The sequence below is a fragment of the Mesorhizobium sp. WSM4820 genome (assembly GCF_055811075.1).
Window position 1 is genome coordinate 55,260 of the sequence record NZ_JBVVQN010000021.1, and the last position, 55,912, is coordinate 111,171.

The window sequence follows — 55,912 nt, forward strand, 5'->3', positions numbered from 1 at the left end:
AGTTTCGCTTCATTGGCGGTGTGTTCTACCAGGATATCAGTGGCTTCAAGGAGCGGCTGGTCCAGGATTTTACCGGCTTTCCTGTACCCTTCACCGGCGTAGGTCGGATCGACCTCGAAGGCAACGGGGTTGGCTGGCGCATCGGCGCCGCTTATGAGATTCCGGAAATCGCGCTCCGTGCCAGCTTGGTCTACAACAGCGAAGTTGATTTGGGAGACGTGACCGGGGACGTCGATCTTACACAGATCCCTGGCCGGGGTGTAATTCCTGTGATCGGTACGGCGAGCATGCCGCAGTCGGTCGAGTTCAAGGTCCAGTCGGGTATTGCTCCGGGCTGGCTTGCGTTCGGGTCGGTGAAGTGGGTCGACTGGAGTGTGCTGCAGATTGTCAATTTCTGCGCTGTCGGCGCTCCGGTTGCCTGCACCTTCGGAGGCCCGAGCTTCGTCACGTCTCTGGATCTGCTCTATCGCGACGGATGGACCGTATCCGGCGGTATCGGCCACAAGTTCAACGATCAGTGGAGCGCTGCAGCGACGCTTACCTGGGATCGCGGAACGACCACGGGCTTGAGCACCCAAACCGATACCTGGACGGTTGGTGCCGGCGCGTCTTTCTCGCCCACCAAAAACGTCGAACTCCGCTTTGGCGGTGCCATCGGCATCCTGACCAGTGGTTCGGTCGGAGTGGTCCGTGACGAGGCCGGCATTCCTCACGGCACCGACGTTTCATACGATTTCGGCGACGATCTCGTGACCGCCCTTTCAGCTTCCTTCAAGGTCAAGTGGTAAGTTACTAAAATTAAACGTCAAAAAAGGCCGGGCACTGCCCGGCCTTTTTTGCCGAATCGGCTTTTTGGCCGGCGGTCCCAAGCCGATGGCATCAGTCCGTCGCTGCAACGACGCCGCTTCCCCTGCCTCTCGCGATCGTGATGTTTTGGCAACAGTTTCTGAACAACCCTCGCGCCACAACGGCGCCCGCCGACATTGCCTACTTCCCGCCATAAACCCGGCGCACCTCGAATGCGTCCCAGGGCATGCCAAAAGGCTCGGCTATGGGGCAGGTCGCGCCGCAGGTCGCATCGCCCGGGGCAAGGGAAGAGAATGAACGCCAGAGTCATCTCCAAGGCCAAGCTGCCCAGCCGCTATGTGACCGTCGGTCCGGCGCGTGCGCCGCACCGCTCCTATCTCTATGCGATGGGCTTGTCGGCGGCCGAGATCGCGCAGCCGCTGGTCGGCGTCGCCAGCTGCTGGAACGAGGCGGCACCCTGCAACATCTCGCTGATGCGCCAGGCGCAGGTGGTAAAGAAGGGCGTTGCCGCGGCCAACGGCACGCCACGTGAATTCTGCACCATCACCGTCACGGACGGCATCGCCATGGGCCACCAGGGCATGAAATCGTCACTGGTGTCGCGCGAGGTCATCGCCGATTCGGTCGAACTCACCATGCGCGGCCATTGCTACGATGCGCTGGTCGGCCTTGCCGGTTGCGACAAGTCGCTGCCCGGCATGATGATGGCCATGGTGCGGCTCAACGTGCCGTCGATCTTCATCTATGGCGGCTCGATCCTGCCCGGTTCCTACAAGGGCCGGCAGATCACCGTGCAGGATGTGTTCGAGGCCGTCGGCCAGCACTCGGTCGGCACGATCGGCGACGCCGAACTCCTCGAAATCGAGCAAGCCGCTTGTCCGTCGGCCGGCTCCTGCGGCGCCCAGTTCACCGCCAACACCATGGCCACCGTCGCCGAGGCCATCGGGTTGGCGCTGCCCTATTCCTGCGGGGCGCCGGCGCCCTATGAGATGCGCGACCGCTTCAATTTCGCCTCCGGCGAAAAGATCATGGAACTGATCGCAAAAAATATCCGCCCGCGCGACATCGTCACTCTGAAAGCGCTGGAGAATGCGGCGACCGTCGTCTCGGCCACCGGCGGCTCGACCAACGCGGCGCTGCATTTGCCGGCGATCGCCCATGAGGCGGGGATAAAGTTCGACCTGTTCGACGTCGCCAGGATCTTCGAGAAGACGCCTTATATCGCCGACCTGAAGCCGGGCGGCAAATATGTCGCCAAGGACATGTTCGAGGCCGGCGGCATTCCGCTCTTGATGAAGACGTTGCTCGACCACGGCTATCTGCATGGCGACTGCCTGACCGTGACCGGCCGCACTTTAGCCGAAAATATGGAGCACGTTGCCTGGAATGGTAGCCAGGATGTGGTCCGTCCCGCCAACCGACCAATCACCCGAACGGGTGGCGTCGTGGGCTTGAAGGGAAACCTTGCCCCCGAAGGCGCGATCGTGAAGGTCGCGGGCATGTCGGAGCTTAAGTTCTCTGGTCCGGCGCGTTGCTTCGATTCGGAAGAGGAATGTTTCCAGGCGGTTACGGATCGCAGCTACAGCGAAGGCGAGGTCCTCGTGATCCGCTACGAGGGACCGCGCGGCGGTCCGGGCATGCGCGAAATGCTGTCGACGACGGCGGCTCTCTATGGCCAGGGCATGGGCGGCAAGGTGGCCCTCATCACCGACGGGCGTTTTTCGGGCGCGACACGCGGCTTCTGCATAGGCCATGTCGGGCCGGAAGCCGCCGTAGGTGGCCCGATCGGGCTGCTCAGGGATGGCGACTTGATCGCGATCGACGCGGTGAACGGCACCATCGAGGTGGCGCTGTCCGACACCGAACTGGCGACCAGGGCAAAGGCATGGAAGGCGCGCGCGACCGACTATCAGTCGGGCGCGATCTGGAAATATGCACAAACGGTAGGGCCTGCCCGCGACGGGGCGGTCACCCATCCCGGTGGTGCGAGAGAAACACATTGTTATGCGGATATCTGAGTTGCTGAGGCTGTCTGTCTTTTCGGCACTGGTCGCGATCGCCACTTTTGGCGCGACCTTGGGCGCCGCAGGCCAGGCCATGGCCTTCGACGACAAGGTATTCGACGACAAGACCGGCGTGAAGCCGCAGTCGAGCCCGTGGGCGGTGTTCCAGTTCGGCTTCTCCGCCTACAAGAACGGCCGCAAGGAGCAGGCTGCTGAGGCTTATAAATACGCGGCCGAAAACGGCCAGATCGGCGCCACCTGGAAGCTTGCGCGCATGTATGCCGAGGGTGACGGCGTCGAGCGCGACGACTACGCGGCGTTCAAGTTCTTCAGCGAGATCGTCGACCAGGACGTCGAGCCCGGTTCGCCGGAAGAGAGCTATGTCTCGGACGCGCTCGTGGCGCTCGGCGACTATCTGAGGAAGGGCATCCCCGGCAGCCCGATCAAAGAGAACGAGGTGGCGGCCCAGGAGTACTACATGCGCGCCGCCGCCAACTACCGCAACCCGAATGCCCAGTTCGAGATGGGCCAGATCTTCCTGAACGGCAAGGGCGGCGTCAAGGCGAGCATCAAGCAGGCCGGACGCTGGTTCCAACTCGCTGCGGAAAAGGGCCATGCCGGCGCGCAGGCGACGCTCGGCCACCTGCTCTTCCAGAGCGGCAAGATCGTTCGGGGGCTGGCGATGATGACCGCGGCGCTTGAACGCGCCGCGCCTTCCGACCAGCCATGGATACGCGGCATGCAGGAAGAGGCGTTTGCCGCCGCGGGCGAGGCCGACCGCCGCACCGCGATTTCGCTGGCCGACGACATCCTCACCAAGGGTGGCGGCGACCGGTAGTCGCGAAACCAGTCAGACTGGGTCAATAGTCAGGAAGAGTGGGGATCTCGAAAAGAAAAAAATCGAGATCAATTCTCAGTCGGTTGCGTTGGAACGGGACTGGACTCCGGCGTTGAAATCGGCGTGGCCGGCGGCGCCGACGTGGTTTTAGGACAATCGTCGCGGATCCTTGTCCATGACGTGTTGTTGAGCACCATGTCGCAGCGGGCGAGATGGCTCCGACCGGAAAGCGTCAGGCAGGCGACCTGGCCGATCTGGAATGATGTTCCGTTGGCCAGGCATGCAGGATCGGCAAGCGCCGGCGTCGCCGCGAGGGCGAGCGCGGCGGCACATGGGCAAATCGCAAACCTGATCGTCATCCTGAACCCCAGCCGAACCCGGATTGCAGCGGAAACCCCGATTGTGGCGATATGACGGTCTATCAACCGGCAATCCGGCGGTTCGCGCCCCGAAATGATCAGATTGGCGCAAAACCCAGTTCGATGGCCACCGGCACGTGGTCCGAGGGTTTTTCCCAGGCGCGCACGTGCTTTTCGATCGAGACCGAGGAAAAGCGATTGGCGGCCTCGGGCGAGAGCAGCAAGTGATCGATGCGGATGCCGTTGTTCTTCTGCCAGGCGCCGGCCTGATAGTCCCAGAACGTAAAAATGTCCGTCGAGTCGGTGACCGCGCGCACGGCTTCGGTGAAGCCGAGGTTCTTCAGCCGGCGGAACGCCTGCCTGGTCTGCGGCTGGAACAGCGCATCGCCGAGCCAGTTCTCCGGAAACTTCGCATCGATCGGTTCGGGGATGACATTGTAATCGCCGGCCAGCACCAGCGCCTCTTCGAGCACGAGCCTTTCCTCGGCCCAGCGCTCCAGCCGCGCCATCCAGGACAGCTTGTAGGAGAACTTCTTCTCGTCATCGATCGGGTTGCCGTTCGGCAAGTAGAGCGAGGCAACGCGCAACGCGCCCTTGTCGGTCGAGAACACGCCCTCGATGAAACGCGCCTGATCGTCGGCATCGTCGCCCGGCAGGCCCCTGATGACCTCGTCGAAGCGGAGCTTCGACAGGATGGCGACGCCGTTGAATCCCTTTTGGCCATAGATTTCGACGTTGTAGCCAAGCGCCTCGATCTCGGCCCGCGGAAACTGCTCGTCGACCGTCTTGATCTCCTGCAGGCAGGCAATGTCGGGCGCGCTTTCCGTCAGCCAGTGGGTCAAATTGCCGATACGGGCCCGAACGCCATTGATGTTCCAGGTGACGATTTTCATGACGGCCTCATTGCTGCTCGGGCGGATGGCGTTCGACGAGGCCGATCGTATTGCCTGCCGGATCCTTTAGAAAGGCCATCCATTCGCTTTCCCCCGCCGGCCCGAACAGGCCCTCGGTATCGCGGTGGACGAGCATCGGCGGCGCAGTGAAGGGGACGCCGGCGGCTTTTGCCGAGGCGTGGAAATCGTCAAGGCCCGAAATGTCGAGATAGACGGTGCCGGCCGGCAGGCCATCGGTGAACAGCAGCCGCACATCGCCGGCCATGATGAAGGCGATGCCAGGCGGATCGAAGCGCACGTGCACGGCCATGCCAAGCACGTCTTGCCAGAACGCCAGCGTTGCATCGAGATCGCGCCCGGCTGAAAGCGCGACCTGACGGACCGCGCCAATGGTAGGCATTCTCTAAATACTGAAGCTGGTGCCGCAGCCGCACGAGGCGACCGCATTCGGGTTCCTGATCTGGAACGACTGGCCCATCAGATCGTCGACGAAATCGATCACCGAGCCGCCCATATAGACCAGCGAGAGGTCATCGATCAGCACGGTGGCGCCGTCCTTCTCGATGGCGACGTCGTCATCGTTGCGGGTGTCGACCAGGTCGAACTTGTAGGAAAAGCCGGAACAGCCGCCGCCCTCGACCGAAACGCGCAGCGCCGTCTTGCCGGCTTCGCCAGACACAATCTTGGCAATCCGCCTGGCGGCGGCGTCGGTCATCTCGACTTTCATGGCGGTCTTGGCATCAGCGCCCATGGGCGTCACCTTGCTTTCGGTTTCACATGATAGGTATGAAGCGCGAGGGGGCAAGTCAACTGCGGCGTAGGCTATGGAAATTGGCGGGGCTATGGAAATTGGTTGGGGCTATGGAAATCGGTTGGGGCGATGACAAATGAGTTGGGCGACATCGGATTCGGCTATCGGCCACGCGCCGCCTATGCCTGCGATCCGGCAAAGTCGCGCGGGCGGCTGTTCGACGAGGTGGAGAGCCCGACCCGGACGCCGTTCCAGCGCGACCGCGACCGCATCATCCATTCGACGGCCTTCCGCCGGCTGAAGCACAAGACGCAGGTGTTCGTCGCGCATGAGGGCGACCATTACCGCACCCGGCTGACGCATTCGATCGAGGTGGCGCAGATCGCGCGCGCCCTGGCGAGGGCGCTGCGCGGCGACGAGGACCTGGCAGAGGCGGTGGCGCTGGTGCACGATTTCGGCCACACGCCCTTCGGCCATACCGGCGAGGATGCGCTGAACCAGAAGATGGCGGCCTGGGGCGGCTTCGACCACAATGCACAGTCGCTGCGCGTGGTGACGCGGCTGGAGAGCCGCTATGCCGAATTCGACGGGCTGAACCTCACCTGGGAGACGCTGGAGGGGCTGGTCAAGCACAACGGACCGCTGACCGACGCCAGCGGAAACGGGCTGAAGGGGCCGGTGCCGCAAGCGATCCGCGACTATTCGGAGCTGCACGACCTCGAGCTCGACCGCTTCGCCGGCATCGAGGCGCAGTGCGCGGCGATCGCCGACGACATCGCTTACAACAGCCATGACATCGATGACGGCCTGAGGTCGGGCCTTCTGAAGCTCGACATGCTGGAAAAGGTTTCGCTGCCCGGCTCGATCCTCGACGGCGTGCGTCAGCGCTATCCGGCGCTGGACGATGTGAGGACAGGGCACGAACTGATGCGCCGGCAGATCACGATGATGGTCGAGGATGTCATCGTCTCCACCACCGCCAATCTGGCCCGCATCAAGCCGGACAGCGCCGACGCGGTGAGGGCGGCAGGCGAGACGGTGGTGACCTTTTCAGCCGAAATGGCCGCTTTCGAAGAGGAATTGAAAGCCTTTCTCTACAAGCATCTCTATCGACACAGCGAAGTCGTGCGCGTGCGCAACCAGGCCGAGCAGATCGTCAACGACCTGTTCGAGGTCTATTTCGCCGATCCGCGCGCCATGCCCGATGGCTGGCGCGAAGGGCTCGACCGGGCTGATGATCGCATCAAGGCGCGCAGCGTCGCCGATTTCCTGGCGGGCATGACGGATACCTACGCTTTGAAGGAACACCGCCGTTTGTTTGACCATACGCCTGAATTAAGCTAGGCGGGGCTCGATTTTGCCGGCCAATAGACCGGATTCCCGCAAAGCCGCCAGAGCCAGGGCCACACCAATGAACATCTTCGCCGATTTCAACGCGCGAATTATAAAGGCCGTCGAAGCGCTTGATTTGAAAGACAAAGACGGCGGTTCGCTGGACTTGTCGCGCGTCGCCGTCGAGCCGCCGCGCGACGCCAGCCATGGCGACCTGGCGACCAATGCGGCAATGGTGCTGGCCAAGCCGACCGGCCAGCCGCCGCGCGTACTGGCTGAAAGGCTGGCGCAAGCGCTGCGCGCCGACCCGGACATCGCCGCTGCAGACGTTGCCGGTCCGGGCTTCGTCAATCTCAGGCTCAAGGACGCGTTCTGGCAGGTGCATCTGACTGCGCTGCTCGGCGAAGGCCGCAATTACGGCCGCTCGACCGTTGGCGGCGGCAAGAAGGCCAATGTCGAATATGTCTCGGCCAACCCTACCGGACCGATGCATGTCGGCCATTGCCGCGGCGCGGTGGTGGGTGATGCGCTCGCCAATCTGATGGCCTTCGCCGGTTATGACGTGATCAAGGAATATGTCATCAACGACGCTGGTTCGCAGATCGACGTGCTCGGCCGCTCCGCCATGCTGCGTTACCGCGAGGCGCTCGGCGACGACATCGGCGAGATTCCTGCCGGGCTCTATCCAGGCGACTATCTCGTGCCGGTCGGCCAGGCTCTGGTAAGCGAATTTGGCCGTTCTTTGCTGCAGATGCCGGATGAGGAAGCGCTTGCCATTGTCAAGGACAGGACGATCGACGCGATGATGGCAATGATCCGTGAGGATCTGGCGCTGCTCAATGTGCATCACGACGTCTTTTTCTCGGAGCGCACCCTGCACGCCGACAACGCCCGGAAAATCCGCTCGGCGATCAACGACCTGACCCTCAAGGGCCATATCTACAAGGGCAAGCTGCCGCCGCCCAAGGGCGAGAAGCCGGACGAATGGGAGGATCGCGAGCAGACGCTGTTCCGCTCGACAGCGGTCGGCGACGACATGGACCGGGCGCTGGTCAAGTCGGACGGCACTTTCACCTATTTTGCCGCTGATGTCGCCTATTTGAAGGACAAGGTCGATCGCGGTTTCGTCGAGCTGATCTATGTGCTTGGCGCCGATCATGGCGGTTATGTGAAGCGCCTGGAAGCGCTTGCCAGGGCGATTTCCGGCGACGAGGTGAAGCTTACCGTGCTGCTTTGCCAGTTGGTAAAACTTTTTCGCGAGGGCGAGCCGGTGCGCATGTCGAAGCGGTCGGGCGATTTCGTAACGCTGCGCGAAGTGGTGGAGGAGGTCGGCCGTGACCCGATCCGCTTCATGATGCTCTACCGCAAGAACGATGCGCCGCTCGATTTCGACTTCGCCAAGGTGACCGAGCAGTCGAAGGACAATCCGGTATTCTACGTCCAGTACGCCTCGGCGCGCTGCCATTCGGTGTTCCGGCAGGCGAGCGAACAGTTGGGCGAGGCCAATTTCGATCGCAATCGGCTGGCCGCCGCCACCGCTTCGCTGACCGACGAAGGCGAGATCGGCCTGATCAGGAAGCTTGCCGAATATCCGCGGCTGATCGAATCCGCGGCACTTGCGCTCGAGCCGCACCGGCTGGCATTCTACCTCTACGATCTCGCCTCCAGCTTCCACGGACATTGGAACCGCGGCACCGAAAATCCCGACTTACGTTTTGTTAAGGTTAACGACCGACAATTGACCCATGCCAGACTAGGGCTAGTGCAGGCTGTTTCGGACGTTTTGACGTCCGGCCTGACGCTGATCGGAGCCGATGCGCCCACCGAAATGCGTTAGGTTTGACTAAAAAACCTGTCACCTTTTGCCCACATTGCGCTGGTAAGGGCCAACCCTGCGCGACGTCAACGGCGTCCGAATGAGTGCGAGTTCGGGAACAATAATGGCAGACAGAACCCAGCTGAAAGCAGCCGCCCAAAACGATATCGCCAACGATGATCCGTTCGCGGAACTGACCAGGATCATGGGCTTCGACCCGCGCCAGCCGGTCAAGCCGCAGGCCCAGTCGACGGCGGCTGCAGCAAGTCAGCCAGCGGACGACGGCGATTTCGGCATCGACCTCGAGAAGGAGTTGATGGGCGAATTCGGCGGCGACGCCAATGACGGCGCAGCCGAGCTTCGCGAGCCGGTTTTCGACGCGGCTGCTACTGACCCAATCGACGACGAGCTTGTCGCGTCGCTCGAACAGGATCTCCTGCTCGACGATGAAGCGGCGGACGAAATCGCCGATGCCGTTGCTATCGACGATGTTCGCTCTGGCGTTGCCGGAACTCCCTCGGCTGCTGAAGCTGCTTTCGACGACGATTTCGACGAAGCGCTCGCCAGTTCGCTCGAAGACGTGTCGCTATTCGAAGACGATTTGCCGGTGGACGACAGGCTTGGGAACGACGAGCTTGGGAACGACGAGCTTGCCGCGTCGCTCGAACAGGATTTCCGGCTGGACGACGACACGGCGGACGAAACTGCCCATGTCGTTGCCGTCGCCGACCTGGGTTCCGGTGTTGCCGAAGTATCCGCGCCGGCTGTTGAAGCGGCGTTCGACGACGATTTTGACCATGCGATCGCCAGTTCGCTCGAAGACGTGTCGCCGTTCGAAGACGATTTGCCGGTAAACGACGAATTCTCTGCGTCGCTCGAACAGGATTTCCGGCTGGACGACGATGCGGCGGACGAACAAAATACCGGCGCCGACACCGCCGCGCCGGCCGCTGAGCCCGCCTTCGACGATGAATTCGACAACGCCGTCGCAAGCTCGCTCGAAGACGAACTGACGCTCGACGAGCACGTGCAGGTGGAGCAGGCCGCCGAAGCCGCAGACATCGCCGCGCCGGCCGCCGAACCCGCGTTCGGATACGAGCTGACGCTCGACGAGCACGTGCAGGTGGAGCAGGCTGCCGAAGCCGCCGACATCGCCGCGCCGGCCGCCGAACCCGCGTTCGACGATGAATTCGACAACGCCGTCGCAAGCTCGCTCGAAGACGATCTGACGCTCGACGAGCATGAGCCGATCGAGGCCGCTGTCGAGGCTCCCGCTGCGGCTGTTTGGGCCGTTTCGGATGAGTCCGACGAGGACTTTGCCGACCACGACACTATGGCCGACGTCGCCATGGATGACGTCGACATGGATTTCGACATTCGCACGGCTGAGCCGGTCGAAGTCGACGAGCCAGAAATTGACGAGCCGGATTCTATCGCCGCCAACGACGACGAGCCTTCCGCCGCGACCCCGGAACATGCGTTGGACGACGATCTTGAATTGAGCTTCGACGACACGCTTGCCGATGAAGCCGAGGAGCCGGCTACTCAGGCCCCCGGCGTTGCAGCCGAACCGACGGCGCCAGCTGCCGTCGCTGAGGAGCGGAGCCTCGAAGACGAATTGAACGCGCTGTTGGGCACCATGAGCGCACGGGCTGCCCCGGTGGCAGCGTCCGCGGCCGCCATGGTCCAGCAACCTGTAGCCGCGGCTGGAGAAGCCGCCGACGAACCAGTGGATCCCACCGACGAACTGGCCGGGAGCCTTGACGAGCAAGACCTTTCGGAGCAGTCGAATGAAGACGCGGTCCAGGCCGCCGACGCCGACCTCGACACCGTTCTCCTCGACGGGCTTGTGGGCCATGATTTCGGCGCCGAAGACGCTGCCGGACCGGCTGATATCGATTTCGACGACGATGCATTGCACGCCGCCTTCGCCAAGGACATCGGTCTGGACCATGGCGATGACGCCGCTCCACAGCAGGATCCGAATGATTCGCTCAGCTGGATGGCGGCACCCTCCGCCGCGCCTGCGCCGGCCCGTTCGTGGAGCCGCGTAACGCCGGTGGCACAGCCGCAACCCGCCTTTGCAGCCCAGCCGACGGCTTCGGCGACCACAGAAACAACGACACCGCCAACCGCTGCGGCACCCTCCTATCAGGATGAGCCGGCCTATCAGGATGAGCCGGCCTATCAGGATGAGCCGGCCGAAGACGATGCCGCCAATGCGGCACCTGCGCCCGCTCAAAGCGAACAAGCCTCTGCATATGACGAGATGCCGGATGTCGAGACAGTCGATGTGCCCGAGCGCGTCGTAGCGCTGGCGGACGACCTCGATATTCCGGAACTCGACGTCAATGAAGACGCACCGCCGGCGCCTGCCTATGACGATCTCGATACCGAGTTCGCCAACCTTCTCTCGGAAATGAATGCCGTGGACGTCGCTGCCGGCCCGGCGCGCAGCACGGCGTATGACGACGAATCCTACAAATCCGGATTCAAGCCGGGGGCCGGACCCCAGCCGGGGGCAGGGTTCCAGTCAGCGGCCGGGTTCCAGTCAGGCCATGAGCCCGACCGCGTTGAAACGCGGACCTATGCGGCGAGACCGGCAGCAGCGCCCGTCAGTGCGTCTTACGCCGATGCCGCCAGCGGCTTTGATCTGGGCGACTTGCCCAGCGGCCGGCCGGTTTCGCAAGCGCAAGCCAACGATTTTGCCCTGGACGAACTCGACTACGACCCCGAACTGGATGAGGCCATGTCGGTTCCAGGCCTGGCCGAGCAGAATGCCGCGAGGCCCCGGAGCCGCGGCCTGCTGGTCGCCGCAGTCGTCGGCGCCGTGGCGATCGCCGGCGGTCTCGGCGCCTTCGCGCTGTCTTTCGGCGGCAACGGCGGCACCGATGCGCCGGTCATCGTCAAGGCGGACAACGCACCGATCAAGGTCAGGCCGGAAAATCCGGGCGGCACCGTCGTTCCGAACCAGGACAACAAGGTTTACGACGCCGTGGCCAAGGGGGGCGCGAGGCCTGCCGAACCGGTCCAGGAAAAACTGGTCACCAACACCGAAGAGCCGGTGGACGTGGCGGCCAAGGAACCGCCGCAGAGCCGTGTGGTCGATCTTTCGCCCGATGACATCGACACGGCTGAAGCCGCCGATGCGGTCGGCGGCACGCAAGCGGCCGGCGGCACGCAAGCGGCCGGGAATGCCGCCGCCGCGCCGGCACCCAAGTCCGAGGATCGTATCGCCCAGGTTCTGCAAGAGGCCGAGCAGGGCATCGAGCCGGATGTCGTCGCCGTTGCGCCACGCAAGGTGAGAACCATGGTGGTCAAATCTGATGGTTCACTGGTTGCGCGCGAGGACCCGGCGCCTGCGGCATCGCAGGTGGCTGCCGTCGAGCCTGTCGATCCGGCGCCGCAGCTTGTGGCCCCGGCGGGTCAGGCCGGCGAAACGGCGCAGACCGGGACCGTGGCGTCTGTTGCCGACCAGGCAAGTGGCGACCTGTTGGGCGGCGACCCAGTGGCCGGCGACCGGGCCGAAACCGCCACGCCGGAAGCAGTCAATCTGGCCGCCGTCCCCACGGCTGAGGCTGAAGGCCAAACCAACCAGCCTGCCAACACGCCGGCCACGGTTCCGGTGGCGCCGCAGCGTCCGTCCGACCAGCCGGTCGACGTCGTCGGTGAGGTCAAGCCCGACCAGGTTGCGTCCATCAGTCCGGCGGCGGCCTCGACCGGCGGTGGCTCGTGGTCGATGCAGATCGCCTCGCAGCCGACCGTCGAAAGCGCCCAGTCGACCTATCAGGATCTGCAGCGTCGCTATGGCAGCGTGCTTTCCGGCCACACGGCCAACATCGTCAAGGCCGAGATCGCCGGCAAGGGAACGTTCTATCGCGTTCGCGTCCCGGCGAAGTCGCGCAACGATGCGATCAGCCTGTGCACCAACTACAAGGCTGCCGGCGGCAACTGTTTCGTGTCGCGCTAACCATTTTCAAATCTCCCGCCCTTGGGCCGAAAGAACCGGCGCGGTCACAGACCGCGCCGGTTTTCTATGGTGGAAGGAGTTCCTCGTGTGGAAGGCTCGATGCGATTCCCTTTGTCTGCGTGAAGCTCTAAACTCCCGCCCATGACCGAATCAAAATCTATGATCCTTGGCTGCGCCGGGAAATCGCTCACACGCGACGAAATCAGGTTCTATCGCAGCGAATGCCCGTGGGGATTCATCCTGTTTGCCCGCAACATCGGCGAGGCCGAGCAGATCCGCGATCTGGTCGCCGCGATGCGCGATTGTGTCGAGCGCCCGGACGCCCCGGTGTTCATCGACCAGGAAGGCGGCCGTGTGCAGCGCCTGCGGCCGCCGCTGGCACCGAATTATCCGGCCGGTGGCGCGCTCGGCGCCTTGTGGCGCAACGACCACGATGCCGGCAACCGCGCAGCATGGCTGATGGCGCGGCTGCATGCTTTCGACCTGCTGCGCTACGGCATCACGGCTGATTGCCTGCCGGTGCTCGACGTGCCGATCGAGGGCGCCAGCGACGTCATCGGCGCGCGCGCCTATGGCAAGGAGCCTCGTGCCGTCATCGAACTGGGCCGCGCCGCGGCGGAGGGCCTGATGTCGGGAGGCGTGCTGCCGGTGATGAAGCATATTCCCGGGCATGGACGGGCCTTTGCCGACACGCATTTCGAACTGCCGACCGTCGATGCCTCGATGAGCGACTTGCAGCGGCATGATTTCGCCCCGTTCAGGGAGCTCAATCATTTGCCGATGGCGATGACGGCGCATGTCGTCTACAGCGCGATCGACCCGAAGAACCCGGCCACCACCTCCGGCAAGGTCATCGACGAGATCATCCGCGGCGAAATCGGTTTCGACGGGCTGCTGATGAGCGACGACACCTCGATGAAGGCACTTTCTGGGGATTTCCCGACAAAGGCGGCGGCGATCCTTGCGGCGGGCTGCGATCTGGTCCTTCACTGCAACGGCGTTTTCGAGGAGATGGTCGGCATTGCGTCGCGCACAACGGGGCTTGAAGGCACGTCGCTGCAACGCGCGCAACGGGCGCTGACCTATATCAAGAACCGCGATCGGGCTGATGAAACCGAGATACGCGCCGAATTCGCCACCTATTTCGATGCGGTGGCCTAGACCATGATCCCGAACGGTGGGAGCCGGTTTTTCGGAACAGATCACGGTCAAACACGAAGTTAGAAGCAAAGGAAGCGACAGGAAGTGGCGGAAACATTGGACAGCAAGGCTGGCAAGGCCGCACCGATGGACCGTCTTTGGGCCGAGAACGACGATTCGCGGCTGACCGGCGATCCCGCGCTGGTCGTCGATGTCGACGGTTTCGAGGGCCCGCTCGATCTTCTGCTGCATCTTGCCCGCAACCAGAAGGTCGATCTGTCGCGCATCTCGATCCTGGCGCTGGCCGAGCAATATCTGGCCTTCGTCGAAAAGGTGAGGGCGCTCAGGCTGGAGCTTGCCGCCGACTATCTGGTGATGGCGGCGTGGCTGGCGTTTCTCAAGTCGAAGCTCTTGATCCCCAAGCAACCCGGCGACGACGGTGAAAGCGGCGAGGAACTGGCGGCGGTGCTGCAATTCCGGTTGAAGCGACTGGAAGCGATGCGTGACGCGGCGGCACGCCTGGTCAATCGCAATCGGCTCGGGCGCGACGTGTTCGCCCGCGGCATGCCGGAAATGGTCATCGTCGAGAAACGCAACGCCTATTCGGCCTCGCTCTACGATCTGCTGACCGCCTATGCGGCGCAACGCCAGAAGCAGGCGATCACCAATGTGACGATCGCCAGGCGCGGTGTGTGGTCGCTCAAGGATGCGCGCGACATCCTAAACAGGCTGATCGGCACGCTTGCCGACTGGACGGCGCTGGACCGTTTCCTGGTCGAATATCTGACCGACCCGGACGAGCGGCGTACCGCGATTGCCAGTTCGTTTGCGGCGACGCTGGAACTGGTGCGCGAAGGCAAAATGGAAATGCGGCAGGACGACGTGTTCGCGCCGCTCTATCTGCGCGGTCGTGCGCAAGGCATCAGGGCAGTTGAGGTGGCATCATGAGCGAGCGCACCAACGCTTCGGTCATTCCGTTCAAGGTCGACGACGAGACCGAAGACGGCGTGCTCGCCGAGGTGCCGGCAGAAAGTCAGCCCCAGAACTTGTCCCAGAATCCTGGCGAGCGGCTGCATATGGCAGAGGCCGTGCGCATGGCCGAGGCGATCGTGTTCGCCAGCGCCGAGCCGGTCAGCGAAAAGCAGCTTGCCGGGCGCCTGCCCGACGGCATCAATATCGCCGCGGCGATGGCTGAACTGCAGCAGATTTATGCGCGGCGCGGCGTCAATCTGGTGCGCGTTGGCGATGCCTGGGCGTTCCGCACCGCCGGCGATCTCGCTTTCCTGATGAGCCGCGACACGGTGCAGCAGAAGAAGCTTTCCCGTGCGGCGCTCGAAGTGCTGGCGATCATCGCCTACCACCAGCCGGTGACGCGCGCCGAGATCGAGGATATCAGAGGCGTCGAGACCTCGAAGGGCACGCTGGACACGCTGATGGAGACCGAATGGGTGAAGATGCGCGGCCGGCGCCGCACGCCCGGCCGTCCCGTCACCTACGGCACTACCGACATCTTCCTCGACCATTTCGCGTTGGAGGAGATCCGCGATCTCCCAGGCATGGAGGAATTGAAGGGTGCCGGGCTGCTTTCGGGCCGCATGCCGTCGAATTTTTCCATTCCGATGCCGCCGGCCGACCCGGACGTGCTGACCGATGACGAGGATCCGCTGACCGACATCGACCTTGAGGAACTCGGCCTGTTGACCCCGCGTGTCGAGGAAGATTGACCGCAAGCGACGTGCCGAAAGCGATGGTATTTAGCGGCTGCGCCGATAGGTAGCGGGCTGAGGCGCCGAAACTGCGTGACTTCGGCCACTCATTTATAAACTCTGTCGCGGTTGTGTTTGAATCCCGGCGCGAAAGCGCATAGATCATCGTCAGAGAAAACTTTCGAGAGAGATTGTTATGGGTTCATTTTCGATTTGGCATTGGCTGATCGTGCTGGTGATCGTGCTGCTGGTGTTCGGTCGCGGCAAGATTCCCGAGCTGATGGGTGACATGGCCAAGGGTATCAAGAGCTTCAAGAAGGGCATCGCCGACGACGAGGTTGCCGAGGACAAGCGCACCGTCGAGCACCGTGCCGACGAAACCGTTTCGGCAGCGAAGGAAAAGGCCAGCAAGAGCTGAGCCCAAAACTTTAGTCGGAACGTATCGCCATGTTCGACATCGGCTGGACCGAGATGCTGGTGATCGCGATCGTCATGATCGTGGTCGTCGGGCCCAAGGATTTGCCCAAGATGCTGCGCACTTTTGGCCGCACGACGGCGAAGATGCGCGGCATGGCAGCCGACTTCCAGAAACAGTTCAACGATGCGCTGAAGGAGGCCGAGCTTGACGACGTCAAGAAGTCGGTCGATTCACTCAGAAGCCTCAACCCGGCCGCCGAGATCAGGAAACAGCTCAACCCGTTCGAGCAGGCGGCGGCCGACGTCCGTTCAGGCGTCGACGCGGTGATGAAGCCGAAGCCGGCCGCAGACCCGGTCGCGCCGGCTGCTTCGACGCCGCAGGATACCGAGCTGAACAATGGCGCGACGGTGCTGCCGGGCGTCGATGCCCCGGAAGCGGCGCCGGCGGCGCCGACCTTTCCGGCGATGACCGATGGTTCGGTGACACCGCCTGTCGCGACGGCGCCGCCGGCCGCATCGCCAAAGGCCTCGGCGGCGAAGACGGGTGCCGCGCCAGCGAAAGCGATGCCGGCCTCCAAGGCCGCAGCGAAGCCAGCGGCAAAACCTGCTGTGACAAAGACCGCGGCTAAAAAGGCCGAGCCGAAGCCCGCACCAGCAACGGTTAAGAAGCCGGCCGCAGCCGCCAAAAAGACGGCGGGAGCCGCCAAGTGAGCATTTCGGAAAAGGACGAGATCGACAAGTCGGCGGCTCCGCTGATGGAGCATCTGATCGAGTTGCGCCGGCGGCTGATGTGGTCGATCGGCGGGTTCTTCGTCGCCTTCCTGTTCTGCTTCTTCTTCGCCAAGCAGTTGTTCAACCTGCTGGTCATCCCGTTCAAATGGGCGACGCAATGGGCAGGGCTCGACCCGCACAAGGTCGAGCTGATCTACACGGCGCCGCAGGAATTCTTCTTCACCCAGGTCAAGCTGGCGATGTTCGGCGGCATGGTGATCGCCTTTCCGCTGATCGCCACCCAGATCTACAAATTCATCGCGCCCGGCCTCTACAAGAATGAACGCAACGCCTTCCTGCCGTTCCTGATCGCTTCGCCGATCCTGTTCCTGATGGGCGCGTCGCTGGTCTATTTCTTCTTCACGCCGATGGTGATGTGGTTCTTCCTCGCCATGCAGCAGGCCGGCACCGACGACCAGGTGCAGATTTCGCTGCTGCCGAAAGTGTCGGAATATCTCAGCCTGATCATGACGCTGATCTTCTCCTTCGGTCTGGTGTTCCAGTTGCCGGTGGTGACCAGCCTGATGACGCGGGTGGGCATGCTGTCGTCCGAGGCGCTGGTCGAAAAGCGCAAATGGGCAATCGTCATCGCTTTCGTCGTCGCGGCTATTCTGACGCCACCCGACCCGATAAGCCAGATCGGCCTGGCCGTTCCCACGATCCTTCTCTACGAGGTCTCGATCTGGTCGGCCCGGCTGATCGAGCGCAGCAAGGAACGGGAACGTCTGGCGCGCGAGAAGCGGGAGGCTGCGGAAGCGGCGGCCGAAAAGCCGGCGGACGCGTCATCGGCCTAGCGGCATCGCCGTTATCTTCAGGTTTACGGGACAGCGCGGGGCGCGAGGGAACTCGATCTTCACATCTTGCATCGGTCAAGGATGCGGTTTACGCCCCCTCTAGCCTACTTGAGGACGAACAGACCATGCTTGACATCAAATGGATTCGCGACAATCCGAAGGCCCTTGTCGAGGCGCTGCAGAAGCGCTCGTGGCCGGTTGCGGAGGCGCAGTCCACGGTCGATGATCTGATCGCCAGGGACGAGGCGCGGCGCGAACATCTGACCGAGCTGCAGACCAGGCAGGAGCGCCGCAACGCCGCCTCGAGAGAAATCGGCAACGCCATGCGCTCGGGCGACGCCGCCCTTGCCGAAAGACTGAAGGCCGAGGTCGGCGAGATCAAGGCCTTCATCCAGAACGGCGAGGCGCGCGAACGCGAGCTCGACAAGGCGCTGAACGACGCATTGGCGGTGCTGCCCAACGTGCCGCTCGACGACGTGCCGGTCGGCAAGGACGAGCACGACAACGTCGTCAAGCGTACCGTCGGCAAGGTGCCGGCCCGCCCGAACTGGGTGAAGGAGCATTTCGAGATCGGCGAAGCGCTCGGCATGATTGATTTTGAGCGGGCGGCGAAACTGTCCGGTTCGCGGTTCACGGTGCTCAAGGGCGGACTGGCACGGATGGAGCGCGCGCTCGGCCAGTTCATGCTGGATCTGCATACGACCGAGCATGGCTACGAGGAGATCCAGCCGCCGCTGATGGTGCGCGACGAAGCTCTTTTCGGCACCGGGCAACTGCCGAAGTTCGAGGAGGATCTGTTCTTCGCCCCGCATGGGGACGGCAGGCTTGGCCTCATTCCCACCGCCGAAGTGCCGCTGACCAATCTCGTGCGCGAAGACATCACGCCGCATGAAAAACTGCCGCTGCGCTATACCGCGCTGACCTCGTGCTTCCGCTCGGAAGCGGGCTCGGCCGGGCGTGACACGCGTGGCATGCTGCGCCAGCACCAGTTCTACAAGGTCGAACTGGTGTCGATCACCGACCAGGACACCTCGCTTGCCGAGCACGAGCGGATGACCGAATGCGCTGAGGAAGTGCTGAAGCGGCTCGGCCTGCCGTTCCGCACCGTGACGCTGTGCACCGGCGACATGGGCTTTGGCGCGCGCAAGACCTATGACATCGAGGTCTGGCTGCCGGGCCAGAACGCCTATCGCGAGATTTCGTCCTGCTCGGTCTGTGGCGATTTCCAGGCGCGGCGCATGGATGCCCGCTACAAGGACAAGGACGGCAAGGGCAACCGCTTCGTCCACACGCTGAACGGTTCCGGCACCGCCGTCGGCCGCGCCCTTATTGCCGTCATCGAAAACTACCAGAATGAGGATGGCAGCGTAACCATTCCTGAAACGCTTCGGCCTTACATGGGCGGTCTGGAAAAGATCGAATCGAGATAATGCGCATCCTCCTGACCAATGATGACGGCATCCATGCCGAGGGCCTTGCATCGCTCGAACGCATCGCCCGCACGCTGTCGGACGATGTCTGGGTGGTGGCTCCGGAGCAGGATCAGTCCGGCTATGCGCATTCGCTGTCGATCTCGGAGCCGCTGCGCCTGAGAAAGATCGGCGAAAAGCACTTTGCCGTGCGCGGCACGCCGACCGACTGCGTCATCATGGGCGTAAAAAAAATCTTGCCCGCAGCACCAGACCTGATCCTGTCCGGGGTCAATTCCGGCGCCAACATCGCCGACGACGTCACCTATTCGGGCACCGTTGCCGGCGCCATGGAAGGCGCGCTGCTCGGTGTGCGCTCGATCGCGCTCAGCCAGGCTTATTCCTATGTCGGCGAGGATCGCCTCGTCCCTTACGAGACCACCGAGGCGCTGGCGCCGGCGCTGCTCAAAAAACTGGTCGCCATGCCGCTGCCGGATGGCGTGCTGCTCAACGTCAATTTTCCGAATTGCCTTCCCGAAGAGATCGCCGGCACGGTGGTCACCTCGCAAGGCAAGCTCGTCCACAGCCTGTGGGTCGACGAGCGCCGCGACGGCCGCGGGCTTCCCTATTATTGGCTGCGCTTCGGCCGCGAGCCGGTCGAGGGCAAGCAAGGCACTGATCTCCATGCCATGCGCAACCGGCTGGTGTCGGTGACGCCGCTGCAGCTCGATCTCACGGCGCATGAAATTCGCGATCAACTGACCAAGGCGCTCGCATGAACCTGAACCATGGTCCGACGGCCGATGACCGCGAAGGCTTCGCCGCTTTCCTGCTCCGCCTGCGCGGCAAGGGCGTGGTGCCGAAGGCGCTGATCGCCGCCTTCGAGGCGACGCCGCGGCGCGGCTTCCTTTCCGCACAGTTCCATCCGATCGCCTGGTCGGACCGCATGCTACCGATCGAATGCGGCGAGGCGATCGAGGGCGCCGACCTGCAGGCTGCGGTGATCGCAGCACTTGCCATCGAGCCGGGCAACCGGGTGCTCGAGATCGGCACCGGGTCGGGCTACACGGCGGCGGTGATGTCGCGGCTCGCCGCGCGCGTCGTCACAATCGATCGCTACAAGACGCTGGTCGAGCAGGCCAAACAGCGCTTCGAGGCGCTCGGCATCGGCAATGTCATCGTGCGCCAGGCGGACGGCTCCAACGGACTGGCCAATGAAGCGCCGTTCGACCGTATCGTCGCGTGGGCGGCCTTCGACAGCTTGCCGCGCTTCCTGCTCGATCAATTGTCGAGCGGCGGCATCGTCATCGCCCCGATCGGACCCGAGGAGGGCGAGCAGGTGCTGGCCAAGCTGACCAAGGTCGGCAGCCGCTTCGAACGCGAGGACATCGGTCTCGTACGCCTGCAGCCGATCCTGCGCAGCGTGGCCGCCGTCATCTAGGATCTGTCGATATTCAGGTGATGCCCGCAACTCACCTGTCTGGTCCGTCTCCGGCTTGCCTCAGCTCAATCACGCCCGTCCAATGCAGCTTTAAATATTTTAAGAAAATTTGCGTCTGATTCTAGAGGTTTAACCGGCCGGTAACATTAACGCGCTTTAATCACGGTCAGTCTGTACCGGGTATCTGCGGGTAAATGCGATGCAATTCAGTATTTTGAAGGCAAACGGACGCAACCTGGCGCGGGGTATCGCCGTCCTGATGGTTGCGGGCACTACGGCGGGATGCAGTTCCCAGGTCTCGCGGTTCAACAGCGTCGATGATGTCTTCACCTCGTCGACAAACAACCAGCGCGCCATCATCGACAAGCAGGACGCCGCCCAGCCCTATCCCGGCGATACCGCCGCGGTTTCGACCGCGCCGCTCGACGGCAGCCACACCCAGTCGGTAAGCCGTTCAAGCCTCGAACCGGTCACGACGCAGCAATTGCCGCCGGTCGACCAGGCGCAGCCGGCTACCGCGTCGGCGCCCGCCGCCAGTCCGGCTCGCACCGCTTCGGCGCCAGCCGCTCCCCGGGTCGACCGGACTGCCGGAACCGTGGCAAAGCCGTTCAAAGAGTCACAGCCCGATGCCCCGCGCATGGCGACGGCGGGCGGCGAACCGCGTGCAGCCGAGATCATCGTCAAGGACGGCGAGACCATTTCCGGCCTGTCGCGGCGCTACGGCGTGCCCGCCGACGCCCTGATGAAGGTCAATGGGCTAAGCGCGACCAACGGGCTGAAGACCGGCCAGAAGATCGTCATCCCGGCCTATGCGTATTCGGGCAAGAAACCGGCGCCGAAGCTTGCCGACGCCAAGCCTGCGAACGACACCAAGCACGATGTGCCGGCCAAGGCGCCGGAGATGGTCGCCGTGCTGCCGCAGCAGCCCAAGCTCAAGGAGGGCAAGTCCACCGCGCAGGTGGATGCATCGGCCGCAGCAAGCCAGCCGAAGGACACCGCACCCAAGGCGGCTGGTGCCGGTGGCTCCTACACCGTGCAGCAGGGCGATACGCTGTCGGCCATCGCCAGGAAGACCGGCGTCGGCGTGGTTGCGTTGAAGCAGGCGAACGGCATGCAGGACGGTCTGCTCAAGATCGGCCAGACATTGAAGGTGCCGGCCGGCGGAACCGCGACGGTGGCCAATGCCAAGCCGGCAAAGGTCGATCCGGTAACGACTGCCACCACCCCGCCTGCGGCGAAGACGACGCCGTCGGAAACGCTCGCCGCCTACACGCCGCCGAAGAAGGAAAAGGTCATCCAGCAGGCCGAGGACGACGACGCGGTCGCGCCGAACGCCACCGGTATCGGCAAGATGCGCTGGCCGGTGCGCGGCCGCGTGATCTCCAGTTTCGGCGGCGGCAAGGACGGTGTCGACATCGCCGTGCCGGAAGGAACGCCAGTCAAGGCGGCCGAGAACGGCGTCGTCATCTATGCCGGCGATGGCCTCAAGGAATTCGGCAATACAGTGCTGGTGCGCCACGAGAACGGTTTGGTCACAGTCTATGGTCACGCCCGTTCGATAGAGGTCCAGCGCGGCCAGAAGGTCAAGCGCGGCCAGGAAATCGCGCAGTCCGGCATGAGCGGCACCACCGACTCGCCGAAACTGCATTTCGAAGTGCGCAAGAATTCGGCGCCGGTCGATCCTTCGACCTATCTTGAATAAAGAAAGTCGATCCTTCGACCTATCTTGAATAAAGAAAGTCGATCCTTCGACCTATCTTGAATAGAACAAGAAAAGCGATTGCGGGCCGCCTGACCTCCAGTCCGGCCCGCCGGCTCGGCCCGCTCCGCAAGGGGCGGGCTTTTTCAGGGCGTTTCCGGACCATGATCTTGTCCGAAAACCGGGCTCCACTTTTTGCTACGCTGACCTTCGATTCGGGATCATGGTCTAATCCTGGAGCGACTTGCCGAGCCGGCCTGCCAGATCCTGGGTGTACTGCCAGGCGACGCGGCCCGAACGGCTGCCGCGCGTCGTCGCCCATTCCAGCGCCTCGGCGCGTAGCGTCTCGGGATCGATGGCGAGTCCGTGATGGCGGACATATCCGTCGATCATGTCGAGATACTCGTCCTGCGAGCATTTGTGGAAGCCGAGCCAGAGGCCGAAACGGTCGGAGAGCGAGACTTTTTCCTCGACCGCTTCCGACGGGTTGATGGCGGTCGAGCGCTCATTGTCGATCATGTCGCGCGGCAAAAGGTGGCGCCGGTTCGACGTGGCGTAGAAGATCACATTGGCCGGGCGGCCCTCGACTCCGCCTTCGAGCGCCGCCTTCAGCGACTTGTAGGACGTGTCATCGCGGTCGAATGAGAGGTCGTCGCAAAACAGGATAAAACGGTAAGGCGCTGCCTTCAGCAGCGCCATCAGCTTCGGCAGCGTGTCGATGTCCTCGCGGTGGATCTCGATGAGCTTGAGTGGCAGGTCCAGCTTTGCCGATGCGTTGACCGCCGCATGCACGGCCTTGACCAGCGAGGATTTTCCCATGCCGCGTGCGCCCCACAACAGCACGTTGTTGGCTGCGTAACCGGAGGCGAAACGCTCGGTGTTGTCGACCAGTATGTCGCGTACGCGGTCGACGCCGCGGATCAAACCGATGTCGACGCGGTTGACCTTGCGCACCGGCTCCAGATAGCCGGGATCAGCCTGCCAGACAAAGCAGTCGGCCCCGCCGAGATCGGTTTCCGGCACCCGAGGCGGGGCGAGGCGGGCGACCGCCTCGATCAGGCGGTCGAGCTTCCTGTTCAGGGCTTCGATGGTGCTGTCGGTCATTCTTGTCTTTTGTTTTTGCATTCACGAAGCAACGGAACCTATTGATTCCGGCGGTTTCGGAACCGGCTCCAACCTTTTGTTAGGGCACGATCTTTTTCGAGAACCGCGCTCCATAATTCGGGACCATGCTCTAACACGGCTCAACCAGCCGGAAAAGCAGCTGAAATGCTCGGCCGCAGTTGCATTGGCAACTTTACCGACTATATTCCGGCCAAATTTCACGGGGCCGCCAAATTACCCGTTTGGCGGCTGTTTTTCAAAATTCAGGAGTACTTCGATGTTCGTGACACCGGCATATGCCCAAGGCGTCGGCACCTCCCCGGATATGTTCATCAGCATTTTGCCGTTTGTCCTGATTTTCGTGATCATGTATTTTCTGATCATCCGGCCGCAGCGCACGCAGTTGAAGAAGCGCGGCGAGATGCTGGCGGCGGTGCGCCGCGGCGATACGGTCGTCACTGGCGGCGGTTTCGTCGGCAAGGTGACCAAGGTCATCGATGACAACGAGCTCGAGATCGATCTCGGCGGTGGCACCAAGGTAACGGCGCTGCGCTCGACGATCGCCGATGTGCGCGTCAAGGGCGAGCCAGTGGCGAACCAGAACGCCAAGAAATAAACCGATTGGCGAACGATCTGCGGATACACCCAGACCGACAAACGCCATTTGCTGTATTTTCGCGCTTCAGGACGAACCTGATCTGGCTGGCCGCCGGTATCACGGGGCGCCAACGATCTCGTGATGCCATTGCGCGCTGGTCCCATGCCGGCAAGATTGACAATAGTTGAAGAAAGCCCGATGGCAGCATCAAAGTGAACTGCCTTGTGCTCGACATCAACCTTTGTGCGGACCACGGCGAGCCAGTGGCGAACCAGCGCGCCTATAAATAACCCAATTCCAGGCGGAACGATCCGCCCGAATGCCGTGACGGACGACGCCATATGCTCTATTTCTCGCGCTTCAAGATGATCCTGATCTGGCTGGCCGTGGCCGCCACAGTGATCCTGGCTGCGCCCAATCTTTTTTCGGCAAGCACGCTCGCCAAGCTTCCCGACTGGGTGCCGAAGCGCCAGATGACGCTCGGCCTCGATCTGCAGGGCGGCTCGCATATCCTGCTCAGGATGGATCCGAACGATCTGATCAAGGATCGGCTGGAGACGACGCGCGACGAAATCAGGACGCGGCTGCGCGATGCCAAGATCGGTTATACCGGCCTTGCCGGATCAGGCCGGGCCGTGCAGGTCCGCATCACAGATCCCGGTCAGGTCGAAGCCGCCAAGACGGCGCTGAAGACATTGACCGACCCGGTGGCCGCCGGCCTGTTCAGCGGCGGCTCCGTCCAGGAAATGTCGCTGGAGGATTCCGAGCCCGGCCTGCTCAAATTCGCCTTCACCGATGCCGGCATCAAGTATCGCACGTCGACGGCGCTGGCGCAGTCGCTCGAAGTCGTCGAGCGCCGCGTCAACGAACTCGGCACCACCGAGCCGATCGTGCAACGCCAAGGCGACGACCGCATTCTGGTCCAGGTGCCGGGCCTGCAGGATCCGCAACGGCTGAAGGACATTCTAGGCCAGACCGCCAAGCTGACCTTCCAGATGGTCGACCAGTCGATGCCGGTGCAGGACGCGCTCAACGGTCGTCCGCCGGCCGGATCCTCGGTGTTGTATTCGCAGGATGATCCGCCGGTTCCCTATCTGATCGAGAACCGCGTCATCGTTTCTGGCGAAAATCTCGTCGATGCGCAGGCGACGTACAATTCCCAGACCAATGAGCCGGTGGTTTCGTTCACGTTCGATTCCAAAGGGGCGGCGCGTTTCGGCCAGGCCACCTCGCAGAATGTCGGCAAGCTGTTTGCCATCATCCTCGACAATCAGGTGATTTCGGCGCCGCAGATCCGCGAACCGATCCTTGGCGGCAGCGGCCAGATCTCAGGCAATTTCACCGCCGAGAGCGCCAACGATCTCGCCGTGCTGTTGCGTGCCGGCGCGCTGCCGGCGACGCTGACGGTGATCGAAGAGCGCACGGTAGGCCCTGGGCTCGGCGAGGATTCCATTCACGCCGGCAAGGTTGCCGGCGTGATCGGCTCCATCCTCGTCGTCGTGTTCATGTTCGTGGCCTATGGCTTTCTCGGCTTCATTGCCAACATCGCGCTGGCGGTGCATGTCGCGATGATCATCGGGTTGTTGTCGTTGCTTGGCGCGACACTGACATTGCCCGGCATCGCCGGCATCGTGCTGACCATCGGCATGGCGGTCGATTCAAACGTTCTCATCTACGAGCGCATCCGCGAGGAGCGACGAAACGGTCGCTCGGTAATCCAGGCGATCGACACGGGCTTTTCCAAAGCGCTGGCGACCATCGTCGATTCGAACGTCACCTCGCTGATCGCGACCGTGGTGCTGTTCTGGCTCGGGACCGGCCCGGTGAAGGGCTTTGCCGTAACCTTCGCCATCGGCATTCTGACCACCGTCTTCACCGCCTTCACCTTCACCCGCCTGCTGGTGTCGATCTGGCTTCGCCGCGCCCGCCCGAAGGAATTGCCGCGCGCGCCGGTGACCTTCGTCCCGCCGGGCACACGAATTCCGTTCATGGGCATCCGCCGCTGGACATTCGCGCTGTCCAGCGTGCTGTCGATCCTGGCGGTCGTGCTGTTCATGACCGTCGACATCAATTACGGCATCGACTTCAAGGGCGGGTCGCTGATCGAGGTCCAGGCCAAGGATGGCACCGCCGATATTGCCGACATCCGCGGCAGGCTTTCGGAACTCAATATCGGCGAAGTGCAGGTGCAGCAGTTCGGCGACCCGAACGACGTCTTGATTCGCGTCGGCACGCAGGAGGGCGGCGAGAACGCCGAACAGACCGTCATCGACAAGGTGCGTGGCGAGTTGCAGGACCATTACGATTTCCGCCGCGTCGAAGTGGTGGGACCGACGGTCTCCGGCGAGCTTGCCAAGCAAGGCACCATCGCCATGCTGATCGCGCTGCTCGGAATCCTGGTCTATGTCTGGTTCCGCTTCGAATGGCAGTTCGCGGTCGGCGCCATCATCGCCACGGTCCACGATGTGGTCATGACCATCGGCTTCTTTGTCATCACCGGTCTCGAATTCAACCAATCGTCGCTTGCGGCGATACTCACCATCATCGGCTACTCGCTCAATGACACGATCGTCGTCTATGACCGTGTTCGCGAAGACTTGCGAAAATACAAGAGGATGCCGCTGCCGCAATTGTTGAACAACGCCATCAACGAGACGCTGTCGCGAACGACGCTGACCTCGGTGACGACGATGCTCGCGCTGCTGGCGCTGGTGCTGTTCGGCGGCGAGGTGATCCGCTCGTTCACGCTGGCGATGCTGTTCGGCGTCGTCTTCGGAACCTATTCGTCGATTTTCATCGCCGCGCCATTGCTCATCCTGTTCAAGCTGCGGCCGGAAACCGCGACGGCCGATGTGGAGAAGCCGGTGAGCGGCGGCAAAGCCATAGCAACCTGACGGGTGGCCAACGGGATGACCAAAGGCATTGTCATCCGTGAAGCGCATTTCCCCGGCCGTGCGCCGATCGAGGCCTATGGCAATGGCGGGTTTCGTTTCGCCGACATGTCGCATCGCGGCTCGCTCCTGTGCCTGCCGTCGGGCATCTATGGCTGGGAGCCGGCTGATCCCCTGGCACTGACGGCGGCGGATTTCGCCAAGCTGCTCAACGAGGCTGACCAGGTCGAGATCCTGCTGGTCGGCGCCGGCAAGGATCTCAGGCCGTTGCCGGCAGCGCTGCGTGCTGTGTTGAAGGCGGCGGGCATTGCGGCCGATCCGATGTCGACTGGTGCTGCCGTGCGGACCTACAATGTTCTCCTGGCGGAAAACCGTGCGGTGGCCGCCGCGCTGATTGCCGTCGAGTGACGTGAGCGAAAACGCCAAAATCGTCATGGAAACGGTGCGCGCCGCCGACCATGATCGCTATGTTTGCGCGCTCTATGCGCCCGAGGACAAGCGTGACGCGCTATTTTCGCTCTATGCCTTCAATGCCGAGATATCAGGCATTCGCGACCGTATCCGCGAGGCACTGCCCGGCGAGGTGCGACTGCAATGGTGGCGCGATGTCATCGCCGCCGAGGACGCCGGGGTAGGCACAGGCCATCCCGTCGCCGACGCGTTGAAGGCGACGATTTCCGCCCATCACCTGCCGAAGCCCGCCTTCGAGAACATGCTCGAAGCCCGTATTTTCGATCTCTATGACGACCCCATGCCGTCGCGCACCGATCTGGAAGGCTATTGCGGCGAGACAGCAGCGGCGCTCATCCAGCTTGCAGCGATGGTGCTCGATCCCGTCGAAGCGCCGCGTTTCGCCGAACTTGCGGGCAGGGCAGGTTGCGCACAAGCGATGACCGGCCTTTTGCTGCTGCTGCCATTGCATCGCAAGCGTGGGCAATGCTTTGTCCCGGCCGACATTCTGGCCGCGGCAGGATCGTCGTCCGAAGAGTTCGTTGCAGGCGATGACGGGCCTGGAGCACAACGCGCCGTCGCCGCAATGATCGCGCTGGCGCAAGAACATCTTGCAGCTTTCGAAAGCGGTGCATCGTCGTTGCCGGATTCGCTCAGACCAGCATTTTTGCCGCTGGCCTTGTCGCGCGCCTATCTCGGCAAGATGGAAAGTTCTCGTCAGTCACCTCTGAACGAGGTGGCGCGGCTCTCGGCCTGGCGCCGGCATTTTCTGTTGTTGCGCCGCGCGACGCGAGGCTGGCCGGACGCCTGAAGGCTGCCAAGGATGAAGGAATCCGGAAAGCCGGAACTATCACGGCAGCCGTAGACGTCTGTCACGATGGGTCGCTCGATCCGCCATCGCGCATCAGCGCCTCATAGTCGCGACCGCCATAGAAGATGTTGACGATGCGGACGAGTTCGTCATCGACAACGTAAGCGATGATGGCAGAGTGCTCGAACGGCACTGTCCGCAATCCCGGCGCAATGTCATCGCGCGACCGGCCACCACGAGGCGCATTGCCGATGCTCTGGCAGCGTTGTTTAATCCGATCGACAAAACCATTTGCGATGCTTTCGCTGCCGCTGCTCTCAAGGATGTAGGCAGCCATCGCTTCGAGATCGGCAATAGCTTCTTCGCTAAGAGCGACGGCGAGACGCTGTATCATCATTGTCTCGCTCGCGTTGTGAAATCCGGCTCTTTACCCTGTCGATTGCTTCTTCGAGCGAAACAGCGGGCCTTGTATCCTCGATCGATGCCTTCACGCGCGCCCTGATCGACGCCATCCGCTCGGCATGCTCTTCCTCCTCGCGCTGGAAGGCACGAAGTGCTGCGCGGATCACCTCGCTCGCCGAACCAAAGGTACCATCCTCGACTTTTTCGCGGATCATGCGCGCCATGGCGGGCGTGACGGTGACGGACAGTTTCTCGGCGGGCTCCATGGAATTGCTCCCTGTGGCGAGGTAGGATAATATCCTACTCTCCGATCAACTGATCGACAAGACCGGAAAAGGCTACTCCGCTGCTTCCGCCTGCGAAGGCAGCCCTAGCCATTGCCGGCAATCATCCAACGCACGCGATGTAACAGCACGCCGCCTGGCGACGGTCTTGTCCTTGCCGCGCAGGCGTTTTCCCTCGGCTTTCGGCGCTTCCACCGGAGGGAACAAGCCGAAATTGATGTTCATCGGTTGGAATGAGCGCTTTCCCGGCTCGTCGTCGGAAACGATGTGACCGCCGGTAATATGGTTGAGCAGCGCGCCAAAGGCTGTGGTCATCGGCGGCAGCGCCGGCGCGTGGCCCAACCGCTCGGCGGCGGCAAAGCGCCCGGCAAGCAGGCCGATGGCGGCACTTTCGACATAGCCCTCGCAGCCGGTGATCTGGCCGGCGAAGCGCAGGCCGGGCCGTGATTTCAACTGCAGCGATTGGTCAAGCAACGTCGGCGAATTGATATAGGTGTTGCGGTGCAGGCCGCCGAGGCGGGCAAACTCGGCGTTTTCGAGGCCCGGGATGGTGCGGAACACGCGCACCTGCTCGGCGTGCTTCAGCTTGGTCTGGAAACCGACTATATTGTAGAGCGTGCCTAGCGCATTGTCCTGGCGAAGCTGCACGACGGCATAGGCCTTTACCGACGGATTGTGCGCATTGGTCAGCCCCATCGGCTTCATCGGCCCATGGCGCAGCGTCTCGACGCCGCGCTCGGCCATGATCTCGATCGGCAGGCAGCCGTCGAAATAGGGCGTACCTTCCCATTGCTTGAATTCGGTCTTTTGGCCGTCGACAAGCGCCTGCACGAAGGCTAGATATTGCTCCTTGTCCATCGGACAGTTGATGTAATCCTTGCCGGTGCCGCCAGGTCCGACCTTGTCGTAGCGCGACTGGAACCAGCAGATGTCCATGTCGATCGTGTCGAAATGGACGATCGGCGCGATGGCGTCGAAGAAGGCGAGCGCATCGGCCCCGGTCACTTCCGCGATCGATTGGGCGAGCCCAGGTGCGGTCAGCGGGCCGGTGGCGATGATCGCCTGGTCCCAATCCGCCGGCGGCAGGCCTGGCACTTCCTCGCGCTGGATGGTGATGAGCGGGTGCGCTTCGAGCTTTTTTGTCACCGCTCCGGAAAACCCGTCGCGGTCGACAGCCAGCGCACCGCCGGCCGGCACCTGGTGCGCGTCGCCGGCGCTCATGATCAGCGAACCGGCCAGCCGCATTTCGGCGTGCAGCAGGCCGACGGCGTTGGTCTGCGCATCGTCGGAGCGGAAGGAATTGGAACAGACGAGTTCGGCCAATCCATCCGTCTTGTGCGCATCGGTGCCGCGGATGGGACGCATTTCATGCAGCACGACGGGAACGCCGGCTTCGGCCGCCTGCCAAGCGGCTTCAGAACCGGCCAGGCCACCGCCGATGACGTGAATGGGTTTCTTGTTCATGAGCGCCGAAATAATCCTTTGTAGCTGCGATTGCAATTACACGAGCCGGCCGTGTCGGCCGCGTTGTTGCCGCCAAGCGCTGCAATCGTCTACTGTCGGAGAATGGACGGGGTGCTTGGGATGTTTGCTAGAGCGACATTTCTGACAGTCGTGATCGCCGTGGGTGGATCAGCGGCCGCCGGCGAACTGGCCGCGACGGCTTCCAAGCGGATCCCCATCTGCCACGGCTACAGTTGCAACTATCGCACGATGCTGGCGCTTGGCCCCGGTGACGGCGCGCGTTTCCGCTCTATCCTGCGTGCCGGCGCCGGTTCGCCCCAAGCCGAGCGTGCGGCTATTTCGAAGGCTGTTCGCTATTTCGAGCAGCGCATTTTCCGGGCCACCGGCATTCGCGATCTGCCGCAGTCGGAATTCGGCGCATCGCGCATCAGGGGCCAGATGGATTGTGTCGACGAATCGACCAATACCCATGCGCTGCTGGTCTATCTTGCCGAGCGAAAATTTTTCAGGTTCCACAAGGTCGAGGACAAGGCCTCGCGAGGCTTGTTTGTCGACGGGCGCTATCCCCATTGGACGGCGGTGATCAGCGACCGCAGAGGCACCGAGTGGGTGGTGGATTCCTGGTATGCGCCGATGGGCGGCGCACCGGACATTTTTCCGCTCAGCCAGTGGAAGAAGAGGGGTGTGCTGGAAAGCGGTGCGCTCGACTGACGACAGGGACTTCCCCGCCAGAACGAATTCCCAGAACGATTCTCAGAGTGTGCGTCGAGCCTGAAAAACAACAACACCCGCCGGGGGAGGATCCGGCGGGTGTCGTTTTGCTGGTCGATCCTCGGGAGGAGGTGAAGATCGACCGTATTCGCCATCGCCGGGGAGGAGGTCGGCTTTGACGAAATTCCTTTCGCCTTATGAAAGGGGGCGAAACCCTTTTGGACGAAATCGCTTCGCCCTGGGGGAAACAGCGCCCGCCGCGGGAGGAGGTGCGGCGGGCGCCGTTTTTGTGGTCAACCCTCGGGAGGAGGTGAAGGCTGACCGTATCCGTCAGGGTCGGGGAGGAGGTCGACCCTGGCGAAATTCTGACTAGATCGCCTTGCGGGCGATGCTCTTGATCTCTTCGCGGACGATGCCGAGATCATGCAGCTGGCGGTTCGAAAGGCGACCCAGTTCGGTAACCGTCGAGCGATAAACGCGCCAGTTACGATAGTTGCGGATCAGGTTCATTGTCGTTCTCTTTTCAAGTCAAACTGGTTCGGACCATTTGCGGTCCGAAGAGGATTAGACCGCCTTGCGGGCGACGTAGTGGATGTCGCTGCGGCTGATGCCGAGGTCGGTCAGTTCACGGTTGCTCAGGCGGCTCAGCTCGGAAACGGTGTCCCGGTAGCGGCGCCAGTTGCGGTAGTTGCGGATCAGGTTCATGGTATTCTCGTTTCGTCTTTCTTCCGGATCATTCCGTCTTTGTGTACGCCCTGAAGATAGGTCGGGTCATATCGATTTAAAAGCGCTATTGGTGCATGGCAGCAATGCAAATTGTGCAATGCACAATCGCCGGCAATTCCCGTCTTCGACATAGATAGGCCAGAATCGGAAAATGCCGTAGCGTCAACGGTTTGTCCGGGTCGGCTGAAGAGACAACCAAGCTGGAGGAGAAAGGCATGGCGAGCTATTCGTCGCGGGTCAGGGCCGATATCGCCCGATGGCTGCAGGCTGACCTGATCGACGCCTCGACGGCCGACGCGCTGACGCGCGACGTCGAGGCCAATGAGCGCAAATCACTGAGCTTCGGCTCGATCCTGGCGATGATGGCGGCGCTGCTTTTTGGTGCGGCCGTCCTGATCTTCGTCGCCGCCAACTGGGAAGCCATTCCGCGGCTGGCGCGGGTGGCAGCGCTCTTCGCCATCATCTTCGCCGGCTATGTCGGCGGCGCCGTGCTGAAGACACGCGACCATGCTGCAATCGGCGAGGCATTCTGGATCGTCGCCGCAGCGGCATTTGGCGGATCGATCGCGCTGATCGGCCAGATGTACCATTTGTCCGGCGACGAAGCGTCGGCCCTGATCACCTGGGGCGCGGGCACCGCCCTGGCGGCAGTCGCGCTGCGCTCGAACCCGCTTACCGTAGCTTCTGTCGGCATTGCCGACGCGTGGCTGTTCCTGAGAGGGTTCGATTATTTCAGGCGCACGGAATTTCCGCACCTCTTCGTCGTCATGGCGATCGTGTTGTTCGCCATTTCGTTCTGGACCCGCAGCCAGGCGGCGCGGCATCTGATCGTCGTGTCGGTCATCTTTTATCTCGTGCTGTTGTTTACGGAATACGAAACGCTGCAGGTCGCCGTCCCGCTCATTGTCGTGTCGGCGCTGCTTTTCGCGGCTGCGATCTTCGCTGCCGAGCCCGTCGACGGGGTCTTGCAACTCGGTGGCAGGTTGCCGCTACACGCGCTGATCGGATTTCTCACCGGCCTGGCGATGATCCAGTTCGAACTGGCCGGTGAAAGCAATAACAGCGGCTTTGGCATTGCCTCGGCCATTGCGCTTGCCGGCACTGTCGCGGCAATCGTGCTGGGCGGCCGCGAGAGCAGGGGCTTGCGCTGGGTTGCCTATGCCGGCTTCGCCTTCGAACTCGCCATCATCTATGTGGTGATGCTGCAGTCGATGCTCGACACGGCAGGCTTCTTCCTTGCAGCCGCTGTGCTTCTTGGCCTGCTTGCCCTTGTCATCCTCCGCGTGGAGAAGCGCATGAGGCTCCCGAGCGTAGAAGGAGCAGCGGCATGATGACCGGCAAAAAACTGATCATTTCAGCGCTGGTGCTGACACTCGTCCAGATCGGCTTCCTGAGCTGGATCATCGCCGGCCGGGCGGCGATCCTGCGCGACGGCAAGCAGGTGCTGCTGAGGGTCGAACCGATCGACCCGCGCGATCTGCTGCGCGGCGACTACATTATACTCAGCTATGATATTTCGCGCCTGCCGGTGAAGCTGATCGCCAACATTCCGACCGGCAAGCTGACGAGCGACGATACGCCGATCGTGGTCAGGCTGAGACGGGGCTCCGACGGCTATTGGGGCGCGACCACGGCCTGGTTCGGGCAAGCGCCGGCACCGGCAGCATCCGATGAAGTCAATATCGTCGGGCATGTGTCAGAAGGGTGGGATCTCAGCGCAGCCACGACGATCGCGCCGAATTACGGCATCGAGCGCTTCTATCTGCCGGAAGGCGAGGGGATGGGCGATCCAGAACGACATGCGGGTGCGGCCGTTCGGCGTCCGCGTCGCAATCGCAACCGATGGCGCCGCGCAGATCAAGGCGCTGATGGACGGCGACAAGACGCTGTTCGAGGAACCGCTCTATTAGAATAGGCACGGATTAGAATTGGGAAAGCGCGACCGCGGCCCCCAACGCCTTCCGGTACTGGAACCTTAGTCCACTGTTCGAGGGAGCAGTGGTGCGGGTAGAGGGACTCGAACCCCCACGTTCTCACGCCAGAACCTAAATCTGGTGCGTCTACCAATTCCGCCATACCCGCTGGCTTCGTGTCACCGTGACATGTCTATGTCACAACCCATGTCACAAGTTCAACACTTAGATTTTCGAGGTTTTTGGGCCTCGCGTTGGCGTTCGGGGCCACTGCGCGGACTTTCTGTCCACAGTAGGCGACGGCGGCGCGAACGAACTCGTCGGCGGCCGGGTCTTCCTGCCCAAGGATGTATTCAAATTTCTTTCAAATTGATTCGGAATATTTTTCTACTCGTAAGTCACGACCGCAAACATTGTTTCCTGTTAGCGATTCAAACACTCTCTGGGTTCGTTATTGCTAAAGTAGCAAATTTGAAACTGCTGCTGTGGGGTAATTACCAAAGGAGAGTGTCATGGCAAACGTCGTTAACAGTTTCGCCGCAGCTTTGGCCTGTGGTGCACTTGTTTTATCTCTTTCTTTTCCCTCCAGCGCAGGCGGCATTAGCGTCGGCGCCGGCGCATCGGTTGGCGGCCGAGGCGGCGTAAACGCCGGTCTCGGCGCATCGGTTGGCGGCCGAGGCGGTGTAAACGCCGGTCTCGGCGCCTCGATCGGCGGCAGTGGCGGCGTCAATGCGGGAGTCGGCGCTTCGATCGGCGGTAGCCGCGGGGTAAATACGGGAGCCGGCGCATCGATAGGCGGCAAGAAACGCATTATCGCGGGTGTCGGCGCTTCGATCGGCGGCCGAAGCGGAGTGAATGCCGGCGCCGGTGCATCGATCGGCGGCAGCAGGGGCGTTAGCGCTGGTGCCGGCGCCAATGTCGGCGGCACTCGTGGCGTCACGGCTGGCCTGGGTGCCAGTGTCGGCGGCACTCGTGGCGTCACGGCTGGCCTGGGTGCCACTGTCGGCGGCACCCGTGCCGTCACGGCCGGCCTGGGCGCCAATGCCGGCGGCACCGGTGGTATCACTGCTGGCGCAGGCGTAAATGTAGGCGGCACCGGCCTCGTTGCAGCGGGTGTGAGTGCCAATGTTGGTGGGACGACCGGGGTCGGAGTCGGTGTAGACGTCGGCGGCGGGACCCTTGCTGGCACACCCGCGACTCCTGGAACACCCGGGACTCCTGGAACACCTGGCGTGAGCGTGGTCGCGCAGTTGTCCAGCAGCCAGTTGATACGGATGAAGAAGCGCTGCGTCGACGTGCTCGGGAGCGGCGGGACATACGATCGCGACCTGCGTGAGCTCTGCTTGCTGATCGCACGACGCTGAGAAGACTGTTGCGCAAACGGGAGTGTCGCATCGGCCGTACAGGCTTTGACAACACTCTCCTGGCCTCGCGGCCGGCCCGCCACTCGCAAGGTGGCGGGCTTCTCTGCGTCAGGACCGCTGCGCCAAGCGGCTGACGACTTCGGGGTAGCTACACCAGCGGGAGCCAAGTCGGAGTGGAGCCTAAAATCCAGCGCGTCCAGCAATTCCGCCGCATCCGCGTTGCCCGCAGGCAGCCATCATTCTGTCAATGTCGCGGTCAAAATAGCGGCCGTTCGCCGGCGCATGATCCCGAAAAACGAAAAATCGTATTTTTGGGGATCACGCGCCAAAATCAAGGTGCTCCAGCTTCCTGCGCGTCCAAGATGACGCGCGGCGCTGTAGACGCGAAGATGGTTGAAAATCGGCCGCGCCTGTGACAAAAGGCGTGTCGAATGTGACGGGATGCGACGATCCACTTCTGCAGAATGTGATAAGAAGTCGGAAAAACAAAGACTTATTCACATTTTGGAGCGTGTTTCTGGACGATTTTGAGCCGCGTTGAGTGGACAGATCGCCAAGTCCCGCACCAAAAGCCATTCCCGGCAAGATCATACCGGCAGGCTGTAAACGGCAAGAGCCGTTTGGCTGCGGAAACGAAGGTTCTATGATGCAGGTCACCGAAACGCTCAACTCCGGTCTCAAGCGCGAGATCAAGATCACCGTGCCGGCCGGTGACATGGAAGCCAAGCTGATGGCGCGGCTTTCAGATGCCAGGAGCAAGGTCCGCATCAACGGCTTTCGCCCCGGCAAGGTGCCGGTGCAGCACCTGCGCAAGGTCTATGGCAAGTCGTTCATGGCCGAAGTGGTCAACGAGATCCTCAACGATTCGACCCGTTCGATCATTACCGGCCGTGGCGAAAAGGCTGCCATGCAGCCCGAAGTGATCATGACCGAGGACGAGAAGGAGGCCGAGAAGATCCTGGCCGGCGGCGCCGACTTCGAGTTCCGCCTGAACTACGAGATCATTCCGCCGATCGAGATCAAGGATTTCTCCGACATCAAGGTGACGCGTCAGGTGTTCGACGTGCCGGATTCGGAAATCGATGAGCAGGTCAAGCGGGTCGCCGAATCGGCGCGCACCTACGAACCGAAGACCGGCAAGGCCGCCGAGGGCGACCGCGTGACGATCGACTATGTCGGCAAGATCGATGGCGAAGCCTTCAGCGGCGGCGCCGGCACCGACCAGCCGCTGGTGCTCGGCTCCAAGGAATTCATTCCCGGCTTTGAGGATCAGCTCATCGGCAGCAAGGCCGGCGACGAGAGGCAGGTCACGGTCACGTTCCCGGAAAACTATCAGGCGGCGCATCTTGCCGGCAAGGAAGCCACCTTCGACGTCACCGTCAAGGAAGTGTCCCAGCCCGGTGCGTTGGAGATCAACGACGAAATGGCCAAGAATCTCGGCTTGGAGTCGCTGGAGCGTCTGCGTGAAGTGGTGCGCGGCCAGATCGAGAACCAGTTCGGCTCGATGACGCGCCAGAAAATCAAGCGCCAGCTGCTCGACCAGCTCGACGCCGCCTACTCGTTCGAGGCGCCGTCGAAGCTCGTCGAGGCCGAGTTCAACAACATCTGGAACCAGGTCAACCGCGATCTGGAAGCCGCCGGCCGCACCTTTGCCGACGAGGAGACGACGGAAGAAGAGGCGCGCGCCGAATATATGCGGCTTGCCGAGCGCCGTGTGCGTCTCGGCCTGGTTCTCGCCGAAATCGGCGAGAAGGCCGGCGTCACCGTGTCGGACGAGGAATTGCAGCGCGGCCTGCTCGAGCAGGTGCGCCGCTATCCGGCCAACCAGCAGCAGGAAGCCTTCGAATTCTACCGCAGCAATCCTGAAGCGCTGAACACGTTGCGCGCGCCGCTGTTCGAGGAGAAGGTGGTCGACCATCTGCTCAGCCAGATTTCGGTCACCGACGTCAAGGTCAGCAAGGAAGAGCTGATGGCCGACGACGAGGACAGCGAGACGGCCAAGGCGAAGCCGGCGAAGAAAGCCGCAGCAAAGAAGGCCGACGCCAACAAGGCCGACGATGCGGAAGAGCCCAAGAAGAAGGCCGCGCCGAAGAAGAAAGCTGCCAAGGACGCCGAATAACACGGCATTCTGCTGGATGTGAAAGGCCGCCCTCGAGGCGGCCTTTTTTTCGCCGCGCCGCATTACTCGTGAGGCAGTTGGCTGACGAGGATACGCATCACGGTTACTCGCTTGGGCAGCTCAACGAGAAACTCTTGGTCGCGCGGCAGGTGGTGGATCTTGTGCGGGTCGCCGCCGGTGAAGCTCGCCATGGCATCGACGTCAGGCCAGTACGAGATCGTCACGAACTCCGTCTCTTCTTCGCGATCTTCGCGAAATAACTGTACGCCGAGTGCCTTCTCCTGAAGCGGCGGAATGCCTTCGCGGCGTAGGTATGGCTCGTAGGCGTCCGCCAGATCACGGCGTGTCCTTCCCCGCCAGATCCGGGCGATTGTGGCGTTGTCGATCATGGCGTGCGCTCCTCTCGATGGGTGGTCAGCAATGGCGGAATCCGCTGCGGTGTTGTGCGGGCGATTAATGCAAGACCTTGCCCAGAAACCGTCGCACCAGTGGCAGGGCGACCTCGAAATGGGTCTCCAGCAGCCAGTGCCCTGCTTCGTTCAGCAAATGCAACTCGGCCTCAGGGAGATCGCGCAGATAGGCGCGCGCTGCCGGCTCGGGCATGTATTCGTCCTTCGGTCCCCAAAGGATCATTGCCGGTGGCCGCCGCTCGCGCAGGTATGCCTGGTAACGAGGGAACCAGTCGAGATTAGCCTTGAGCTTCTCCATCAGTCCGACTGAAAGCGCACGGCGCACAGGCGTATCCATCAGCGGCCAATGCAACTTCCATAGATCGGGCGGGACACGTCGAGCGACGTCGTCATCGACTTCGCCTACGAACTCGGCGCGAAAGCCGTCTTCGCTCACCGCCTGTTCGAGCGGTGCACGGTTGGCTGGCGAAGGATCACGCCAGAAACGCCGGATCGTTTCATACTTCGGGCCAAGAGCATCGGCGTAGATGTCGCCATTCTGGATGATCAGGGCCCTGATCCGCGATGGGTGCGCTATGGCGTGGCGCAGGCCGATCTGCGAGCCGTAGTCGTGCAACCATAACGCGTAGCTACCGAGCTCCAGCGCGTCGGTGAACCGCTCAAGGAACGTTGCATAGGCATCAAAATCATAACCGAACCGTGCCGGATCGCCACTGTAGCCAAAGCCGGGGAAATCCGGCGCGACCGTCCGCCACCGATCGGCGAGCGCCGGCATCAGCCGGCGATATTGGAAGGATGAGCAGGGATAGCCATGCGGAAGCAGCAACACCGGCGCGGTTTCAGGACCTGCTTGTCTGTAAAAGACGGTGTCGCCGTCGATCGTGCGGGTGCCGTGGCGCACCTCCAGGTCGCTCCTGTCGTTCATAGACACTTCTCTGAATTTTTGATCTTTCAGATGTTTAACCGTAGCTGGTCTAACGCCTTTACCCGGTATGCGTTCCGGTTACGCTCTACGCCGATCGGCCTGCCTCGTCGCTTCGGCGCCAATCTTGCTGGTCGACTTCTTCTATCTGCCGGCCAGATTTTGTGGTATGTAGATGCCGCAATTCCATGCGGGAGACGCGGATATTCCGCTCTGTCGTGCAAGGGGCGCATGACGGCGAAAGTGTCGGCAGGCGCAGATCGTCCAAGGCAGATTTGGCGATCGGGGAGGAAATGCCATGCGTGCAATCGCGTTTTTCGCAGTCGTGTCCGTTGCGACCTTTGTCACGAGCCAATCCCAGGCACAGGATGCCGCCGCCGGTGAGAAGGTCTTCGCCAAATGCAAGGTTTGTCACGTCGTTGACAAGGACCAGAACAAGGTCGGGCCGTCGCTGAGCGGCGTCATCGGCCGGACGGCCGGCACGCATCCCGGGTTCAAGTATTCCAAAGCCATGACTGAGGCGGGTAAATCCGGCGTCAAATGGGACGACGCCACGCTGACGAATTATCTTCGCGATCCCAAGGCCATGATCAAAGGTGGGAAGATGGCGTTTCCCGGCCTCAAGAAGGACGAGGATCTCGCCAACGTCATCGCCTATCTGAAGCAATTCTCCAAATGACCCGGTTCTTCCGCCAGGAAGTAACCCGGTTCTTCTGCCAGGAAGTAACCCGGTTCTTCCGCCAGGAAGTAACCCGGTTCTTCCGTCGGCCGATGGGCCGGCCAGATTGCGTGTGCCAATCGGTAGTCGCCTGAAATGTCGGCTCGGGAAAGCGGCCTCAAGGATACCGGTATCCAGATCTCTGAAGCGACGGTCAGTGATTTCTTCGCGCTTTTGAAACCACGCGTCATGGCGCTTGCTGTCTTTACCGCTTTCGTCGGCCTGATGGTGGCGCCCGGGGCGATGAACCCGGTCATCGCCGTGATTGCAATCGGTGCAATTGCGGTTGGAGCGGGAGCGGCCGGGGCACTCAACATGTGGTACGATGCCGATATTGACGCGTTGATGTCGCGCACCTCAAAGCGGCCGGTCCCGTCAGGCCGGGTCACGCCAGGCGAAGCGCTCGGCTTCGGCATGGTGCTTTCCGTGCTTTCGATCATGACGCTCGGCGTGCTGGTGGGGTGGCTCGCCGCATCGCTGCTGGCCTTCACCATCTTCTTCTACGTCGTCATCTACACGATGTGGCTGAAACGCTCGACGCCGCAGAACATCGTCATAGGTGGCGCCGCGGGTGCGCTTCCTCCGGTCATCGGGTGGGCGGCCGCCACTGGCGCCGTCGGGGTTGAAAGTCTCGTCCTGTTTCTGATCATTTTCCTCTGGACGCCGCCGCATTTCTGGGCGCTCGCGCTGTTCAAGATCGGCGACTATGCCGCGGCCGGCATTCCGATGATGCCGAACGTGGCCGGCCAGGTTTCGACCAGAAAGCAAATCTTCGTCTATTCGCTGATCCTGGCGCCAATCGGCGTGCTCCCTTGGGCTGTCGGATTCGCGAGCGGATGGTACGGGATTGTTTCGGCCGCATTGGGCGCGGGTTTCATCTGGCATGCCTGGAAGCTTCTGGTCGACAAAAGATTGGCTGAAGGGTGGGAGATGAAACGCGCAAAGGCGCTGTTTGCCTATTCGATTCTCTATCTTTTCGCGATCTTTGCCGTGCTGCTTGCCGATACCGTTGCAATGCGTGTCGTCATGTCAGCCGGAGATTGACGGCATGACCTGCCTCGTGGCTGCATTGAATCCTGATGTTCTCGGATTGTTTGCCGGGTTGAGAATCGGCGATTGCTGAACGAGGTGCGTCCGAACCTGCTTAAACCTCACGTTGGCACTGCGCAGAATCCCAGCACCAGCAGAATAACTATGCCAAGGCCGAGTATAAGAACGGTCTTTCCATCCATGACCTTCACCCTTCAACCCAGCTTTGAGACTAGCGAAGAAAGGCCGTTAGAGCCAGCGGGATCACCGGAGCCGTCCCCGCAGACAAAGGGCGGCGACAAATGCCATGCAAGAGCGTATGTTGATCATGGTGCAGGTCGCGGTTTTGCGTGGCCAGTCACGCTGAACGACAGCACCGTGAAATCGCGACCTTTACCGGACCTGGTCTGGAGGAATGGTCGTGGCAAGTTTTCACGTGATTGCAGGCGCCAGCGAGACGCTGGAGCACACCAGAATTCGAAAGATAGGCGTTTCCGACCTTTTCGACGCGCTCAAGCGTGGCGTCGACGATTTCATGGTCAAACCGTCGCACATCGTTTTCCTCTGCCTGATTTATCCACTTGTCGGCGTCGTGCTCGCTGTCTGGACGTCGGGCAACAACACGTTGCCGCTGTTGTTTCCGCTGGTGTCTGGTTTTGCGCTGATCGGCCCGTTCGCGGCGCTCGGCCTGTATGAGATCAGCCGGAGGCGGGAGGCCGGGCTCGACGCCTCATGGAGCCACGCTTTCGAGGTCAGGAATTCTCCAGCGCTGCCGGCCATCGCGGCGGTCGGGATCATGCTGCTTGCGATCTTCGTCGCCTGGCTGTTGACCGCGCAGATATTTTATCAGCAGGTGTTCGGTCCAGCCCCGCCGGAATCACTGTCCAGCTTCATCAGTGAAATATTCGCCACCGGGCGCGGCTGGACGCTGATTATCGTTGGCCACGCGATCGGCTTCGTCTTCGCCGCGGTCGTGTTGTGCACCACGGTCGTCGCGTTCCCGTTGTTGCTCGACCGCGACGTCGGCGCCTACGAAGCCATCCATACCTCGGTGCGGGTGGTCCTGGCGAACCCGATCGTGATGGCTGTCTGGGGCCTGATTGTCGCCGTCGCCCTGATCATAGGCTCGCTGCCGGTGTTCGCCGGGCTGGCGGTGGTGCTGCCGATCCTCGGTCACGCCACCTGGCACGTCTATCGGAAAGTCGTGGAATCGCCGGCCTCCACCAGACCGGCGGACTGAAAAAATCCTGCCCTGCCGCACCGGCGAGAGGCCGCTGCGGCAGGTTGGCAAGAGCGTTTTAGTAAGCCGGGTAGCTAAAGCGGGCTTGCTGTGCGTCGCTGGTCAGGTTGCGGAAATCCTTGCCGCTGACATGCACGAGCGTCCTGTGGTCGCCACCCTCGAAATAGATATCGCCGGCATTGCCGAGGCTTTCATCGACAATCACCGGCACATCGTAGGCCGCGCCGATCGGCGGGATGGCGCCGGTGTCGCAATCCTCGAAGAGCGAAACCACCTCGTCCTCGGAGGCGAGCCCAATGCGCTGGTGCATGACGTCCTGCAATGTGCCGAGCTCGATCCTGTGCGTGCTCGGGACCACGGCCAGCGCATAGCCACCGTCGTGGTGAACCACCACCGATTTGGCCATTATGCTGCCGGGCACATGTGCCGCTAAGGCGGACTGCCTGCTTGTCGACGTGCGGTGGTGCTCGACGGTATCGTAGGAAATTCCTTTCTCGTCGATAAAGTCATTCAATCTGTTTGCGATCGTCATCTTGAGCCTCCCTTCCTGGAGTTCACGACGGAGAACCGACGAAAATCGTTCTCCTTCTGTCGTTTTCCGGTGGTGACAAAAATGGGCCAGCTGTCGACCGTTTCAAGGCAACGCAGAGCGGGCCGTGAACAGCCCCTCCGGCCCTCGACGGGAAATGCTGCCCGAACCCGGATTGCGCGTCAGGGCTCGGCCCCAAAAAACAACATCCGGGTGAGAAGCGTGTACTCCGATTCGAAGACCATCATTGCCACGAACACCAGCACCAGGATCGGCGGCAATATGATCGCATAGGTCAGCGCCAGCCGCTCCCAGGCCATGTGCATGAAGACCGCGACGATCAGCCCGGCCTTGAGCATCATGAAGATCAGGATCAGCGACCATCTGAGATAGCCGTGGAGGCCGACATAGTCGACCAGATAGGAGCAGGCGCTGAGGATGAACAGCCATGCCCAGACCACCAGATAGAGCCTGATCGGGTGCTCCTGATGGACCTCCGCAGGGGCAATGCCTGCTGCTGCCGCATCATGCGCTTGCGTTCCGTGCAGCGTATGTTGCCCCAGACCGTTTGCGGTTGCTTCAGCCATATCTGCCTCTCACCAAAGCCATGTCTGCCTCTCACCAAAGATAGAAGAATGCGAAAATGAACACCCAGACCAGGTCGACGAAATGCCAGTAGAGTCCCATGATCTCGACGTGCTCGTAGCTGCCCCTGCGGCTGGTGAAGAACCCGGGCCGGCCGGTTTCGTAATCTCCGCGCCAGACCTTTCGCGCCACGATGATCAGGAAGATCACCCCGAACGTCACATGGGTGCCGTGAAAGCCGGTGATCATGAAGAAGGATGACCCGAACTGCGCCGCACCCCACGGATTGCCCCAGGGCCGTACCCCCTCGGAGATCAGCTTGGTCCATTCGAAGGCCTGCATGCCGACGAAGGTTGCGCCGAGCGCTGCGGTCAAAAGCATCAGGATCGCCGTCTTGCGGCGGTCGTGGCGGTAGCCGAAATTCACCGCCATGGCCATCGTTCCGCTGCTCGAGATCAGTACGAAGGTCATGATGGCGATAAGGATCAGTGGAATATTCGAGCCGCCGATATGAAGGGCAAAGACCTCGCTCGGATTGGGCCACGGCACTCGGGTGGACATGCGCGCGGTCATGTAGGAGAGCAGGAAGCAGCCGAAGACGAAGGTGTCGCTGAGCAGGAAGATCCACATCATGGCCTTGCCCCAGGACACGTTCTTGAACGCGCGCTGATCCGAGGACCAGTCGGCGGCGACGCCTTGCAAGCCAGCCGGCCGCGCCTGTGCTTGGCCGGTATGCGTCACTGTCGTGTCTGCCATCCGTCCGGCCCTCCTAGGTCAGCAGCTGTCGGCAAATTTCGATAAAAGTCGCGGCCCAGCCGGCCAGAAGTGCAAAAATGGCGAGCCAGACGAAAAGCAGGAAATGCCAGTACATGGCGCACAGTTCGACGCTGAGGCGAAGCCGCTCCGGCCGTGCTCCGTTCCAGGCGCCGGCAGTTGTTCTGCCCAGGCCCACCAGCCCGCCCAGTATGTGCAGCCCATGCATCCCGGTTATCAGGTAGAAAAAACTGTTGGCCGGATTGGCGGTCAGCAAGTAGCCGTCGGCGGTCAGTTCCCGCCAGGCCGCAAGCTGTCCGACCAGGAAGGCAAGCGCGGTGAGCCCAGCCGTGACGAGGCCGAGCCTGATCGCGTCGATCTCGCCCCGGCGCGCAGCGACCGAGGCGCATTGCAGCGCGATGCTGCTCAGGACCAGCACGCCGGTGTTGAACCAGAGCACGCGCGGCAGCGGCAGCGCCTGCCAGTCCGACAGCGCCATGCGCATGAAGTAGGCGCTGGTGAAAAGCGCAAACAGGCAGCCGACGACGGCGAGGAAGACGCCGAGGCCGATCTTGGCGGTCGGCAGCGCCGATCCTTCCGGGCCTATAATATCCCCGATCACACCTTGCTCGAGCCATGGCTTGGCCATCAGCCGCTGATGGGAAAGCCACCATCCGACAAAGCCGACGATGACGAGGAGGAAGACCAGAATGACGCTCATGCCGGCTCCCTGGAGGATCCGAAGGAGCCCGGCATGTTTTGCGGGATAAAGTCCTCCTTGGCGCCCGGGACGCTGTAGTCATAGGCCCAGCGATAGACGATCGGCAGTTCCTTGCCGAAATTGCCATGGGCGGGCGGTGTTTCCGACGTCTGCCATTCAAGCGTCGTGGCGCGCCACGGATTGCCGCCGGCCTCGCGGCCATGGCGGATGCTCCAGATCAGATTGAACAGGAACACGATTTGGGCAAAGCCGACGAGGAACGCCATGATGCTGATGAACGCGTTCAGATCGTGGGCCGACTCGGTCATCACCGTCGTGGCGGTCAGTTCGTTGTAGCGGCGCGGCACGCCCATCAGGCCGATGTAGTGCATGGGAAAGAAAATCAGATAGGCCCCGAGGAAGGTGACCCAGAAATGGAACTGGCCCATGGCCTCGTTCAGCATCCGGCCAGTGACCTTCGGGTACCAGTGATAGATCGCCCCCAAGATCACGAGGATCGGGGCAACGCCCATGACCATATGGAAATGGGCAACGACGAACATCGTGTCCGATAGCGGAACGTCGACGACGACGTTGCCGAGAAACAGTCCGGTCAGCCCGCCATTGACGAAGGTGACGATGAAGGCCAGGGCAAAAAGCATCGGCACGGTGAGGTGGATGTCGCCGCGCCACAATGTCAGCACCCAATTGTAGACCTTGATCGCGGTCGGGACGGCAATGATCAATGTCGTGGTGGCGAAGAAAAAGCCGAAATAGGGATGCATGCCGCTGACATACATGTGGTGCGCCCAGACCACGAAGCTCAGCGCGCCGATGCCGACGATGGCCCAGACCATCATCCGGTAGCCGAAGATGTTCTTGCGCGCATGGGTGCTGATCAGGTCGGACACGATGCCGAAGGCCGGCAGCGCCACTATGTAGACCTCGGGGTGGCCGAAGAACCAGAACAGATGCTGGAACAGGATCGGGCTGCCGCCGCCGTGCTGCAGTTGTTCGCCCATCTCGACGATGGCCGGCATGAAGAAGCTGGTGCCGAGCGCACGGTCGAACAGCATCATCACGCAGGCGACAAACAGCGCCGGGAAGGCGAGCAGCGCCATGACTGTCGCGGTGAAGATACCCCAGACGGTCAGCGGCAGACGCATCAGCGTCATGCCGCGTGTGCGGGCCTGCAGCACCGTCACGACGTAGTTCAAGCCGCCCATGGTGAAGCCGATGATGAACAGGATCAGCGAGACGAGCATCAGGATGATGCCCCAGTCCTGGCCGCCTGGTGTGCCGGTCATGATCGCCTGCGGCGGATAAAGCGTCCAGCCGGCGCCGGTCGGTCCGCCGGGCGCAAAGAAGCTCGACACCAAAACCAGCACGGCGAGCAGGTAGATCCAGTAGCTCAGCATGTTGACATAGGGAAAGACCATGTCGCGCGCGCCGACCATCAGCGGGATCAGGTAGTTGCCGAATCCGCCCAGGAACAGTGCCGTGAGCAGGTAGATCACCATGATCATGCCGTGCATGGTGATGAACTGGTAGTAGGCTTCCGGGGTGATGAAGTCGAAGGTGCCGGGGAAGCCGAGCTGCAGCCGCATCATCCAGGACAGCACCAGCGCCACCATGCCGATTGCCGTCGCCGTCGCCGAATACTGGATGGCGATGACCTTGGCGTCCTGCGAAAAGACGTACTTCGTCCACCAGCTGTGCGGATGGTAGAGTTCCATCTCCGCGACTTCGGCCGGCGGTACCCCATCTGCAGGTGTGACATCGACCATATAGGAACACCTCCGTGTCCTTTTCGGCCAGGCTCGACAGTTTCGAGCCGTGCCGCAATTTCAACCCAAATCGCCGTCTTTGCCGGCGTCTACTCTGCCGAGCCCACCTGCTGGGGGGCCGACAATTGCGCAAAAGTCTGCTGTTCGCCGAGCCACGCCAGATAGTCTTCCGGCGTGTCGACCATCACCACGCCATTCATCAACGGGTGCCCCTGGCCACAAAGCTCGGCACACAGGACCTGAAAAGTTCCGGTCTTGGTCGGGGTGAACCAGAAATAGGTGACCGAGCCCGGGATCATGTCCATCTTGGCGCGGAATTCCGGCACGTAGAAATCGTGCAGCACATCGATCGAGCGGAGCAGCATCTTGACCGGCTTGCCGACCGGCAGATGCAGATCGGCGGCTTCGACGACGACATCGTCCTGGCCGTTGGCGTCACTGGAGTCTACGCCGAGAGGATTTTCAGGGCTGACGTTGCGGGTGTCGGACGTGCCGAGCTTGCCGTCCTTGCCGGGCAAGCGGAAACTCCACTGCCATTGCTGGCCGACGACTTCGACCTCGGTTGCGTCGCTTGGGACGCTGACGAACTGGTTCCAGACGAACAGGCCGGGAACCAGCATGGCGGTGACGCCGATTGCGGTGACGATCGTCAGCCACCATTCGAGCCGCTTGTTCTCGGGTTCGTATGCAGCCTGGTTGCCCTCCCGGTGACGGAAGCGGAAGACGCAATAAGCCATGAATAGGACGACGGCGGCGAAGACGACGCCGGTGATCCAGAAGGTGATGATGATGGTGTTGTCGATATAGTCCCAATTAGAGGCAATCGGCGTCCACCACCATGGGCTCAGGAAGTGGAACAACACTGAGCCCACAACTACCAAAACGAGTACAAGCGCTATGGCCATATCCCGTTCCTCCCGGCATTCCAAGGGCGCGAAGCCGTCCCAGGAAATGCCAAATGCATCATAGCTCGATTTCCGGTCGAAATTCTAGTGCGGTCTTCCCGTCAGACGAAAACGCAATGGCGATGATGTGGAAGAACCCAAGAAGAAGAAGGCTGCGGCGAAGAAAAAACCTGCTGGGGCACCGAACAACACGGCGTCCTGCCGGATCGTGAAAGGCCGCCGGCTCGCGGGGGAGGAGGCTGGTTCGGGATTGTGCCGACGAGATCAGGCGATTGGTTTCCGCCAGACCGGCTCCTGCTGTCCTGGCGATTCGGCTGCTGTCGGGGCGAGGCGAGGCCGTTTTCGACCTAACCGGGTTCAGCGAGGCGGTCGGTCGGAATCGCCGGCACCTGCAACATAGAGTTGCTGTGATCGAATCAGCAACGCTCCCTTGACCGCTACGCTTTAAGAGATCCAGTGGGCTTTTCCGGTGCAAACGTCTCGAACGCAGCCGCGCAGCCACCGGTGCGCCGGATCGGCATCCAGCCGCGGGTGCCACAAAAGTGAGACCGCGATTTCCGGCAGGGGAACCGGCAGAGGGAACCAGAACATTCCATCGCGCAGGTTTCCCGTATAGCGTTCGGGAACGCTGGCGATCAGGTCTGAGGCACGCGCCAGAGCCAGAGCTTCCGAAAAGCCGCTGACGACCGTCACGATCTCCCGTTTCAACCCTAACGGCGCAAGGGCATCGTCGATCGGTCCCCTGTCGAGTCCGCGACGGGAGATGAGGATGTGCCGGCCGGCTGCGTAGCGGGCAGGGGTCATCGTGACCTCGCACAATGGATGTCCCATCCGCACGACGCCGACGAAACGATCACGGAACAGCGCTTGCGCGCGCATCTCCGGTCCCGTGGCCTTTCCGACAACGCCGGTTTCCAGGTCTACGCTACCGTCGCGCAGAGGCGTGCTGTCCTTGTCCGGCTTCAGCACAAAACGCAGCCGCACGCCCGGTGCTTGTTCGCCGACGCGCGCAATGAGATCCGGCCCGAAATTCTCGACAAAGCCATCCCTGTTTCTAAGCGTGAAGGTCCGCTCAAGCCGTTTCAGGTCGAGCATCTCGACAGGACGCAAAACGGCTTCGGCGTTCTGCACAAGCTGACCGACGCGCTCGCGGAGCTCGAGGGCCCGAGGTGTCGGAACGAGGCCGCGTCCGGCCCTGACCAGCAGCGGATCGCCCGTCGTCTCACGCAATCGCGCCAGCGCCCTGCTCATCGCCGACGGGCTCAGCCGCAGCCTTCTGGCGGCGCGCGCCACGCTGCCTTCCGTCAACAACACGTCAAGCGTGACAAGCTGATTGAGGTCGGGATGCGACATATGATGATCGTAGCATGGCCGGAACGATCTGACATGTCGTCAAACGCAATGATTACGTGCAAATGATGCGCCTTCCGCCATCTCAAGCAAAGGACTACCTGTCTGCCAGCTCCGTTTCGGGAGTCGCGCCAGAAAACGGAGTTCATGTTGAAGCCAATCGATGCAGGACGGGCAGTCGCCGAAAATCCAGAACGGGCACCTGCGGTTCGGTGGGCGCTCGCCAGCCTTTCGCTATCGATGTTGCTGTCCTCGCTCGGCATCAGCATCGCCAATGTCGCCTTGCCGACGTTGACGCAGGCGTTCGACGCCTCGTTCCAGGAGGTCCAGTGGATCGTGCTGGCTTACCTCCTCGCCATCACCACCCTGATCGTCAGCGTCGGGCGACTGGGTGACATCACCGGTCGCCGGCGGCTGCTGCTGGCCGGGCTGTTCCTGTTTACGGTGGCCTCGGTCCTGTGTGGCGTTGCGCCGACGCTCTGGCTGCTGATTGCAGCCCGGGCGGCCCAGGGCTTGGCGGCGGCCATCATGATGACCCTGACCATGGCTTTTGTCGGTGAGACGGTGCCGAAGGCAAGGACCGGCAGCGCCATGGGGCTGCTCGGAACGATGTCGGCGATCGGCACCGCTCTCGGTCCCTCGCTCGGCGGTCTGCTGATTGCCGGAACCGGTTGGCGGGCGATCTTCCTCGTCAACGTGCCACTGGGCTTGCTGGCATTTTGTCTCGCCTACCGCTATCTGCCGGCTGATCGCCGGGAGCCGAAGACGGATTGGGCCGGCTTCGACGTTGTCGGCACGCTGCTGCTTGCCCTGACGCTTGGCGCCTATGCGCTCGCGATGACGATCGGGCGTGGCAGTTTTGGTCAGCTCAACCTGGCTCTATTCGTGGCTGCAGTCTTCGCGGCCGGTTTGTTTGTGCTTGTCGAGGCGAGAGTGGCGTCGCCTTTGATCCGATTGGCCGCTTTCGGCAATACGACGTTGAGCGCGAGCCTCGCCATGAGCGCGCTCGTGGCGACGGTGATGATGGCGACACTGGTGGTCGGGCCGTTCTATCTGTCTCGTGCGCTCGGGCTCGACGCCGCTGTTGTTGGCATCGTCATGTCGGTCGGTCCGCTTGTCGCCGCGCTGACAGGTGTGCCGGCTGGTGGCATAGCCGACCGTTTTGGCGCTGGGCGCATGACCATCATTGGGCTTATCGCGATAGCCGCCGGTTGCTTCATTCTATCCGTGATGCCGGCAATATCGGGCATCCCTGGCTACATCGCCCCGATCGCCGTCATCACATCTGGCTATGCGCTGTTTCAAACGGCAAACAACACCGCTGTCATGTCGGATATCCGCCCGGACCAGCGGGGCGTCATTTCCGGCTTGCTCAATTTGTCGCGCAATCTCGGGCTCATCACCGGCGCATCCGTCATGGGCGCTGTGTTCGCATTCGCCTCAGAGGCCATCGACATCGCAACGGCGCGGCCCGACGCCGTCGCGACCGGTATGCGGATCACGTTTGCAGTCGCGGCAATACTGATCATCGTCGCGCTCGTCGTTGCGGTCGGAGGCCGCGTTCTCGCGGCACGCCCGTCGCTGCCTGGCGTGTCATGACACGAGACCGGACGCTTTGGGGCCGATGCTTGTCCAAACAGGGCGTCAGATCAGCAGCAGGCCCTTCATGCTGGCATGACCCTTCTTGCCGATGATGATGTGATCGTGGACGGCGATGCCGAGCGGTTTGGCCGTCTCGATGACCAGCTTGGTCATCTCGATGTCGGCGCGCGACGGCGTCGGGTCGCCTGACGGATGATTATGCGCCAGAATGATCGCCGTGGCGGAGAGTTCGAGCGCCCGCTTGACCACTTCGCGCGGATAGACCGGCGTGTGGTCGACGGTGCCGACCTGCTGCACCTCGTCGGCGATCAGCGCGTTCTTCTTGTCGAGAAACAGGATACGGAACTGCTCGCGCTCCTCGAAGGCCATGACCGACCGGCAGTATCCGAGAACCTGCGTCCAGGACGACAGGACCTCGCGGCCCTTGATCTCGCTACGCGCCGCGCGTTGGGCGGCCGCGGCAACGATCTTCAGATCGAGTGCCACTGCCGGACCGATACCGCTGACCTCCTCAAGCCGTGCGACGGGGGCGCCAAGCACCTCGGCCAGCGTGCCGAAGCGGGCCAGCAATGCCTTGGCGACGGGCTTGGTGTCGGCGCGGGGGATCAGGCGAAACAGCAAGAGCTCCAGCAATTCGTAGTCGGGGAGGGCGTCGGAACCGGCCGCAAACCGTTGGCGCAAGCGGTCGCGATGGCCGAGATAGTGCGGCTTTTCGGGCGACTTATCGACCGAATTGGCTTTCGCGAGCGGTTTTATCGGTGTTTCGGGAAAGAAGATCCGTTCGTCATCGTCGCTGGTCTTTCCCATAGGCCGCCCGCATTTTCTTGACCGAAAAGATCCGGCCCTCGCGCAAACACTATGCTGGCAGGCCGGGGCGGTCGAGGTTTTTTGGCGACAGCGTGAAAATCTCGCATCCGGTCTCGGTGACGCCGATCGTGTGCTCGTACTGCGCCGACAGCGAGCGGTCGCGTGTCACCGCCGTCCAGCCATCCGACAGCACTTTTACGTGCGGCCGGCCGAGATTGATCATCGGTTCGACCGTGAAGATCATGCCCGGCCGCATCTCGACGCCCTCGCTGGCGCTGCCATAGTGCAGGATGTTCGGCGCATCGTGAAAGAGCTGGCCGACGCCGTGGCCGCAGAAATCGCGCACCACCGAGCAGCGCTCGGCTTCGGCATAGGTCTGGATGGCGGCGCCGATGGCGCCGGTGCGGGCGCCGGGCCTGATCGCGGCGATGCCGCGCATCAGGCATTCATGCGTGACCTCGAGCAGGCGCTCGGCGGCGCGCTTGATCGTGCCCACCGGATACATGCGCGAGGAATCGCCATGCCAGCCATCGAGGATGTAAGTGACATCGATGTTGACGATGTCGCCGTCCTTCAACGGCTTGCTGTCGGGGATGCCATGGCAGACGACGTGGTTGATCGAGGTGCAGGACGACTTGGTGTAGCCGCGATAGTTGAGCGTCGCCGGCAATGCGCCATGATCCATGCCGAACTCGAAGACGAAGCGGTCGATGGTTTCGGTGGTGACGCCCGGCGCGACGATCGACACCAGTTCGTCGAGGCAGCGCGCGGTGAGATCGCAGGCCTTGCGCATGCCGGCAAAGCCTTCTTCGCCATAAAGGCGGATCTGGCCGGTGTTTCTGAGCGGTGCCGTGGCGGCGTCGAGATAGGTGACCATTGTGTCCGTCTTGCCGGGTGAAAGGGCTTCTGTTGAGCCCGCGAGAAAAGTCCCCCAGATTTGGCACCGGACGGCGCCAGGTTCAAGGACGAACTGCCGGCGATTGGGCTCAAGCCGGCGATATTCATGCTTTGCGGCTTCATCTTGTCCGTGTCCGGCCCCATGCCGGGCCGTTCGTCCGCACTGACGACATATTTTGTGAGCAAGAAGTTTCTGGGCAAGAAGCGGGGCCTGAGCGGAAAGCTGGTCAAAGCAAGTTTTTGCGGCGAGCGGCGTTGCTGCGCGTTCTGGAGAGACAGGAATGGACAGATTGCAATTCGAGGTGCCGGTGCGCATCACGACCGCGCCTGGCCTGCCGGTCGAGGAAATATACAGCGTCGAACAGGCGCTGGATTTCCTGCAAGGCTGGCCGGTTCGCCGCCAGGGCCCAGTCTATCAGGCCGCGTTCAACGCCTGCTTCGGCGCCACCGTCGACCTGGTCGAGACCGAGGCGGCTTGCCGGGCGTTCATGGCATTCTGCCGGGTGAGCCGCCTGCTGGCCAGGGATATGATGGTCCCGCGCAAGCGCGGAGGCGAGGCGAGGGGGCTGAGGGCTTAAGGGCTGAGTGGGCAAGTCCCAGCAAATTGCTTGATGCATGGCTCCGTGTGTTGACGAGGGCAAATCTGCCCTCGGTGGCAACGCCTGTCGGTGATGCTGTGCCAACCAGCCACGAATCGGCTATGCCTGCGGCATGCAGGAAACGTCTCTTTACATCCCGGTGAAGCGGTTTCTTGAGAGTCTGGACTTCACTGTCAAAGGCGAGGTTGGCGGCTGCGATGTCGTGGGACTGCGTGACGGCGAGCCGCCCGTGCTCGTCATCTGCGAATTGAAGCTGCAGTTCAACCTCGAACTCATTCTTCAAGGTGTTGACCGTGCTGCGTCATGCGATGAGGTCTGGCTCGCGGCGAGGATGTCAAGTCGAGGCAAGGGCCGCGAGCACGATCGCCGGTTCCGTGCGCTGTGCCGGCGGCTCGGCTTCGGCCTTCTCGGGGTTGGCTCCGCCGGCAACGTCGAATTGCTGCTCAGTCCGGCCGCCTTGCCGCCCCGGCGAGACCCGAGGCGAAGATCGCGCCTGATGGACGAGCATCGGCGCCGGCGCGGCGACCCTGTAGTCGGCGGCGGCTCGCGTACGCCGGTCATGACCGCTTACCGGCAGGACGCGCTGGCCTGCGCCGCTGCCATGGTCGACGGCCCAAAACGCCCGCGCGATCTGAAAACCATTTCGCCACGCGCCGCCAATATCCTGCTTCACAATGTCTATGGCTGGTTCGCCAGGGCCGAGCGCGGCGTTTATGCGCTTACCGACGTTGGCCGTGCTGCGCTACAGCGCTGGCCTCAATCGGCTTCTGACGAGGCGGCACGAGTCGTTTGAGCGACTTGCAGCGACAGGCAGACAACGAAGCCCACGTCAAGTGACAGAAGAGGTGGAGCGGCTTACGGTTGCCGGCCGCGCAACCGTGAGCAGAGTGGTCAGCCCCAGCGGCAGCGACGGCTGGATGACGGGCTTCTCGCGCTCAGGTTTCTTTAGAATGTAGAGCGGCTTGGCTGTCCTCAGCTGCTGCAATTGTCGCCGGGCCTTGGCGCGCAGGGCGGTTTCCGCGGGGGCGGGCGATCCATTCTCAAGGACCAGAGTGAAAGCCTGGGCCGCCTCATCCGTCCGCTGCAGGGCGAGAAGGCTGCGGCCCAAGGCATAACGCGCCAGAATGAGGTCTGGGTTGAGGTCCGTTGCTCGCCTAAACGACTCGATGGCTGCGGAGTGGTCGTTTAGCGACTGCTGCGCAATGCCCAGGCAAAGCCAGGCGTCTACAGATTGCGGCGACATGGCTGCAAGCGCGCCGAAGCATTCGGCAGCCTGACGGTGATCGCCCTTGGTGCCCAGAACGTGACCGAGTCCGTACAGAGCCTGATTATGCGTCGGCTCGGTGTTCAGGATCTGGCGATAGATGTTTTCGGCCTGGATGATCCAACCCTTCTTGTGGAGGCCGGCCGCCTGCTGCAACGCGCCGACCAAGGATCGCCTGTCCAGCCGGTCGCCAAGGTTCCGGCCGGTTTTGGTTCGTATCAATGTGCAGTTGAGGACGGTGTCGTGGGTACCGAAGGAATATTTGTAAGGTTCGTTGCCGCGCAGGAAATCATATGTCCGGAAACCGTTCTCGATCGCGCGGCGGATGCAATAACCGTGCAGGACCAGTCCCGACGGCAGCATGTCGGCCGTCTCGTCGCGCCCGACCATGTGGAACAGCATGCTCTTCTTGACCGGATCGAGGAAGATCGCGAGAGCGCTCAAGGGCCGGTCGCCGTGCCAAAGTACAGGCACAAACAGCGTGCCCCGTTCGAAAGCTTGCCTGAACAGCGATCGGTTGCTCTTGACCAGGCCGGGAACCAGCTTCCCTTTCCGCGGCGTCCACTTGATGCGCCAGAACTCGAGCAGGATGTCGATATCGCGCTCGATGGTAGAGGCGTCGGCATGCGTTATGCGAAACTCGTCAGAGTTCTCCAGTTTCCGGAGAAATCTCCGCATCTTTTGGCGGGTGTTAGCGCTGAGATTGTGCAGAAGATAATCTTCCCATGAGGACGGGAGGTCGATGGCCGGGCATATGCAGTTGTCAACATTGTCAACCTGGTTGACGCGCCTTATCCGACGCATCGTCAGCCGATTGTCGGAAAGCTGCTCCATCAGCCAGCCTATCCTGCGTTCCGACATCCGCAGGTTTTCCAGATGCAGGCTGGCCCAATGCATCGTCTTCAGATGCTTCGCGAATACCGCGATTGCCCGGTAGGCGTATTCCGGCGCGCAGAGGATGCCGGTATAATCGGCTGCGAGGTTTCCCCCCATATACACTTCATGGTAGATTTCGCCGGTATTTTTCCTCATGCTGGTGCGCAGCCGGAGCGGCAGAAGCGCGACATAGGGAGAACCCGGCGGCCCCTTGCGCGCCGCCAAAATGAACCATTCACCGTCGAAGCGTCGAAGATAGTGGGAAAGAAAGTCCCACGAGACGAAGAAATGCGCGTCAGGATCCCTGGCGTAGAGGTCGTCCCAGTTGTCGCGAAGCCCGTTCAGTTCTTCCGGGCGTGTCAAGACGTCGATCTGCATATTTACCCCCCCCCGCCTCTACGGTCAGCGCTCATTAAATGCCCTAGCCATGCTGTCCTTGATCGGCTTGGACAGGTAGCTGAAAAAGGTCCGCTCCGCCGTCTGGATGAGAATTTCAGCGGGCATGCCTGGCGTCGGAACAAATCCAGGCACGCGAGCCAATTCGCTGACTGGCAGGTTGACGCGCGCCAAATAGACCTCCTTTGCGGTCGGGCCGGAGGCGTCGGGGAGCGAGTCGGCCGAGACGTAGTAAACTTCGCCGTTCAGAACCGGCGTCGTGCGCGCGTTGAGCGCGACCAGCCGTACCGTCGCCTTTTGTCCGACCTTGACATTGTCGATCTCGGTGCGAGGCACCTGCGCTTCTATGATAAGCGGCACATTCGCCGGCAAGATCTCCATGATGCTCTTGCCGCTCTCGATCACGCCGCCGGACGTGTGGTAGAACAGCCGCACAACAGTGCCCGAAACCGGCGCATTGATCGTCGCTCGACGCAGCACGTTTTGCGCCTCGCGGGACTGTTCGCGGATGCTGTCCAGTTCGGTTTCAACGCCCTCGAGTTCGTCGAGCGCCGCCTGGCGGTAGGCGTTTTCTGTCTGCCGCATCTCCTGTTCGTGCTTGATGACCTGGGCGCCGGTCTCGGATATCTCGGCTGAGAGCCGCCCCATCTGCCCTTCGGCATCTGCTATGGCGCGCTGAATTGCCTTGATCTCGGTCGCGCGGATCAATCCTTGGTCGAGCAGGGTCTTCTTGCCGGTATACTCCTCGCGTAGCAGACCGAGCTGTATCGTGACCGCTTTCAGCAACTGCTCATAACCGCCCGCCCGGAACTTCAGGGCGCCGATGTTCTGGTCGAGCAACCGGATCTCGCTGCTCATTTTGGTGCGCGAGCCCTCGAAGTTGAGACGCTGGCTATGCACGATCGAAGCAATTTCCGGGTCGTCGCGATTTTCGGTTATTGTGGCCGGGAACGCAATCGTCTCCGCCCCGTGCACCTCGGCGGTCAAGCGTGCCACGATCGCTTCAAGGCGCGCCTGGCGGAAGAACAACTGCCGTTCCTTTGCCCGCGCGGCCGTTTCGTCGAGCAGCACCAAAGGCTGATCGGTTACGACATGGTCGCCTTCGCTAACCAGAAGCTGCTTGATGATACCCCCTTCGAGGTGCTGGATGATCTTGTTCTGCCCAGTGGCCACGAAGCTTCCTTGCGCGACGATCGCGGCTGCGAGCGGTGCCGTGAATGCCCAGGTGCCAAATCCGCCGAAGGTGACGGCCATCAGCAGCAATCCGGCGGTCGTCTGCTTCCAAATGGAACGCGGAACGGCGCCATACCATTGAGCGTCTTCGATCTTGGCTATTTCCTTCACGGCCGTTCTCTCTCATTTGACCTGAATATTGGCAAAATGGCCGCCATCGAGGCTCATGCCGCGCGCCGCCAAAGCCTGGAGCACGTCCTGACGCATTCCGAAAAGAGCCACGGTGCCGTTGACGAGCACCAGGATCTTATCCACGGTCTGCAGCAAAGCAGGCCGCTGCGTGATCGTGACCATCGTGATCTTTTGCTCTTTGGCTTGCTGTAGAGC

At 62.1% G+C, this 55,912-nt stretch carries 54 protein-coding genes, 1 tRNA gene and 1 pseudogene (2 of these 56 only partly in view); 31 read left to right on the forward strand and 25 right to left on the reverse strand.

The features are described 5' to 3' along the window. The 3 genes from AC0L2R_RS27470 to AC0L2R_RS27480 form a co-directional block, all read left to right on the forward strand. Window positions 1-788: the 3' portion of an OmpP1/FadL family transporter gene (locus tag AC0L2R_RS27470; RefSeq protein ID WP_473512657.1), read on the forward strand. 481 nt of this gene lie to the left of the window's left edge; the window shows 788 of its 1,269 coding nt (coding positions 482-1,269); the start codon falls outside the window, past its left edge; the stop codon is at window positions 786-788. Between the two features lie 312 nt (window positions 789-1,100). Next, window positions 1,101-2,825 carry a dihydroxy-acid dehydratase gene (gene ilvD, locus AC0L2R_RS27475; protein WP_473512658.1) on the forward strand — a complete coding sequence of 575 codons (1,725 nt, stop codon included), beginning with the start codon at window positions 1,101-1,103 and terminating at the stop codon, window positions 2,823-2,825. After that, window positions 2,812-3,648 (forward strand): tetratricopeptide repeat protein, encoded by an 837-nt coding sequence (locus AC0L2R_RS27480; protein WP_023802582.1) that lies wholly within the window; start codon window positions 2,812-2,814, stop codon window positions 3,646-3,648. Before ilvD ends, AC0L2R_RS27480 begins: the two co-directional genes overlap by 14 nt. Window positions 3,649-3,716: 68 nt before the next feature. Here AC0L2R_RS27480 and AC0L2R_RS27485 read toward each other — a convergent pair whose 3' ends face one another. From AC0L2R_RS27485 to erpA, 4 genes are all read right to left on the reverse strand, one after another. Then, window positions 3,717-4,007: a hypothetical protein gene (locus tag AC0L2R_RS27485; RefSeq protein ID WP_473512660.1), complete on the reverse strand. Its 291-nt coding sequence runs from the start codon at window positions 4,005-4,007 to the stop codon at window positions 3,717-3,719. Between the two features lie 98 nt (window positions 4,008-4,105). Beyond that, entirely contained in the window at window positions 4,106-4,900 is a 795-nt protein-coding gene (xth, locus tag AC0L2R_RS27490; protein ID WP_473512661.1) for an exodeoxyribonuclease III, read from the reverse strand. 7 nt (window positions 4,901-4,907) lie between these two features. Continuing rightward, a complete protein-coding gene (locus AC0L2R_RS27495; protein WP_473512663.1) occupies window positions 4,908-5,300 on the reverse strand; it encodes a VOC family protein in 393 nt (130 codons plus the stop codon). A gap of 3 nt (window positions 5,301-5,303) precedes the next feature. After that, window positions 5,304-5,651, reverse strand: coding sequence for an iron-sulfur cluster insertion protein ErpA (gene erpA, locus AC0L2R_RS27500; protein WP_006335221.1), 348 nt, complete (start codon window positions 5,649-5,651; stop codon window positions 5,304-5,306). Window positions 5,652-5,780: 129 nt separating this feature from the next. Between erpA and AC0L2R_RS27505 the strand changes: the two genes are divergently transcribed. From AC0L2R_RS27505 to AC0L2R_RS27565, 13 genes are all read left to right on the forward strand, one after another. After that, window positions 5,781-6,995, forward strand: a complete 1,215-nt coding sequence (locus tag AC0L2R_RS27505; protein ID WP_473512664.1) for a deoxyguanosinetriphosphate triphosphohydrolase — start codon at window positions 5,781-5,783, stop codon at window positions 6,993-6,995. A gap of 67 nt (window positions 6,996-7,062) precedes the next feature. Continuing rightward, a complete protein-coding gene (gene argS / locus AC0L2R_RS27510) occupies window positions 7,063-8,820 on the forward strand; it encodes an arginine--tRNA ligase (protein ID WP_473512665.1) in 1,758 nt (585 codons plus the stop codon). Window positions 8,821-8,923: 103 nt separating this feature from the next. Then, the gene (locus tag AC0L2R_RS27515) at window positions 8,924-12,769 is read left to right on the forward strand and encodes an SPOR domain-containing protein (RefSeq protein ID WP_473512666.1); all 3,846 of its coding nucleotides are present in this window, start codon (window positions 8,924-8,926) and stop codon (window positions 12,767-12,769) included. A gap of 141 nt (window positions 12,770-12,910) precedes the next feature. Beyond that, complete coding sequence (nagZ, locus tag AC0L2R_RS27520; RefSeq protein WP_473512668.1) at window positions 12,911-13,930, forward strand: beta-N-acetylhexosaminidase; 1,020 nt, start codon at window positions 12,911-12,913, stop codon at window positions 13,928-13,930. Between the two features lie 126 nt (window positions 13,931-14,056). Beyond that, on the forward strand, window positions 14,057-14,857 hold the full coding sequence (locus AC0L2R_RS27525; protein ID WP_023802574.1) for a segregation and condensation protein A: 801 nt from the start codon (window positions 14,057-14,059) through the stop codon (window positions 14,855-14,857). Continuing rightward, window positions 14,854-15,633 (forward strand): SMC-Scp complex subunit ScpB, encoded by a 780-nt coding sequence (gene scpB / locus AC0L2R_RS27530; protein WP_473512669.1) that lies wholly within the window; start codon window positions 14,854-14,856, stop codon window positions 15,631-15,633. Before AC0L2R_RS27525 ends, scpB begins: the two co-directional genes overlap by 4 nt. Before the next feature lie 178 nt (window positions 15,634-15,811). Beyond that, entirely contained in the window at window positions 15,812-16,033 is a 222-nt protein-coding gene (locus AC0L2R_RS27535) for a twin-arginine translocase TatA/TatE family subunit (protein WP_023802572.1), read from the forward strand. Between the two features lie 29 nt (window positions 16,034-16,062). Next, a complete protein-coding gene (gene tatB, locus AC0L2R_RS27540) occupies window positions 16,063-16,743 on the forward strand; it encodes a Sec-independent protein translocase protein TatB (RefSeq protein WP_473512671.1) in 681 nt (226 codons plus the stop codon). Window positions 16,744-16,787: 44 nt separating this feature from the next. Further along, window positions 16,788-17,597 carry a twin-arginine translocase subunit TatC gene (tatC, locus tag AC0L2R_RS27545; protein WP_473512702.1) on the forward strand — a complete coding sequence of 270 codons (810 nt, stop codon included), beginning with the start codon at window positions 16,788-16,790 and terminating at the stop codon, window positions 17,595-17,597. Window positions 17,598-17,722: 125 nt separating this feature from the next. Further along, window positions 17,723-19,027 (forward strand): serine--tRNA ligase, encoded by a 1,305-nt coding sequence (gene serS / locus AC0L2R_RS27550; RefSeq protein ID WP_473512672.1) that lies wholly within the window; start codon window positions 17,723-17,725, stop codon window positions 19,025-19,027. Continuing rightward, window positions 19,027-19,785, forward strand: coding sequence for a 5'/3'-nucleotidase SurE (gene surE / locus AC0L2R_RS27555; protein ID WP_027156218.1), 759 nt, complete (start codon window positions 19,027-19,029; stop codon window positions 19,783-19,785). Before serS ends, surE begins: the two co-directional genes overlap by 1 nt. Further along, window positions 19,782-20,447 (forward strand): protein-L-isoaspartate(D-aspartate) O-methyltransferase, encoded by a 666-nt coding sequence (locus tag AC0L2R_RS27560; RefSeq protein ID WP_027156219.1) that lies wholly within the window; start codon window positions 19,782-19,784, stop codon window positions 20,445-20,447. Before surE ends, AC0L2R_RS27560 begins: the two co-directional genes overlap by 4 nt. Window positions 20,448-20,646: 199 nt before the next feature. Continuing rightward, complete coding sequence (locus tag AC0L2R_RS27565) at window positions 20,647-22,149, forward strand: peptidoglycan DD-metalloendopeptidase family protein (RefSeq protein WP_473512673.1); 1,503 nt, start codon at window positions 20,647-20,649, stop codon at window positions 22,147-22,149. A gap of 225 nt (window positions 22,150-22,374) precedes the next feature. On the opposite strand, the gene AC0L2R_RS27570 is transcribed toward AC0L2R_RS27565, so the two are convergent. Beyond that, window positions 22,375-23,250, reverse strand: coding sequence for an ATP-binding protein (locus tag AC0L2R_RS27570; RefSeq protein WP_473512674.1), 876 nt, complete (start codon window positions 23,248-23,250; stop codon window positions 22,375-22,377). A gap of 277 nt (window positions 23,251-23,527) precedes the next feature. Between AC0L2R_RS27570 and yajC the strand changes: the two genes are divergently transcribed. The 4 genes from yajC (at window position 23,528) to AC0L2R_RS27590 (ending at window position 28,000) form a co-directional block, all read left to right on the forward strand. After that, on the forward strand, window positions 23,528-23,866 hold the full coding sequence (gene yajC, locus AC0L2R_RS27575) for a preprotein translocase subunit YajC (protein ID WP_023802565.1): 339 nt from the start codon (window positions 23,528-23,530) through the stop codon (window positions 23,864-23,866). 323 nt (window positions 23,867-24,189) lie between these two features. Beyond that, window positions 24,190-26,742, forward strand: a complete 2,553-nt coding sequence (gene secDF, locus AC0L2R_RS27580) for a protein translocase subunit SecDF (RefSeq protein ID WP_473512675.1) — start codon at window positions 24,190-24,192, stop codon at window positions 26,740-26,742. Between the two features lie 15 nt (window positions 26,743-26,757). Next, complete coding sequence (locus AC0L2R_RS27585) at window positions 26,758-27,147, forward strand: Mth938-like domain-containing protein (RefSeq protein ID WP_023802563.1); 390 nt, start codon at window positions 26,758-26,760, stop codon at window positions 27,145-27,147. A 1-nt stretch (window position 27,148) separates the two neighbouring features. After that, window positions 27,149-28,000 (forward strand): phytoene/squalene synthase family protein, encoded by an 852-nt coding sequence (locus tag AC0L2R_RS27590; RefSeq protein WP_473512677.1) that lies wholly within the window; start codon window positions 27,149-27,151, stop codon window positions 27,998-28,000. 61 nt (window positions 28,001-28,061) lie between these two features. On the opposite strand, the gene AC0L2R_RS27595 is transcribed toward AC0L2R_RS27590, so the two are convergent. From AC0L2R_RS27595 to trmFO, 3 genes are all read right to left on the reverse strand, one after another. Then, window positions 28,062-28,394, reverse strand: a complete 333-nt coding sequence (locus AC0L2R_RS27595) for a type II toxin-antitoxin system RelE/ParE family toxin (protein WP_473512703.1) — start codon at window positions 28,392-28,394, stop codon at window positions 28,062-28,064. Continuing rightward, window positions 28,366-28,668, reverse strand: coding sequence for a type II toxin-antitoxin system ParD family antitoxin (locus AC0L2R_RS27600; protein WP_091596942.1), 303 nt, complete (start codon window positions 28,666-28,668; stop codon window positions 28,366-28,368). Before AC0L2R_RS27600 ends, AC0L2R_RS27595 begins: the two co-directional genes overlap by 29 nt. A 72-nt stretch (window positions 28,669-28,740) precedes the next feature. Continuing rightward, on the reverse strand, window positions 28,741-30,150 hold the full coding sequence (trmFO, locus tag AC0L2R_RS27605; protein ID WP_473512679.1) for a methylenetetrahydrofolate--tRNA-(uracil(54)-C(5))-methyltransferase (FADH(2)-oxidizing) TrmFO: 1,410 nt from the start codon (window positions 30,148-30,150) through the stop codon (window positions 28,741-28,743). Between the two features lie 120 nt (window positions 30,151-30,270). Between trmFO and AC0L2R_RS27610 the strand changes: the two genes are divergently transcribed. Next, window positions 30,271-30,861, forward strand: coding sequence for a hypothetical protein (locus AC0L2R_RS27610; protein ID WP_473512681.1), 591 nt, complete (start codon window positions 30,271-30,273; stop codon window positions 30,859-30,861). 369 nt (window positions 30,862-31,230) lie between these two features. On the opposite strand, the gene AC0L2R_RS27615 is transcribed toward AC0L2R_RS27610, so the two are convergent. Both AC0L2R_RS27615 and AC0L2R_RS27620 read right to left on the reverse strand, forming a co-directional pair. Next, window positions 31,231-31,371: a DUF1127 domain-containing protein gene (locus tag AC0L2R_RS27615; protein ID WP_023802557.1), complete on the reverse strand. Its 141-nt coding sequence runs from the start codon at window positions 31,369-31,371 to the stop codon at window positions 31,231-31,233. Window positions 31,372-31,425: 54 nt separating this feature from the next. Continuing rightward, on the reverse strand, window positions 31,426-31,566 hold the full coding sequence (locus tag AC0L2R_RS27620; RefSeq protein WP_006335194.1) for a DUF1127 domain-containing protein: 141 nt from the start codon (window positions 31,564-31,566) through the stop codon (window positions 31,426-31,428). A gap of 236 nt (window positions 31,567-31,802) precedes the next feature. Here AC0L2R_RS27620 and AC0L2R_RS27625 point away from each other — a divergent pair, with 236 nt between their 5' ends. Both AC0L2R_RS27625 and AC0L2R_RS27630 read left to right on the forward strand, forming a co-directional pair. Then, the gene (locus AC0L2R_RS27625; protein WP_473512683.1) at window positions 31,803-32,918 is read left to right on the forward strand and encodes a DUF2157 domain-containing protein; all 1,116 of its coding nucleotides are present in this window, start codon (window positions 31,803-31,805) and stop codon (window positions 32,916-32,918) included. Further along, window positions 32,915-33,497, forward strand: a pseudogene (locus tag AC0L2R_RS27630) (GDYXXLXY domain-containing protein). Before AC0L2R_RS27625 ends, AC0L2R_RS27630 begins: the two are co-directional and overlap by 4 nt. 89 nt (window positions 33,498-33,586) lie before the next feature. Here the strand turns inward: AC0L2R_RS27630 and AC0L2R_RS27635 are convergent. Continuing rightward, window positions 33,587-33,669: transfer RNA gene (locus tag AC0L2R_RS27635), tRNA-Leu, on the reverse strand. A 343-nt stretch (window positions 33,670-34,012) separates the two neighbouring features. On the opposite strand from AC0L2R_RS27635, the gene AC0L2R_RS27640 reads away from it, so the two are divergent. Together AC0L2R_RS27640 and tig are read left to right on the forward strand one after the other, a co-directional pair. Then, window positions 34,013-34,864, forward strand: a complete 852-nt coding sequence (locus tag AC0L2R_RS27640; protein WP_473512685.1) for a hypothetical protein — start codon at window positions 34,013-34,015, stop codon at window positions 34,862-34,864. A 646-nt stretch (window positions 34,865-35,510) separates the two neighbouring features. Continuing rightward, window positions 35,511-36,983, forward strand: a complete 1,473-nt coding sequence (gene tig, locus AC0L2R_RS27645; RefSeq protein ID WP_091597207.1) for a trigger factor — start codon at window positions 35,511-35,513, stop codon at window positions 36,981-36,983. A 62-nt stretch (window positions 36,984-37,045) separates the two neighbouring features. Here tig and AC0L2R_RS27650 read toward each other — a convergent pair whose 3' ends face one another. Then, complete coding sequence (locus tag AC0L2R_RS27650) at window positions 37,046-37,372, reverse strand: antibiotic biosynthesis monooxygenase family protein (protein ID WP_473512686.1); 327 nt, start codon at window positions 37,370-37,372, stop codon at window positions 37,046-37,048. Window positions 37,373-37,436: 64 nt separating this feature from the next. Next, window positions 37,437-38,318, reverse strand: a complete 882-nt coding sequence (locus AC0L2R_RS27655) for an alpha/beta fold hydrolase (RefSeq protein WP_473512688.1) — start codon at window positions 38,316-38,318, stop codon at window positions 37,437-37,439. A 295-nt stretch (window positions 38,319-38,613) separates the two neighbouring features. Between AC0L2R_RS27655 and AC0L2R_RS27660 the strand changes: the two genes are divergently transcribed. From AC0L2R_RS27660 to AC0L2R_RS27670, 3 genes are all read left to right on the forward strand, one after another. Beyond that, window positions 38,614-38,994 carry a c-type cytochrome gene (locus tag AC0L2R_RS27660; RefSeq protein WP_023802551.1) on the forward strand — a complete coding sequence of 127 codons (381 nt, stop codon included), beginning with the start codon at window positions 38,614-38,616 and terminating at the stop codon, window positions 38,992-38,994. Between the two features lie 135 nt (window positions 38,995-39,129). Continuing rightward, window positions 39,130-40,077: a heme o synthase gene (locus AC0L2R_RS27665; RefSeq protein ID WP_473512689.1), complete on the forward strand. Its 948-nt coding sequence runs from the start codon at window positions 39,130-39,132 to the stop codon at window positions 40,075-40,077. 406 nt (window positions 40,078-40,483) lie between these two features. After that, on the forward strand, window positions 40,484-41,302 hold the full coding sequence (locus AC0L2R_RS27670) for a DUF2189 domain-containing protein (protein ID WP_473490353.1): 819 nt from the start codon (window positions 40,484-40,486) through the stop codon (window positions 41,300-41,302). A 58-nt stretch (window positions 41,303-41,360) separates the two neighbouring features. Here the strand turns inward: AC0L2R_RS27670 and AC0L2R_RS27675 are convergent, their stop codons facing one another. The 7 genes from AC0L2R_RS27675 to AC0L2R_RS27705 all read right to left on the reverse strand — a co-directional run bounded on the left by AC0L2R_RS27675 (window position 41,361) and on the right by AC0L2R_RS27705 (window position 47,914). After that, window positions 41,361-41,834 (reverse strand): aminoacyl-tRNA deacylase, encoded by a 474-nt coding sequence (locus AC0L2R_RS27675; protein ID WP_473512690.1) that lies wholly within the window; start codon window positions 41,832-41,834, stop codon window positions 41,361-41,363. Between the two features lie 179 nt (window positions 41,835-42,013). After that, window positions 42,014-42,418: a cytochrome C oxidase subunit IV family protein gene (locus AC0L2R_RS27680; protein ID WP_023802547.1), complete on the reverse strand. Its 405-nt coding sequence runs from the start codon at window positions 42,416-42,418 to the stop codon at window positions 42,014-42,016. Between the two features lie 31 nt (window positions 42,419-42,449). Then, complete coding sequence (locus AC0L2R_RS27685) at window positions 42,450-43,172, reverse strand: heme-copper oxidase subunit III family protein (protein ID WP_128169954.1); 723 nt, start codon at window positions 43,170-43,172, stop codon at window positions 42,450-42,452. 13 nt (window positions 43,173-43,185) lie between these two features. After that, window positions 43,186-43,890, reverse strand: coding sequence for a cytochrome c oxidase subunit 3 (locus AC0L2R_RS27690; protein ID WP_473512691.1), 705 nt, complete (start codon window positions 43,888-43,890; stop codon window positions 43,186-43,188). Continuing rightward, entirely contained in the window at window positions 43,887-45,656 is a 1,770-nt protein-coding gene (gene ctaD / locus AC0L2R_RS27695; RefSeq protein ID WP_023802544.1) for a cytochrome c oxidase subunit I, read from the reverse strand. The genes AC0L2R_RS27690 and ctaD overlap by 4 nt, the downstream gene beginning before the upstream one ends. Window positions 45,657-45,745: 89 nt before the next feature. Beyond that, window positions 45,746-46,561 (reverse strand): cytochrome c oxidase subunit II, encoded by an 816-nt coding sequence (gene coxB / locus AC0L2R_RS27700; RefSeq protein ID WP_473512692.1) that lies wholly within the window; start codon window positions 46,559-46,561, stop codon window positions 45,746-45,748. A 444-nt stretch (window positions 46,562-47,005) separates the two neighbouring features. After that, the gene (locus AC0L2R_RS27705; RefSeq protein ID WP_473512693.1) at window positions 47,006-47,914 is read right to left on the reverse strand and encodes a LysR family transcriptional regulator; all 909 of its coding nucleotides are present in this window, start codon (window positions 47,912-47,914) and stop codon (window positions 47,006-47,008) included. Window positions 47,915-48,061: 147 nt separating this feature from the next. On the opposite strand from AC0L2R_RS27705, the gene AC0L2R_RS27710 reads away from it, so the two are divergent. Beyond that, window positions 48,062-49,510, forward strand: coding sequence for an MFS transporter (locus AC0L2R_RS27710; protein ID WP_473512704.1), 1,449 nt, complete (start codon window positions 48,062-48,064; stop codon window positions 49,508-49,510). Between the two features lie 45 nt (window positions 49,511-49,555). On the opposite strand, the gene radC is transcribed toward AC0L2R_RS27710, so the two are convergent. Further along, on the reverse strand, window positions 49,556-50,320 hold the full coding sequence (gene radC, locus AC0L2R_RS27715) for a RadC family protein (RefSeq protein WP_023802539.1): 765 nt from the start codon (window positions 50,318-50,320) through the stop codon (window positions 49,556-49,558). A 49-nt stretch (window positions 50,321-50,369) separates the two neighbouring features. After that, complete coding sequence (gene map / locus AC0L2R_RS27720; RefSeq protein ID WP_023802538.1) at window positions 50,370-51,197, reverse strand: type I methionyl aminopeptidase; 828 nt, start codon at window positions 51,195-51,197, stop codon at window positions 50,370-50,372. Window positions 51,198-51,498: 301 nt separating this feature from the next. Between map and AC0L2R_RS27725 the strand changes: the two genes are divergently transcribed. Together AC0L2R_RS27725 and AC0L2R_RS27730 are read left to right on the forward strand one after the other, a co-directional pair. Further along, window positions 51,499-51,795 (forward strand): DUF982 domain-containing protein, encoded by a 297-nt coding sequence (locus AC0L2R_RS27725; protein WP_287070787.1) that lies wholly within the window; start codon window positions 51,499-51,501, stop codon window positions 51,793-51,795. A gap of 133 nt (window positions 51,796-51,928) precedes the next feature. Further along, entirely contained in the window at window positions 51,929-52,609 is a 681-nt protein-coding gene (locus AC0L2R_RS27730; protein ID WP_473512695.1) for a DUF2161 domain-containing phosphodiesterase, read from the forward strand. A 36-nt stretch (window positions 52,610-52,645) separates the two neighbouring features. Here the strand turns inward: AC0L2R_RS27730 and AC0L2R_RS27735 are convergent, their stop codons facing one another. From AC0L2R_RS27735 to AC0L2R_RS27745, 3 genes are all read right to left on the reverse strand, one after another. Next, entirely contained in the window at window positions 52,646-53,914 is a 1,269-nt protein-coding gene (locus AC0L2R_RS27735; RefSeq protein WP_473512697.1) for a GNAT family N-acetyltransferase, read from the reverse strand. Between the two features lie 444 nt (window positions 53,915-54,358). Continuing rightward, window positions 54,359-55,696: an HlyD family type I secretion periplasmic adaptor subunit gene (locus tag AC0L2R_RS27740; RefSeq protein WP_473512698.1), complete on the reverse strand. Its 1,338-nt coding sequence runs from the start codon at window positions 55,694-55,696 to the stop codon at window positions 54,359-54,361. Between the two features lie 12 nt (window positions 55,697-55,708). Beyond that, window positions 55,709-55,912, reverse strand: the 3' end of a protein-coding gene (locus tag AC0L2R_RS27745; RefSeq protein WP_473512706.1) for a type I secretion system permease/ATPase. The gene runs 1,680 nt beyond the window's last position; 204 of the gene's 1,884 nt are visible here — the last part of the coding sequence; the start codon falls outside the window, past its right edge; its stop codon occupies window positions 55,709-55,711.

Bases quoted from the DNA above. Each gene is read 5' to 3' on its own strand.
- AC0L2R_RS27600 (WP_091596942.1), bottom strand. From the start codon at position 28,668: ATGGAGCCCGCCGAGAAACTGTCCGTCACCGTCACGCCCGCCATGGCG.
- argS (WP_473512665.1), top strand. From the start codon at position 7,063: ATGAACATCTTCGCCGATTTCAACGCGCGAATTATAAAGGCCGTCGAA.
- coxB (WP_473512692.1), bottom strand. From the start codon at position 46,561: ATGGCCATAGCGCTTGTACTCGTTTTGGTAGTTGTGGGCTCAGTGTTG.
- AC0L2R_RS27675 (WP_473512690.1), bottom strand. From the start codon at position 41,834: ATGACGATCGCAAACAGATTGAATGACTTTATCGACGAGAAAGGAATT.
- AC0L2R_RS27625 (WP_473512683.1), top strand. From the start codon at position 31,803: ATGGCGAGCTATTCGTCGCGGGTCAGGGCCGATATCGCCCGATGGCTG.
- AC0L2R_RS27665 (WP_473512689.1), top strand. From the start codon at position 39,130: ATGTCGGCTCGGGAAAGCGGCCTCAAGGATACCGGTATCCAGATCTCT.
- AC0L2R_RS27505 (WP_473512664.1), top strand. From the start codon at position 5,781: ATGACAAATGAGTTGGGCGACATCGGATTCGGCTATCGGCCACGCGCC.
- ilvD (WP_473512658.1), top strand. From the start codon at position 1,101: ATGAACGCCAGAGTCATCTCCAAGGCCAAGCTGCCCAGCCGCTATGTG.
- AC0L2R_RS27650 (WP_473512686.1), bottom strand. From the start codon at position 37,372: ATGATCGACAACGCCACAATCGCCCGGATCTGGCGGGGAAGGACACGC.
- AC0L2R_RS27560 (WP_027156219.1), top strand. From the start codon at position 19,782: ATGAACCTGAACCATGGTCCGACGGCCGATGACCGCGAAGGCTTCGCC.
- yajC (WP_023802565.1), top strand. From the start codon at position 23,528: ATGTTCGTGACACCGGCATATGCCCAAGGCGTCGGCACCTCCCCGGAT.
- AC0L2R_RS27595 (WP_473512703.1), bottom strand. From the start codon at position 28,394: ATGATACAGCGTCTCGCCGTCGCTCTTAGCGAAGAAGCTATTGCCGAT.
- surE (WP_027156218.1), top strand. From the start codon at position 19,027: ATGCGCATCCTCCTGACCAATGATGACGGCATCCATGCCGAGGGCCTT.
- AC0L2R_RS27570 (WP_473512674.1), bottom strand. From the start codon at position 23,250: ATGACCGACAGCACCATCGAAGCCCTGAACAGGAAGCTCGACCGCCTG.
- AC0L2R_RS27730 (WP_473512695.1), top strand. From the start codon at position 51,929: ATGCAGGAAACGTCTCTTTACATCCCGGTGAAGCGGTTTCTTGAGAGT.
- secDF (WP_473512675.1), top strand. From the start codon at position 24,190: ATGCTCTATTTCTCGCGCTTCAAGATGATCCTGATCTGGCTGGCCGTG.
- AC0L2R_RS27525 (WP_023802574.1), top strand. From the start codon at position 14,057: ATGGACCGTCTTTGGGCCGAGAACGACGATTCGCGGCTGACCGGCGAT.
- scpB (WP_473512669.1), top strand. From the start codon at position 14,854: ATGAGCGAGCGCACCAACGCTTCGGTCATTCCGTTCAAGGTCGACGAC.
- serS (WP_473512672.1), top strand. From the start codon at position 17,723: ATGCTTGACATCAAATGGATTCGCGACAATCCGAAGGCCCTTGTCGAG.
- AC0L2R_RS27725 (WP_287070787.1), top strand. From the start codon at position 51,499: ATGGACAGATTGCAATTCGAGGTGCCGGTGCGCATCACGACCGCGCCT.
- erpA (WP_006335221.1), bottom strand. From the start codon at position 5,651: ATGGGCGCTGATGCCAAGACCGCCATGAAAGTCGAGATGACCGACGCC.
- AC0L2R_RS27705 (WP_473512693.1), bottom strand. From the start codon at position 47,914: ATGTCGCATCCCGACCTCAATCAGCTTGTCACGCTTGACGTGTTGTTG.
- AC0L2R_RS27610 (WP_473512681.1), top strand. From the start codon at position 30,271: ATGTTTGCTAGAGCGACATTTCTGACAGTCGTGATCGCCGTGGGTGGA.
- AC0L2R_RS27735 (WP_473512697.1), bottom strand. From the start codon at position 53,914: ATGGAGCAGCTTTCCGACAATCGGCTGACGATGCGTCGGATAAGGCGC.
- AC0L2R_RS27640 (WP_473512685.1), top strand. From the start codon at position 34,013: ATGGCAAACGTCGTTAACAGTTTCGCCGCAGCTTTGGCCTGTGGTGCA.
- AC0L2R_RS27565 (WP_473512673.1), top strand. From the start codon at position 20,647: ATGCAATTCAGTATTTTGAAGGCAAACGGACGCAACCTGGCGCGGGGT.
- tatB (WP_473512671.1), top strand. From the start codon at position 16,063: ATGTTCGACATCGGCTGGACCGAGATGCTGGTGATCGCGATCGTCATG.
- tig (WP_091597207.1), top strand. From the start codon at position 35,511: ATGCAGGTCACCGAAACGCTCAACTCCGGTCTCAAGCGCGAGATCAAG.
- ctaD (WP_023802544.1), bottom strand. From the start codon at position 45,656: ATGGTCGATGTCACACCTGCAGATGGGGTACCGCCGGCCGAAGTCGCG.
- tatC (WP_473512702.1), top strand. From the start codon at position 16,788: ATGGAGCATCTGATCGAGTTGCGCCGGCGGCTGATGTGGTCGATCGGC.
- trmFO (WP_473512679.1), bottom strand. From the start codon at position 30,150: ATGAACAAGAAACCCATTCACGTCATCGGCGGTGGCCTGGCCGGTTCT.
- radC (WP_023802539.1), bottom strand. From the start codon at position 50,320: ATGGGAAAGACCAGCGACGATGACGAACGGATCTTCTTTCCCGAAACA.
- AC0L2R_RS27680 (WP_023802547.1), bottom strand. From the start codon at position 42,418: ATGGCTGAAGCAACCGCAAACGGTCTGGGGCAACATACGCTGCACGGA.
- AC0L2R_RS27690 (WP_473512691.1), bottom strand. From the start codon at position 43,890: ATGAGCGTCATTCTGGTCTTCCTCCTCGTCATCGTCGGCTTTGTCGGA.
- AC0L2R_RS27660 (WP_023802551.1), top strand. From the start codon at position 38,614: ATGCGTGCAATCGCGTTTTTCGCAGTCGTGTCCGTTGCGACCTTTGTC.
- AC0L2R_RS27495 (WP_473512663.1), bottom strand. From the start codon at position 5,300: ATGCCTACCATTGGCGCGGTCCGTCAGGTCGCGCTTTCAGCCGGGCGC.
- AC0L2R_RS27515 (WP_473512666.1), top strand. From the start codon at position 8,924: ATGGCAGACAGAACCCAGCTGAAAGCAGCCGCCCAAAACGATATCGCC.
- AC0L2R_RS27480 (WP_023802582.1), top strand. From the start codon at position 2,812: ATGCGGATATCTGAGTTGCTGAGGCTGTCTGTCTTTTCGGCACTGGTC.
- xth (WP_473512661.1), bottom strand. From the start codon at position 4,900: ATGAAAATCGTCACCTGGAACATCAATGGCGTTCGGGCCCGTATCGGC.
- map (WP_023802538.1), bottom strand. From the start codon at position 51,197: ATGGTCACCTATCTCGACGCCGCCACGGCACCGCTCAGAAACACCGGC.
- AC0L2R_RS27585 (WP_023802563.1), top strand. From the start codon at position 26,758: ATGACCAAAGGCATTGTCATCCGTGAAGCGCATTTCCCCGGCCGTGCG.
- AC0L2R_RS27615 (WP_023802557.1), bottom strand. From the start codon at position 31,371: ATGAACCTGATCCGCAACTATCGTAACTGGCGCGTTTATCGCTCGACG.
- AC0L2R_RS27620 (WP_006335194.1), bottom strand. From the start codon at position 31,566: ATGAACCTGATCCGCAACTACCGCAACTGGCGCCGCTACCGGGACACC.
- nagZ (WP_473512668.1), top strand. From the start codon at position 12,911: ATGACCGAATCAAAATCTATGATCCTTGGCTGCGCCGGGAAATCGCTC.
- AC0L2R_RS27655 (WP_473512688.1), bottom strand. From the start codon at position 38,318: ATGAACGACAGGAGCGACCTGGAGGTGCGCCACGGCACCCGCACGATC.
- AC0L2R_RS27685 (WP_128169954.1), bottom strand. From the start codon at position 43,172: ATGGCAGACACGACAGTGACGCATACCGGCCAAGCACAGGCGCGGCCG.
- AC0L2R_RS27535 (WP_023802572.1), top strand. From the start codon at position 15,812: ATGGGTTCATTTTCGATTTGGCATTGGCTGATCGTGCTGGTGATCGTG.
- AC0L2R_RS27485 (WP_473512660.1), bottom strand. From the start codon at position 4,007: ATGACGATCAGGTTTGCGATTTGCCCATGTGCCGCCGCGCTCGCCCTC.